General features: G+C 73.0%; 39 protein-coding genes. 14 read left to right on the top strand and 25 right to left on the bottom strand.

Features of this window, described 5'->3' with window-relative positions; translation table 11 throughout:
- Nucleotides 1-141: 141 nt before the first annotated feature.
- The 3 genes from ACH4MY_RS17525 (at nucleotide 142) to pulA (ending at nucleotide 8383) form a co-directional block, all read left to right on the top strand.
- Entirely contained in the window at nucleotides 142-1164 is a 1023-nt protein-coding gene (locus tag ACH4MY_RS17525) for a LacI family DNA-binding transcriptional regulator (protein WP_398003888.1), read from the top strand.
- A gap of 122 nt (nucleotides 1165-1286) precedes the next feature.
- Nucleotides 1287-3011: a carbohydrate-binding module family 20 domain-containing protein gene (locus tag ACH4MY_RS17520; protein ID WP_398003846.1), complete on the top strand. Its 1725-nt coding sequence runs from the start codon at nucleotides 1287-1289 to the stop codon at nucleotides 3009-3011.
- 80 nt (nucleotides 3012-3091) lie between these two features.
- Nucleotides 3092-8383, top strand: a complete 5292-nt coding sequence (gene pulA / locus ACH4MY_RS17515) for a pullulanase-type alpha-1,6-glucosidase (protein WP_398003843.1) — start codon at nucleotides 3092-3094, stop codon at nucleotides 8381-8383.
- 9 nt (nucleotides 8384-8392) lie between these two features.
- Here the strand turns inward: pulA and ACH4MY_RS17510 are convergent, their stop codons facing one another.
- Nucleotides 8393-8911, bottom strand: a complete 519-nt coding sequence (locus ACH4MY_RS17510) for a GNAT family N-acetyltransferase (protein WP_398003840.1) — start codon at nucleotides 8909-8911, stop codon at nucleotides 8393-8395.
- A gap of 53 nt (nucleotides 8912-8964) precedes the next feature.
- On the opposite strand from ACH4MY_RS17510, the gene ACH4MY_RS17505 reads away from it, so the two are divergent.
- On the top strand, nucleotides 8965-9297 hold the full coding sequence (locus ACH4MY_RS17505) for a 5-carboxymethyl-2-hydroxymuconate Delta-isomerase (RefSeq protein WP_398003836.1): 333 nt from the start codon (nucleotides 8965-8967) through the stop codon (nucleotides 9295-9297).
- Here ACH4MY_RS17505 and ACH4MY_RS17500 read toward each other — a convergent pair.
- Nucleotides 9282-10052: a TetR/AcrR family transcriptional regulator gene (locus ACH4MY_RS17500; protein WP_398003833.1), complete on the bottom strand. Its 771-nt coding sequence runs from the start codon at nucleotides 10050-10052 to the stop codon at nucleotides 9282-9284. The two genes, ACH4MY_RS17505 and ACH4MY_RS17500, sit on opposite strands and share 16 nt — an antisense overlap.
- 37 nt (nucleotides 10053-10089) lie before the next feature.
- Between ACH4MY_RS17500 and ACH4MY_RS17495 the strand changes: the two genes are divergently transcribed.
- Nucleotides 10090-10593 (top strand): hypothetical protein, encoded by a 504-nt coding sequence (locus tag ACH4MY_RS17495; RefSeq protein ID WP_398003830.1) that lies wholly within the window; start codon nucleotides 10090-10092, stop codon nucleotides 10591-10593.
- Nucleotides 10594-10608: 15 nt separating this feature from the next.
- On the opposite strand, the gene ACH4MY_RS17490 is transcribed toward ACH4MY_RS17495, so the two are convergent.
- The 5 genes from ACH4MY_RS17490 to ACH4MY_RS17470 form a co-directional block, all read right to left on the bottom strand.
- Nucleotides 10609-11673 (bottom strand): PDR/VanB family oxidoreductase, encoded by a 1065-nt coding sequence (locus ACH4MY_RS17490; protein WP_398003828.1) that lies wholly within the window; start codon nucleotides 11671-11673, stop codon nucleotides 10609-10611.
- Complete coding sequence (locus ACH4MY_RS17485; RefSeq protein WP_398003825.1) at nucleotides 11673-12557, bottom strand: metal-dependent hydrolase; 885 nt, start codon at nucleotides 12555-12557, stop codon at nucleotides 11673-11675. Before ACH4MY_RS17485 ends, ACH4MY_RS17490 begins: the two co-directional genes overlap by 1 nt.
- A gap of 165 nt (nucleotides 12558-12722) precedes the next feature.
- Nucleotides 12723-15119: a hypothetical protein gene (locus ACH4MY_RS17480; RefSeq protein WP_398003822.1), complete on the bottom strand. Its 2397-nt coding sequence runs from the start codon at nucleotides 15117-15119 to the stop codon at nucleotides 12723-12725.
- A gap of 107 nt (nucleotides 15120-15226) precedes the next feature.
- Nucleotides 15227-16021 (bottom strand): tyrosine-protein phosphatase, encoded by a 795-nt coding sequence (locus tag ACH4MY_RS17475; RefSeq protein ID WP_398003819.1) that lies wholly within the window; start codon nucleotides 16019-16021, stop codon nucleotides 15227-15229.
- 161 nt (nucleotides 16022-16182) lie between these two features.
- Nucleotides 16183-17181 carry an NAD-dependent epimerase/dehydratase family protein gene (locus ACH4MY_RS17470; protein ID WP_398003816.1) on the bottom strand — a complete coding sequence of 333 codons (999 nt, stop codon included), beginning with the start codon at nucleotides 17179-17181 and terminating at the stop codon, nucleotides 16183-16185.
- 343 nt (nucleotides 17182-17524) lie between these two features.
- Here ACH4MY_RS17470 and ACH4MY_RS17465 point away from each other — a divergent pair, with 343 nt between their 5' ends.
- Together ACH4MY_RS17465 and ACH4MY_RS17460 are read left to right on the top strand one after the other, a co-directional pair.
- Entirely contained in the window at nucleotides 17525-18205 is a 681-nt protein-coding gene (locus ACH4MY_RS17465) for a hypothetical protein (protein WP_398003813.1), read from the top strand.
- A gap of 52 nt (nucleotides 18206-18257) precedes the next feature.
- Nucleotides 18258-19742, top strand: coding sequence for a PepSY-associated TM helix domain-containing protein (locus ACH4MY_RS17460; protein WP_398003810.1), 1485 nt, complete (start codon nucleotides 18258-18260; stop codon nucleotides 19740-19742).
- Here ACH4MY_RS17460 and ACH4MY_RS17455 read toward each other — a convergent pair whose 3' ends face one another.
- The 5 genes from ACH4MY_RS17455 to ACH4MY_RS17435 form a co-directional block, all read right to left on the bottom strand.
- Nucleotides 19743-20297, bottom strand: coding sequence for a winged helix-turn-helix domain-containing protein (locus tag ACH4MY_RS17455; RefSeq protein ID WP_398003807.1), 555 nt, complete (start codon nucleotides 20295-20297; stop codon nucleotides 19743-19745). It abuts the gene before it with no gap.
- A 314-nt stretch (nucleotides 20298-20611) separates the two neighbouring features.
- Nucleotides 20612-21592: an RNA-guided endonuclease InsQ/TnpB family protein gene (locus ACH4MY_RS17450; RefSeq protein WP_398003804.1), complete on the bottom strand. Its 981-nt coding sequence runs from the start codon at nucleotides 21590-21592 to the stop codon at nucleotides 20612-20614.
- 131 nt (nucleotides 21593-21723) lie between these two features.
- Nucleotides 21724-22755 carry a glutamine synthetase gene (gene glnII, locus ACH4MY_RS17445; RefSeq protein ID WP_398003801.1) on the bottom strand — a complete coding sequence of 344 codons (1032 nt, stop codon included), beginning with the start codon at nucleotides 22753-22755 and terminating at the stop codon, nucleotides 21724-21726.
- Between the two features lie 138 nt (nucleotides 22756-22893).
- The gene (locus tag ACH4MY_RS17440) at nucleotides 22894-24108 is read right to left on the bottom strand and encodes an ARPP-2 domain-containing protein (RefSeq protein WP_398003798.1); all 1215 of its coding nucleotides are present in this window, start codon (nucleotides 24106-24108) and stop codon (nucleotides 22894-22896) included.
- Entirely contained in the window at nucleotides 24105-25526 is a 1422-nt protein-coding gene (locus tag ACH4MY_RS17435; RefSeq protein ID WP_398003796.1) for a hypothetical protein, read from the bottom strand. The genes ACH4MY_RS17440 and ACH4MY_RS17435 overlap by 4 nt, the downstream gene beginning before the upstream one ends.
- A 272-nt stretch (nucleotides 25527-25798) precedes the next feature.
- On the opposite strand from ACH4MY_RS17435, the gene ACH4MY_RS17430 reads away from it, so the two are divergent.
- Nucleotides 25799-26740: a Gfo/Idh/MocA family protein gene (locus ACH4MY_RS17430; RefSeq protein ID WP_398003793.1), complete on the top strand. Its 942-nt coding sequence runs from the start codon at nucleotides 25799-25801 to the stop codon at nucleotides 26738-26740.
- Nucleotides 26741-26809: 69 nt separating this feature from the next.
- On the opposite strand, the gene ACH4MY_RS17425 is transcribed toward ACH4MY_RS17430, so the two are convergent.
- Together ACH4MY_RS17425 and ACH4MY_RS17420 are read right to left on the bottom strand one after the other, a co-directional pair.
- The gene (locus ACH4MY_RS17425) at nucleotides 26810-28228 is read right to left on the bottom strand and encodes a PLP-dependent aminotransferase family protein (RefSeq protein ID WP_398003790.1); all 1419 of its coding nucleotides are present in this window, start codon (nucleotides 28226-28228) and stop codon (nucleotides 26810-26812) included.
- A 57-nt stretch (nucleotides 28229-28285) separates the two neighbouring features.
- Nucleotides 28286-28645, bottom strand: a complete 360-nt coding sequence (locus ACH4MY_RS17420) for an ArsC/Spx/MgsR family protein (protein WP_398003787.1) — start codon at nucleotides 28643-28645, stop codon at nucleotides 28286-28288.
- Between the two features lie 148 nt (nucleotides 28646-28793).
- On the opposite strand from ACH4MY_RS17420, the gene ACH4MY_RS17415 reads away from it, so the two are divergent.
- Complete coding sequence (locus tag ACH4MY_RS17415; protein ID WP_398003784.1) at nucleotides 28794-29069, top strand: hypothetical protein; 276 nt, start codon at nucleotides 28794-28796, stop codon at nucleotides 29067-29069.
- A 109-nt stretch (nucleotides 29070-29178) separates the two neighbouring features.
- On the opposite strand, the gene glnA is transcribed toward ACH4MY_RS17415, so the two are convergent.
- On the bottom strand, nucleotides 29179-30603 hold the full coding sequence (gene glnA / locus ACH4MY_RS17410) for a type I glutamate--ammonia ligase (protein WP_398003782.1): 1425 nt from the start codon (nucleotides 30601-30603) through the stop codon (nucleotides 29179-29181).
- Between the two features lie 245 nt (nucleotides 30604-30848).
- On the opposite strand from glnA, the gene ACH4MY_RS17405 reads away from it, so the two are divergent.
- Nucleotides 30849-31316 carry an RDD family protein gene (locus ACH4MY_RS17405; protein ID WP_398003779.1) on the top strand — a complete coding sequence of 156 codons (468 nt, stop codon included), beginning with the start codon at nucleotides 30849-30851 and terminating at the stop codon, nucleotides 31314-31316.
- Nucleotides 31317-31388: 72 nt separating this feature from the next.
- Here ACH4MY_RS17405 and ACH4MY_RS17400 read toward each other — a convergent pair whose 3' ends face one another.
- From ACH4MY_RS17400 to lipB, 4 genes are all read right to left on the bottom strand, one after another.
- On the bottom strand, nucleotides 31389-32093 hold the full coding sequence (locus ACH4MY_RS17400) for a DUF4191 domain-containing protein (protein ID WP_398003776.1): 705 nt from the start codon (nucleotides 32091-32093) through the stop codon (nucleotides 31389-31391).
- Nucleotides 32094-32103: 10 nt separating this feature from the next.
- Nucleotides 32104-32319 carry a hypothetical protein gene (locus ACH4MY_RS17395; RefSeq protein ID WP_148004411.1) on the bottom strand — a complete coding sequence of 72 codons (216 nt, stop codon included), beginning with the start codon at nucleotides 32317-32319 and terminating at the stop codon, nucleotides 32104-32106.
- Between the two features lie 253 nt (nucleotides 32320-32572).
- Nucleotides 32573-33541, bottom strand: a complete 969-nt coding sequence (gene lipA / locus ACH4MY_RS17390) for a lipoyl synthase (protein WP_398003773.1) — start codon at nucleotides 33539-33541, stop codon at nucleotides 32573-32575.
- A 114-nt stretch (nucleotides 33542-33655) separates the two neighbouring features.
- Nucleotides 33656-34465, bottom strand: coding sequence for a lipoyl(octanoyl) transferase LipB (gene lipB, locus ACH4MY_RS17385; protein ID WP_398003770.1), 810 nt, complete (start codon nucleotides 34463-34465; stop codon nucleotides 33656-33658).
- A 289-nt stretch (nucleotides 34466-34754) separates the two neighbouring features.
- On the opposite strand from lipB, the gene ACH4MY_RS17380 reads away from it, so the two are divergent.
- Nucleotides 34755-36263 (top strand): regulator, encoded by a 1509-nt coding sequence (locus ACH4MY_RS17380; RefSeq protein ID WP_398003768.1) that lies wholly within the window; start codon nucleotides 34755-34757, stop codon nucleotides 36261-36263.
- A 949-nt stretch (nucleotides 36264-37212) separates the two neighbouring features.
- On the opposite strand, the gene ACH4MY_RS17375 is transcribed toward ACH4MY_RS17380, so the two are convergent.
- Nucleotides 37213-38586, bottom strand: a complete 1374-nt coding sequence (locus ACH4MY_RS17375; protein ID WP_398003765.1) for an NAD(P)/FAD-dependent oxidoreductase — start codon at nucleotides 38584-38586, stop codon at nucleotides 37213-37215.
- Nucleotides 38587-38862: 276 nt separating this feature from the next.
- Nucleotides 38863-39783, bottom strand: a complete 921-nt coding sequence (locus tag ACH4MY_RS17370; RefSeq protein ID WP_398003762.1) for a TIGR01777 family oxidoreductase — start codon at nucleotides 39781-39783, stop codon at nucleotides 38863-38865.
- Nucleotides 39784-39820: 37 nt separating this feature from the next.
- On the opposite strand from ACH4MY_RS17370, the gene ACH4MY_RS17365 reads away from it, so the two are divergent.
- Entirely contained in the window at nucleotides 39821-40321 is a 501-nt protein-coding gene (locus ACH4MY_RS17365) for a GNAT family N-acetyltransferase (RefSeq protein WP_398003759.1), read from the top strand.
- Between the two features lie 59 nt (nucleotides 40322-40380).
- On the opposite strand, the gene ACH4MY_RS17360 is transcribed toward ACH4MY_RS17365, so the two are convergent.
- On the bottom strand, nucleotides 40381-41031 hold the full coding sequence (locus tag ACH4MY_RS17360) for a TetR/AcrR family transcriptional regulator (protein WP_398003756.1): 651 nt from the start codon (nucleotides 41029-41031) through the stop codon (nucleotides 40381-40383).
- 120 nt (nucleotides 41032-41151) lie between these two features.
- On the opposite strand from ACH4MY_RS17360, the gene ACH4MY_RS17355 reads away from it, so the two are divergent.
- Nucleotides 41152-41946, top strand: a complete 795-nt coding sequence (locus ACH4MY_RS17355; protein WP_398003753.1) for an SDR family NAD(P)-dependent oxidoreductase — start codon at nucleotides 41152-41154, stop codon at nucleotides 41944-41946.
- A gap of 192 nt (nucleotides 41947-42138) precedes the next feature.
- Here the strand turns inward: ACH4MY_RS17355 and ACH4MY_RS17350 are convergent, their stop codons facing one another.
- Complete coding sequence (locus ACH4MY_RS17350) at nucleotides 42139-42660, bottom strand: DUF4240 domain-containing protein (protein ID WP_398003885.1); 522 nt, start codon at nucleotides 42658-42660, stop codon at nucleotides 42139-42141.
- Nucleotides 42661-42758: 98 nt separating this feature from the next.
- Between ACH4MY_RS17350 and ACH4MY_RS17345 the strand changes: the two genes are divergently transcribed.
- Complete coding sequence (locus ACH4MY_RS17345) at nucleotides 42759-43688, top strand: SDR family oxidoreductase (RefSeq protein WP_398003751.1); 930 nt, start codon at nucleotides 42759-42761, stop codon at nucleotides 43686-43688.
- Between the two features lie 49 nt (nucleotides 43689-43737).
- On the opposite strand, the gene ACH4MY_RS17340 is transcribed toward ACH4MY_RS17345, so the two are convergent.
- Both ACH4MY_RS17340 and aceE read right to left on the bottom strand, forming a co-directional pair.
- The gene (locus tag ACH4MY_RS17340; protein ID WP_398003748.1) at nucleotides 43738-44700 is read right to left on the bottom strand and encodes a helix-turn-helix transcriptional regulator; all 963 of its coding nucleotides are present in this window, start codon (nucleotides 44698-44700) and stop codon (nucleotides 43738-43740) included.
- A gap of 35 nt (nucleotides 44701-44735) precedes the next feature.
- The gene (gene aceE, locus ACH4MY_RS17335) at nucleotides 44736-47441 is read right to left on the bottom strand and encodes a pyruvate dehydrogenase (acetyl-transferring), homodimeric type (protein WP_398003745.1); all 2706 of its coding nucleotides are present in this window, start codon (nucleotides 47439-47441) and stop codon (nucleotides 44736-44738) included.
- Between the last annotated feature and the right edge of the window lie 225 nt (nucleotides 47442-47666).

Genomic DNA, 47666 nt, shown 5'->3' with positions numbered 1-47666 from the left:
CGGGCGCTCACTGCCCCCGGGGTGTGGCCGCGCGCGCCCCCCCGCGCCCGCCCCCCCCCCCCCCCCCCCCGGGGGGGGGGGGGGGGGGCGCCCCCCCCCCCCCGGGGGGCCCCCGGCCCCCCCCCCCCGCGGCTCGCGGACATCGCGGCCCAGTCGGGGGTCAGTGAGGCCACCGTCAGCCGTGTGCTCAACGGCAAGGCGGGGGTGGCCGGCGCGACCCGTCACAAGGTGCTCGCGGCGCTCGACGTGCTCGGCTACGAGCGTCCCGTGCGCCTCAAACGGCGCAGCGCGGGCCTCGTCGGGCTCGTGGTGCCCGAGCTGACCAACCCGATCTTCCCCGCCTTCGCGCAGGTGGTCGAACAGGTCCTCGCCGGGCACGGCTACACCCCGGTGCTCTGCACCCAGATGCCCGGCGGCGCCACCGAGGACGAGCTCGTCGAGCAGCTCGTGGACCGCGGGGTGGCCGGCATCGTCTTCCTCTCCGGCCTGCACGCCGACGCCTCCGCCGACCCGGCCCGCTACGCGCGCCTGACCGGCCGGGGCGTGCCGTACGTCCTCATCAACGGCTACAACGAGCACATCGACGCCAACTTCGTCTCCCCGGACGACCGGGCCGCGGCCCGGATGGCCGTACGGCACCTGGTCGAGCTCGGCCACGAGCGGATCGGCCTCGCCATCGGCCCCACCCGTTACGTGCCCTCGCGCCGCAAGGCCGAGGGCTTCACCGCCGAGCTGTACGAGCTCCTCGGTGTCGAGCGGGCGGACGCCGAACGGTTCATCAGACCCACGCTCTTCGGTGTCGAGGGCGGCCACGCGGCTGCCGACATCCTGCTCCGCGAGGGCTGCACGGGCATCGTCTGCGGCTCCGACCTGATGGCGCTCGGCGTGATCCGCGCCGTCCGCGCCCATGGCCTCGACGTGCCGGGTGACGTCTCCGTCGTCGGCTTCGACGACTCCCCGCTGATCGCCTTCACCAGCCCACCGCTGTCCACCGTGCGCCAGCCCGTGCAGGCCATGGCGACGGCGGCCGTCGGCGCGCTCCTGGAGGAGATCGAGGGCAATCCCGTGCAGCGCACGGAGTTCGTCTTCCAGCCGGAGCTGGTGGTGCGCGGCTCCACGGCGCAGCCCCCCGCCCGGGTCGCGGGGCCGCAAGTCCTTTCGTAACAACTTGCGTTGGGGTGTCCGGAGGGTTGACCGGGCGTCGGGGCACTCGTACGGTCACGGCTGAAAACAGTTGCTGAAGTTTTCGGCAACTTCTTGCGACAGCGAAGTCAGCAGGAGGAATCATGGCCAGAAAGACCGTGGCAGCTGCACTCGCCCTCGTGGCGGGAGCCGCTGTGGCCGTCACGGGCAACGCCCCGGCCCAGGCCGGCCCGCCCGGCGAGAAAGACGTCACCGCGGTGATGTTCGAGTGGAACTTCGCCTCGATCGCCCGCGAGTGCACCGACCGCCTCGGCCCCGCCGGATACGGATACGTCCAGGTCTCCCCGCCCCAGGAACACCTCCAGGGCGGCCAGTGGTGGACCTCCTACCAGCCCGTGAGCTACAAGATCGCCGGACGACTCGGCGACCGCACCGCCTTCAAGAGCATGATCGACACCTGCCACGCGGCCGGCGTCAAGGTCGTCGCCGACTCCGTCATCAACCACATGGCGAACGGCTCCGGCACGGGAACGGGCGGGACCCCGTTCTCCAAGTACGACTACCCGGGCCTCTACTCCGGCGCCGACATGGACGACTGCCGCTCCTCGATCTCCAACTACCAGGACCGCGGCAACGTCCAGAACTGCGAACTCGTCCAGCTCCCCGACCTCGACACCGGCGAGGACCACGTCCGCGGCAAGATAGCGGGCTACCTCAACGACCTGCTCTCCCTCGGCGTCGACGGCCTCCGCATCGACGCCGCCAAGCACATGCCGGCCGCCGACCTCGCCAACATCAAGTCGCGGCTCACCAACCCCGGCGTGTACTGGAAGCAGGAGGCCATCCACGGCGGCGGAGAGGCCGTCTCCCCGAGCGAGTACCTCGGCACCGGAGACGTCCAGGAGTTCCGCTACGCCCGCGACCTCAAGCGCGTCCTCCAGAACGAGAAGCTCGCCAACCTCAAGAACTTCGGCGAGGCCTGGGGCTACATGCCCTCCGGCCAGTCCGGCGTCTTCGTCGACAACCACGACACCGAGCGCGGCGGCGACACCCTGTCCTACAAGGACGGCGCCACCTACACCCTCGCCTCCGTCTTCGCGCTCGCCTGGCCCTACGGCGCCCCGGACGTCCACTCCGGCTACGAGTGGACCGACAAGGACGCGGGACCGCCCAACGGCGGCCAGGTGAACGCCTGCTACACCGACGGCTGGAAGTGCCAGCACGCCTGGCGCGAGATCTCCTCCATGGTCGGCTTCCGCAACACCGCGCGCGGCCAGGCCGTCACCGGCTGGTGGGACAACGGCAACAACGCGATCGCGTTCGGCCGCGGCTCCAAGGCGTACGTGGCCATCAACCACGAGTCCTCGGCGCTCACCCGCACCTTCCAGACCTCCCTGCCCGGCGGCACCTACTGCGACGTCCAGTCGAACACCGCCGTGACGGTGAACTCGTCCGGCCAGTTCACCGCCACCCTCGGCGCCAACACCGCCGTGGCCCTGCACGTCAACGCGACGAACTGCGGCGGGACCACCCCGACCACGCCGCCGACGACCCCGCCGACCACCCCTCCGGCCGCCGCGGGCGCCTCGTTCAACGCCACCGCCACCACCGTGGTCGGCCAGAACATCTACGTCACCGGCAACCGCGCCGAGCTCGGCAACTGGTCCCCGGCCGCCGCCCTGAAGCTCGACCCGGCCACGTACCCCGTCTGGAAGCTGACCGTCGGCCTGCCCGCCGGAACGGCCTTCGAGTACAAGTACATCCGCAAGGACGCCGCCGGAAACGTCACCTGGGAATCCGGCGCCAACCGCACCGCGACCGTCCCCGCCTCCGGACAGACCGTCCTGAACGACACCTTCCGCAGCTGAGCACCGCTCCCCTCCAGGGCCGCCCCCGACCGGGGCGGCCCTCCCACCCGTACCCCGTCCCTCCTCCAGGGAGCACCCCCGTGACACGCAAGAGAACGGCGGTCGCGCTGGCCGCCGCCCTGTGCGCCGCCCTCGTGCCCGCCGTCCCCGCGGCCGCCGCGCCCAGGCCCCCCGCCCCGCCCTCCGACCGGGCGCTCGCGGCCGAGCCCGCCCGCCAGGACCTCACCCGCGAGCAGTTCTACTTCGTCCTGCCCGACCGTTTCGCCAACGGGGACACCTCCAACGACCGTGGCGGCCTCACCGGCAGCCGGACACAGACCGGCTTCGACCCCACCGACAAGGGCTTCTACCAGGGCGGCGACCTCAAGGGCCTGACCCAGCGGCTCGACTACATCAAGGGGCTCGGCACCACCGCCATCTGGATGGCGCCGATCTTCAAGAACCGGCCCGTCCAGGGCGTCGGCAAGGACGCCTCCGCCGGCTACCACGGCTACTGGATAACCGACTTCACCCAGGTCGACCCGCACTTCGGCACCAACGAGGACCTGGAGCGGCTGATCGACGCCGCCCACCGCAAGGGCATGAAGGTCTTCTTCGACGTCATCACCAACCACACCGCCGACACCGTCGACTACGCCGAGCAGAAGTACGGCTACCGCCCCAAGGGCGCCTACCCGTACCTCGACAAGGACGGCCGCCCCTTCGACGACCGCGAGGCCATCGGCAGGGTCGACGCCGGGTCCTTCCCGTACACCCCCGTCGAGAAGGCGAACACCAAGGTCCCGTCCTGGCTCAACGACCCGACGATGTACCACAACCGGGGCGACTCCACCTGGGCCGGGGAGTCCGCCGAGTACGGCGACTTCGTCGGCCTCGACGACCTGTGGACCGAACGCCCCGAGGTCGTCGAGGGCATGAAGAGGATCTACGAGAAGTGGGTCCGAGACTTCAAGATCGACGGCTTCCGCATCGACACCGTCAAGCACGTCGACCTCGACTTCTGGACCCAGTGGGCCACCGCCCTCGACGCCTACGCCGAGAAGCAGGGCCGCGAGGACTTCTTCATGTTCGGCGAGGTCTACTCCGCCGACACCACCGTCACCGCCCCCTACGTCACCCGCGGCCGGCTCGACGCCACCCTCGACTTCCCCTTCCAGGACGCCGCCCGCGCCTTCGCCTCCCAGAGCGCCGGAGCCGACCGCCTCGCCAGGGTCTTCGCCGACGACTACCGGTACACCACCGACAAGGCCAACGCCTACGAGCAGGTCACCTTCCTCGGCAACCACGACATGGGCCGCTTCGGGAGCTTCCTCAAGCAGGACAACCCGAACGCCTCCGACGACGAACTCGTCCGCCGGGCCACGCTCGCCAACGAGCTGATGTTCCTGTCCCGGGGCAACCCGGTCGTCTACTCCGGCGACGAGCAGGGCTTCACCGGCGCCGGCGGCGACAAGGACGCCCGCCAGCCCCTCTTCGCCTCGAAGGCCGCCGACTACCTCGACGACGACCAGCTCGGCACCGACCGCACCCACGCCACCGACGCGTACGACACCACACACCCGGTGTACCGGTCCGTCGCCGCCCTGTCGAAGCTGACCCGCGACAACCCGGCCCTCCGCGACGGCGTCCAGCAGGAACGGTACGCCGAGGGCTCCGTCTACGCCTTCTCCCGTACGGACAGCAGGACGAAGACCGAGTACCTCGTCGCCACCAACAGCGCCACCACCGAGAAGACCGTCACCGTCCCCGTCGGCTCGGCCGCCTTCCGGACCCTGTACGGCGGCCAGGGCGCCGTGACCGCCGCCCACGGCAAGGTCACCGTCACCGTCCCGGCCCTCTCCTCCCTGGTCCTCAAGGCCGACAAGCCCCTCCCGGCCCCCGCCGCCAAGCCCGCCGTCACCCTCAAGGCGCCCGCCGCCGGAGCCACCGGCACCGTCGAGCTCACCGCCGACGTCACCGGCGGCGGCCTCAACCGGGTCGTCTTCGCCGCCCAGACCGGCAACGGCCGCTGGCAGACCCTCGGCACCGCCGACCACGCCCCCTACAAGGTCACCCAGCACGTGACCGCCCCCGCCGGCACCGCCCTGCGCTACAAGGCCGTCGTCGTCGACAGCACCGGCCGCACCGCGAGCGCCACCGCCGCCACCACCGCGGGACAGGTCCCCGCGCCCGAGAAGCCGGTCGCCGTCGAGCGCACGTACGCCGTCGTCCACTACCAGCGCGAGGACGGGAACTACGACGGCTGGACCCTGAAGAGCGCCGGCCAGGAGACCGCGTTCACCGGCCGGGACGCCCACGGCGCCTTCGCCTGGGTCAAGGTCCCCGAAGGCGCGTCCACCGTCCCGTACACCGTCGAGAAGAACGGCACCGCCGACGGCCCGCAGCGCACCGTCAACCTCGGCCGCACCGGCGAGGTCTGGATCACCCAGGGCCAGGACGGACAGTCCGACACCGCCCCCGCCTCCCCGCCGCAGGACACGACCAAGGCCGTCCTCCACTACCAGCGCGCCGACGGCGACTACGACGGCTGGGGCCTCCACACCTGGACCGGCGCCGCCCAGCCCACCGACTGGTCCAAGCCGCTGCTCCCCGTCCGCTTCGACGCCTACGGCGCCGTCTACGAGGTCCCGCTCACCGAGGGCGCGAGCTCCCTCTCGTACATCCTCCACAAGGGCGACGAGAAGGACCTCCCCACCGACCAGTCCCTCGACCTGGCCGGACTCGGCCACGAGGCCTGGATGCTCTCCGGACAGCAGAAGTACCTCCTCCCGACCGCCGGCGGCGCCCCGAACCTCGACCTCGGCAAGGCCGAGGCCCAGTGGATCGACCGGAACACCGTCGTCTGGAAGGTCAAGGCCAACGAGTCCACCAGCCAGCAGCTCGTGTACGCCGCGGACGGCGGCATCACCGTCATCGACGGCGCCCTCACCACCGAGGGCCAGTGGCTCCGGCTCGACCCGACCGCGCTCACCGACGCCCAGAAGGCGAAGTACCCCCACCTCAGGGACTACCCGGCCTTCACCGTCGACCCCCGCGACACCGACCGCGTCCGCGCATCCCTGCGCGGCCAGCTGATCGCCACCCAGCGCGCCGCCAACGGCGCCCTGCTCGCCGCCACCGGCGTCCAGACCGCCGGCGTCCTCGACGACCTGTACGCGAAGAAGGCGACCGGCGCCGCCCTCGGCCCCGTCTTCCGCGACGGCGGGGTCACCCTCTCCGTATGGGCCCCCACCGCCCAGGACGTCGACCTCGAACTCGACGGCCGGACCCTGCCCATGCGCCGCGACGACAGCTCCGGCGTCTGGTCCGTCACCGGCCCCAGGAGCTGGACGGGCAAGCCCTACCGGTACGTGGTGAAGGTCTGGGCCCCCACCGTCCAGAAGACCGTCACCAACAAGGTCACCGACCCCTACTCCACCGCCCTCACCACCGACTCCGCCCGCAGCCTCGCCGTCGACCTCGACGACACCCGGCTCGCCCCCAAGGGCTGGAAGACCCTGAGGAAGCCGGCCGCCGTGCCCCTGCGCGACGCCCAGATCCAGGAACTCCACATCCGCGACTTCTCGATCGCGGACCCGACGGCCGAGGCCGGCCACCGCGGCACCTACCTCGCCTTCACCGACAAGGACAGCAAGGGCTCGCGGCACCTGAAGGCGCTCGCCGCCTCCGGCACCTCCTACGTCCACCTCCTCCCGGCCTTCGACATCGGCACCATCCCCGAGAAGAAGTCCGGACAGACCGTCCCCGCCTGCGACCTGAAGGTCTACGCCCCCGACTCCGAGGAGCAGCAGGCCTGCGTCACCGCCGCCGCGGCCAAGGACGCCTTCAACTGGGGCTACGACCCGCTGCACTACACCGTCCCCGAGGGCTCCTACGCCACCGACCCCGAAGGCACCCGCCGCACGGTCGAGTTCCGGCAGATGGTCCAGTCCCTCAACGGCGACGGCCTGCGCACCGTCATGGACGTCGTCTACAACCACACCGTCGCCGCCGGACAGTCCGACAAGTCCGTCCTCGACCGGATCGTGCCCGGCTACTACCAGCGCCTCCAGGCCGACGGCACCGTCGCCACCTCGACCTGCTGCGCCAACACCGCGCCGGAGAACGCGATGATGGGCAAGCTCGTCGTCGACTCGATCGTCACCTGGGCCAAGGACTACAAGGTCGACGGCTTCCGCTTCGACCTCATGGGCCACCACCCCAAGGCGAACATCCTCGCCGTCCGCAAGGCCCTCGACGCCCTCACCGTCGCCAAGGACGGCGTCGACGGCAAGGCGATCGTCCTCTACGGCGAGGGCTGGAACTTCGGCGAGATCGCCGACGACGCCCGCTTCGTCCAGGCCACCCAGAAGAACATGGCCGGCACCGGCATCGCCACCTTCTCCGACCGGGCCCGCGACGCCGTCCGCGGCGGCGGCCCCTTCGACGAGGACCCCGGCGTCCAGGGCTTCGCCTCCGGACTCTTCACCGACCCCAACACCTCCACCGCCAACGGCACCCCCGAGCAGCAGAAGGCCCGGCTCCTCCACTACCAGGACCTGATCAAGGTCGGCCTGACCGGCAACCTCGCCGACTACACGTTCACCGACACCTCGGGCCGCACGGTCAAGGGCAGCCAGGTCGACTACAACGGCGCACCGGCCGGATACGCCGCCGCCCCGGGCGACGCCCTCGCCTACGCCGACGCCCACGACAACGAGTCCCTGTACGACGCCCTCGCCTTCAAGCTCCCGGCGGGCACCAGCCCCGCCGACCGGGCCCGGATGCAGGTCCTCGCCATGGCGACCGCCACCCTCTCCCAGGGCCCGGCGCTCTCCCAGGCCGGCTCGGACCTGCTGCGCTCCAAGTCCCTCGACCGCAACTCGTACGACAGTGGCGACTGGTACAACGCGATTCACTGGGACTGCGCGGACGGCAACGGCTTCGGCCGCGGCCTCCCGCCGGCCGCCGACAACAAGGCCAAGTGGTCCTACGGCAAGCCGCTGCTGGTGAACCCGGCCCTGACCGTCGGCTGCGAGCAGATCGACGGCGCCTCCGCCGCGTACCGCGACCTGCAGAAGATCCGTACGACCGAGCCGGCCTTCTCCCTCGCCACCGCCGGACAGGTACAGGACACCCTGTCCTTCCCGCTCTCCGGCGGCGAGGAGACCCCGGGCGTGATCACGATGCGCCTGGGCGACCTGGTCGTCGTCCTCAACGCGAGCCCGCGGAGCACCTCGCAGAAGGTCACCGGCCTGGCCGGCTCCCCGTACGCCCTGCACCCGGTGCAGGCCTCGGGCTCCGACACCGTCGTGAAGTCGGCCTCCTACGAGGCCGGTTCGGGCACCTTCACGGTCCCGGCGCGGACGGTGGCGGTGTTCAAGGCGAAGTGACGGCCGCGCTCACCCGGCGGTGAGCGACCGCTCCAGCAGGGTCACCCCGTAACACGTGCCGTCGGCGGCGAGCTTTCCCGGCTCCTCGCCGACGGCACGGTAGCCCGCGGCTTCGTAGTACGTACGGAGCCGCGGGTTGTCCGACAGACAGTCGAGACGGGCCACCGCCCGCCCACCGGCCGCGATCCGCCCCTCCGCGTGCGCGAGCAGCGCCCGCCCGGTCCCGGCGGGCGCGGCCTCCCGGTCCGTCATCAGCCGGTGGACGTACCCGGCGACCGGCGGCTGCGGGCCCCAGGCCTGTTCGTCCTCCCACCACAGCTCGTACGCGCCGACCGCCCGGCCCTCGTGGGACGCCAGCCAGACCTCGCCCCCGGCGATCCGCTCCCGGAAATGCGCGGCGCTCTTCCCGCCGGGCTTCCACTGGTCGATCCCGTTCCGGAGCATCCACCGCGCCGCTCCGTCGTACATGGCCGACAGCAGCTCCGGATCGCCGTCGTCCGCCCGTCGGAAGGTCACTTGTGCGCTCATGGCGATCACCGTAAAGGTGTGGACAGACACTCGTCCCACCGGGAGGGACCCTCATGCCCCAGATCACCGTCGACCACTCCGCGCCCCTCGACCGGCGCGGCTTCGCGCTCGCCCTGCACCCGCTCGTCGTGGAGACGGTCGACACGACGCTCGACGCCTGCAAGACCCGCTTCCGCGAGGTCGCCGAGACGGTCATCGGGGACGGCTCGGCCGAGGACGTCCTCGTGCACGTCGAGATCGCCCTGCTGGCCGGCCGCACGGACGAACTCAAGGCCCGGCTCTCGGAGGCCGTGCTCGCCCTCCTGCCGGAGTACCTCAAGGAGCCCGAAGGGGTCCGCCTCTCGGTCGAGATCCGCGACCTGGAAACGTCCTACCGCAAGCGCTGATCGGGTACGGAAGACCCGGCGTTCCCGGCGTTCCCGGTGTCCACCGCCGGGGCCGCGGGGGCCACGGTCCCCACCAGCGCGACGAGCCGGGCCACCAGCTCCCCGAAGGGGCCGTCGGCCGGCTCGTCCGCGAGGATGCCGACCAGGATCGCCGCCATGTCCGGGTCGTACGCGGCACTCACCGCGGCGAGCGCCGCGAAGTCGTGCACGAGCTGCAACTCCAGCTCCGCGCGCGGCACCCGGCGCCCGTCCAGCCAGATCAGCGCCGTCGACTCGGCCAGCGAGACCCAGGAGCGGACGACCAACTCCAGTCGTGCGGACGGCTTCTCGACCCCCAGGTGGGCGAGGATCTGCACGTACGCGGCCAGCCGCACCTCGTCGATCATCGCGTTCGTCGTGGACGAACCCACCGCCGGACCGCCCCGCATCAGCGCCGCGAACCCCGGGCCGTGCTCGTCCACGAAGTCGAAGAACCGGCCCATCACCCGCAGCAGGCGCGCCCCGAGCGGACCCTGCGGCGGCTCCACGAACCGGGCCGCCAGCTCGTCGGCGGCCCGCCGCAGCGCCGCCTCGTAGAGGCTCTGCTTGCCGGGGAAGTAGTGGTAGACCAGCGGCCGCGAGATCCCCGCGGCCGCGGCGATCTCGTCGATGGACACCTCGTCGGGAGAGCGGTGGCTGAAGAGTTCGAGGGCGACCCCGATCAGCTGCTGCTTGCGCTCCTCGACGCCCATCCTGCGGCGTACCCCGGTCGTCATACGAACAGCCTAACGGGGTCGGTTACGCTCCTGCTCCATGAGCGCTTCCGACCAGGACACCCAGGCCGCCAAGGCCCCGGAGGCCCCTGAGGCCCCCACGGCCGACGAGACCCTCGAAGAGACCTCCGGGGAGAGCTCCGAGGAGACCTCCGCAGACACCACCGGCGCGCCCGTCGAGGCCGCCGACGCACTCGACGACCTCGACGAGGACGAGGGGGACGACGAGGGCGACGAGGACGACGACCTCGACGAGTCCGAGGAGTCCGACGAGGACGCCCCCACCGCGGGGCTCACGCCGAAGCAGGCGCGGCGACTGCGCGTCGCCGCCGCCTCCGTGCTCCTCGTGGCCATGGCCGTCGTCCTGGTGATCCGCCTCGCGAGCCGGACGTCCGTCCTGGTCGTCGGTGTGTACGGCCTCGCCATGATCCTCTGCGGCATCGTGATCGAGCTCTCCCGCAACGGCCGTACCCGGCTCGGCACCTGGCTCCTGGTGAGCGGCCTCCTCGCCGCGCTCGCCCTGGACTGGCTGGTCCTGCCCTAGCCGCCCGCGGGCCGCTCAGAGGTCGAGTACGAGCCGTTCTCCCGCGCAGCGCGAGACGCAGATCAGCATCGAGTCGCCCCGCTCGGCGTCGGTGAGCAGCTCGTCCCGGTGGTCGACCTCACCCTCCAGGACCCGCTGTTGGCAGGTCCCGCAGAATCCCTGCCGGCAGGAGTACGTGATGCCCGGAAGCTCCTCGCGGACCGCCGCGAGGACCGACTGGTCGGCGGCCACCCTCACCGTACGGCCGGAACGGCGCAGTTCGACGTCGAAGGCGGTGCCGCCGGCCGTCGCCGCCGCCGAGAAACGCTCCAGACGCGGGGCCCGGCCCTCCGGCATCGCCGCCGTCACGGCGTCCATCAGCCCGTCCGGGCCACAGCAGTAGACGAGCGTCTCGGCCGGTACGTGCCCGAGGAAGTCCAGATCGGGGAAGCCGGACGTGTCCTCGGCGACGACGGTCACCCGGTCGTCTCCGCCCAGCGCCTCGATCTCCGCCAGATACGGCAGGGTGGACCGGCTCCGCCCGCAGTACACGAGCCGCCAGTCCGCCCCGGCCGCCTCGGCGGCGCGCAGCATCGGCAGGACCGGGGTGATGCCGATGCCGCCGGCGACGAAGACGTACGCGGGCGCGTCGACCAGCGGGAAACGGTTGCGCGGCCCCCGGATCTCGATCTCCACGCCCTCCTGGAGCTGCTCGTGGACCTCGCGCGAGCCGCCCCGGCCGCCCTGACCGGCTTCGATCAGCCGGGTCGCCACGGTGTACGCGGCGGGGTCGGCCGGGTCGCCGCAGAGCGAGTACTGCCGCACGAGGCCGGAGGGCAGGACGAGGTCGACATGGGCGCCCGGCTGCCAGGAGGGCAACCCGCTCCCTTCCAGGCGGAGTTCGACGACGCCCTCGGCGGGCGTGGCGCGCCCGGTCACCAGGACCTTGCGGGGGACGGTGCTGCCCCGGCCGTACCCGGACACCGGTGCGTCCAGGGCGGGCAGGGGCCACAGCGGGGCGGTGGTCATCCGGCTGCGGACGGCGCGGCGGACGAGCAGCGCGGCTCCGGCGACCAGGGCGACGGTGGTGAACCGGGGCATCAGCGGCCTCCGTTGGCGCCGGGGGAGGAGGCCAGGTAGGCCATCGCCTGCGCGGTGTCACCCTCCTGGGAGGGGTGATAGGCGCGGCTGAGATAGCGGGGTATCGAGCGCAGCATGTCCGGGGTGGAGGGCAGCACTCCCTGCCGGCCCTTGCGGACGAACTGGCCGAGGGACGCCTTGCCGTCGAGGAGGCTCGGGTCGTTCTCCATGAAGAAGCGGACGCCCCGCTGCCAGAGGAAGACGAGCGCGGAGAAGGCGAGCGCCCAGGTGCGGGCGCGGCGCCGGTAGCCGCCGTCGAGGTGCATGAAGAGCTCGAAGGCGACCGAGCGGTGCTCGACCTCCTCGGCGCCGTGCCAGCGCAGCAGATCGAGCATGGTGGGGTCGGCGCCGACCCGGTCGAGCTCGTCGGCGTTGAGCACCCAGTTGCCGAGGAAGGCGGTGTAGTGCTCGATCGCGGCGATCATCGCGACCCGCTCCATCAGCCACCAGCGGCGCGGCCGGCCCGGCGGCAGGGTCCGGTCCCCGAGCAGCTTCTCGAAGAACCAGTCGACCTGCGCGGTGTACGGGGTGGGGTCGAGGCCCTGCTCCCGGAGGTGCGGGAGGACGTCGTCGTGGGCCTGGGAGTGGATGGCCTCCTGGCCGATGAAGCCGATGACGTCCGCGCGCAGCCGGTCGTCGGTGATGTACGGCAGAGCCTGCTTGTAGACGTGCACGAACCAGCGCTCGCCGGCCGGGAGCAGCAGGTGCAGCACGTTGATGGTGTGCGTGGTGAAGGGATCGCCGGGTACCCAGTGGAGCGGGGTCGCGTCCCAGTCGAAGCTGACCTTGCGGGCCTTGAGCTCGACGTGCTCCGACGCCACCGGTGCGGGCTGCGTATTAGACATGACGTCAATGTACTGAGGGGTAGTCGACGACAACAGATCTGTGCACGGGGTTTTTGGCCGGTGGGGGCGGATACCGGGGGTGGGCCCGGGGCGGCCGCACCCACCCCCGGGCAGCGTCCCCGGGTCCCCCGGCCTCCGGGCCCCCGGCCACGTCGTCGCCCCCGGTCACCTGAGGGCGCCCACCCGCCTTCCGTCCCGCAGGACGCCGTCCAGGTCGGCCCGGGCGCCCGCCGTCGCCCTCACCGCGAGGACCGGGCCCTCGGACCGGCCCTTCACCCCGCCCGAGGTCTCCAGGGCCGTGAAGTCCGGGCTGCCCGCCGCCAGGACGTACCACCCGCCGCTCGGCGCCTGCCACAGCACACCCGCGAGGACCCGGGGATCCCGCACCCCGCACGCGGGCGAACCCTCGGAGCGGGCCGCGAGCGCGGCGGGCACGCCGGGCGACGGGACCAGGAACTGGGCGAGGGTCCTGCTGCCCGTACCCCGCCAGGTCTCCGCACGCGTGCACAGCCAGGTGCCCCGCCCGGCGCCCTCGGGCAACGGCTGCCGGGCGAACCGCCAGGCGTTCACCGACCGCACCCCGTGCGCCCGTACCGCCGTCAACTGGCACGCGGTCCGCGCCCAGGCCTCCCGGGCCTCCTGCCCCGTGGCGTCCACCGGGGCGGCCGGCGGGCCCCACAGGAGCCGGGCGGGGGCCAGCTCGCCGAGGTCGGCGAGAAGCCGCCGCCCCGAACCGTCCCGCACCTGAAGGGTGTTCCAGCGGGTGCAGCTCTTCGCGAGGGCGGGACTCGGCATCGGGTCGGTGATCCCGTCGGCGTCCCGCGCGAGAGGGCGGGGGGCCCGGGCGGGCGCGAGGAGATCCCGTACGGCGGTCTCCGTCACCCAGGGCGCCGTCAGATAGCGCACGTTCCCCGCCGCCCGGGACAGGACGAGCGCCGTCGAACCGACCGTGTCGGCACCGTCGGTCCGGGCGAAGTCGAGCGCCGCGCCCGCCGTGCCCTCGACCGGCTCCGCGTACCGCACCGCCCGCAGCCCGTCGTGGAGGAGCACCACCCGGGCGCCGTCGACGACTCCGGCGAAGAGCAGCTGGGGCGGCCCCATCGGCGGTCCCACGGGTGTCCCGGGCGTCGCCGAGGAGTGCACGGAGGGGCCGGGGCGCGCCCACACGGCGAGCGCCCGACGCAACAGCGTGCCGTCCCCGACGAGCCCGCCCCGCGCGGGCCACACGGAGAAGTCCTGCCGGGTGGAGCCGGTCCAGACGGCGGGGGCGACCCGCTTGAGCGCGCCGGGGTCGAGGGCGGCCTCGGCGGCGGGGTTACGGGCGTACGAGGGCGCCGCAGCACCGTTTCTGCCCCAGCCGTTCCCGGGCAGCCCGAGCAGCGCCCCGCACACGAGAAGCGCGGCGAGGGCGACGAGCGCGGCGCGGGCGTGCTGCCGCCGTCGGATGAGATCGGTGGGCCGGGCCTGAAGAGCGCAGGGATCGAACTCGTCGGATTCGAGCAGGGCGACGCCGCTGCGGCGACGCCCGGGATCGAAGGAGCGCGGGGCCCCACCGCTCGGCCCGGGCCCGAGCGCGCCACCCGGCCCGCCGGCCCCGCGACCGGCGCCGCGAGGGGTGCTCGGTCGGGCCTGTTCGCCCACTCGGCCGGCGCGCCCGTCCCCGCTCGCGGGATCGGAACCGCCGTCGGTGCCGCCGGAGCCCGGAGCGTTCGGCCCCGGCGCGGAGCCGTGCCGGTCAGGGCCCCCGGGGATCCGGCGCGGACCGCCCTGCTCGCCGACCCTGTCCGTACGGCCGTCCCCGCCTTCGGCACGAGCACCGGAACCGCTCCCGAGCCGGCCGGCGGGCGGGACGCCGGAACCGTCGGCCGGACGCGGGCCGTCGGAGCGACGCGGGCCCTCGGCAGGACGAGGACCCTCGGCCGGACGCGGGCCCGCGGAGGGGCCGGGCCCCTCGGATGCGCCGGCCGGAGCCGGTCCACCGGCCGGACCGGCCTCCAGGTCGTCCACCGCGTCCGCCTCCGCCAGGGCGGACGCCGGGTCCTCCACCCCCGCCGAGGCCAGCACCCGCAGGACCTCCGCGTCGCCCTGGCGCTCCAGGCCCCGGAGGACGTACGCCGCGCGGCCGGGGCCGGAGAGGCGGGACAGCCGCTGGTCCAGGGCGAGTTCGTCGGCGCCGCCGACGCGGGGGAACAGTCTCAGCCCCCACACGTGCGGCAGCAGCGGCGGGAACTGCGCCCGGCGCGGCAGGGCGAGGCGCCGCAACGGCAGCCCGGCGACGAGCGCCTGCCGCAGCACCTCGCCCCGGACGAACGCGTACCCCGGATCGACCGCGTCCTCGGCGAGCCGCGGCTCGGGCACGGCGGGGCCGAGGACCCGGCGTCGCGGCAGCGAGCGCTGGACGAGCGCGTGCGCGGTCAGGACACGGCGGTTGCGGCCGAGCGACGGGGGCAGCACGAGATACGCGATGCGGACGAGACGCGGATAGCGCTCGACGAGCGCGGCCTCGGCCTGCTCGACGTCGACGGGGCCCACGGGCGAGGGAACGAGATCCTTGGTGCTCACGTTCAGCAGAACGAGCGATTCTTCCGATGGTCACCCCGGTCCGTGGGACGCCCGGACGGCGGGCGCGGACCGCGCGGCCGGTCGACCGGCCGCCCGTCCCCGCCGCGTCACCCCTCCGTCAGCCGCTCCCGTACCCTCGCCGTCACCTCGTCCGGGACGCCCAGCCCCTCCCGTACGTACGTCTCCATCGACCCGTGCCGGACCGCCACTTCGTCGAGCGCCGCGTCCAGGTACTCCGGCAGCACCCCGATCAGATCGAGCGCGAGGTCGGGATTGCCGCCCTGGGCGGTGAACCCCTCGATCATGGGCGCGAACGCCTGCCGCACCGCCGTGTTGACCGACAGGTACTCCTCCCGCACGGTCTCCATGTCCGCGCCCAGCAGCGACAGGACGACCGTCGCCGCCCACCCCGTCCGGTCCTTGCCGGCCGAACAGTGGAAGACCAGCGGCCCGGCGTCCGGAGCGCCCAGCTCGGTGAGGAGGGCACGGTAGGAGGCGCGGGCGGAGTCGCCGGAGACGAAGGTCCGGTAGGTACGGGCGAAGGCCGACCGGACCTGGCCCCCGCCGAGGTGTTCCTCGGCGAGCGCCGGGTCGGAGAGCAGCGCCTTCAGACGGGCGGCGGGCGGCAGCCCGCTGATGGCCAGATGGTCGGCGAGCACGTCCGCGACGAGCAGGCGCGCACCGCCGGGCAGCCGGTCGGGCCGGTCGCCGCGCTCGGAGTCCGTACGGAAGTCCACGACGGTACGGATGCCCAGCCGCGCCACGGCGGGTTCGGCCGGGTCGAGCCGGTCGAGCTGGGCGGAGCGCAGGACCAGGCCGGGCCGGACGGAACGCCCGGCGCCGAGCGGCAGGCCGCCGAGATCGCGGAGGTTGGCGACGGAGACGGCGGGGATGGCGGGCATGCGGTCGACTCCTCCGGTTCTTGCACGTTCGTGTCGACCGTAGTGGATCACCCCGATCCGGGCAGTCCGGCACGATCGCCGCCACGCGCCGAACCGGGTGCCCGCCCCCCCACCGAGCACACCTCACCGCGCACCGCTCGCCGGGCGCGACCGGATCCGTACTACCCGCCGAGCGCCGCGACCACCTCGGCCTCCCGCTCCGGCGAGAGGCCGACCGCCGGACGGTCCGGCCGGTGCGGCGCGGTCCCGCCGAGCGATTCCAGCCAGGTCCAGGTGTCCGCGACCGTCTCCGCCGCGGACCGGCAGCGCAGCCCGGCCTCGACGGCCCGGGAGACGTCGGCGGTGTACATCGCGTCGAACATCTCGCCCGGCGGCAGCCACACCGGCAGCTCCGACCACGGCGCCGCCCCGGCCGCGAGCAGCGCCTCCGGCTCCGCCCAGCGGAGCTCCGCGTCCGCGCCGGTGACCCGCACACAGGCGTCGAGCAGCTCGCCCATGGTCGCGTGGCCGGGAGGGGAGACGAGGTTGTACGGCCCGGAGAGTCCGGCGGCCACCGCGTCGAGGGTCCACTCGGCCAGGTCGCGCACGTCGATGTACTGGATCGGCAGCGTGTCGGGCCCGGGCGCGAGGACCGGTCCGCCCCGCGCGATCCGGCCGAGCCACCAGGGGAGCCGGCCCACGTTCTCGTACGGCCCGATGATCAGGCCCGCGCGGACGAACAGCGTCCGGTCCGCCCCGAAGGCGGCCGTGGCGGCGAGCTCGCCGCCACGCTTGGCCTCGGCGTACGGCACGTCCCCGTCGTCCTGCGAGCCCTCGACCAGCGGGCCGTCCTCCGCGAGTCCGGCCGCCGCCGGCCACGCGTACACGGAACGGCTCGACACGTACGCGAACCGGCCGACCCGGTCGGCGAGCAGCCGCGCCGCGTCCCGCACGGCGGAGGGAGCCGCCGACCAGGTGTCCACGACGGCGTCCCAGGTCCCCGTGGCGAGGGCGGCGAGACCCTCCGGGCCGGTCGTGCGGTCACCGATCAGCGACGTGACCCCCTTCGGCGGCGCGTGCCGGCCGCGGTGGAAGACGGTCACCTCCCACCCGCGGTCGAGCGCCGCCTCGACGACCGCGCGGCCCACGAACTCCGTACCACCGAGCATCAGAAGTTTCATGATCAGATCGTGCAGCGCCGCACCTCGCGGGGCCAGGCTTTCCGCTCCCGGAGGATTCCGCCACGGGAGGAACGCCGGAGGCAACCTCGGTGCAGCATCGCCGGCTTGGCGCAAACGTCACCGCGAACGTGAGGGCAGGCCACCACGAACGTCAGCGGTTACGCCGTCGGAAACGTCATCGGATCGCAGGGAACGGCATCGGGCGGGGAGGGCCTCTCGTGCCCCGCGTGGCCGGATGACACCATGACGGGCGATGACGAATGCCCGGTCGCCCCTGCGCGCCTTGCGTGCCGCCCTGTTCGCGGTGGTGTGCGTGACCTTGGCCGCCGTGGGGCATTCTTCCATGTCTGCGCATCACCTTCCGGCCCCGACCCTGCTCGGCGCCTTCGTCGTGACGGCGGCCGTCGCGTGGGCCGCCGCCGGCCGGCGGCGGGGCGCGCCGACGATCGCGGGGGCGTTGTTCGGCCTCCAGGGAGCGCTGCACCTGGTCTTCTCGACGGCCGGTTCCCACGCCGGGGGCACGGGCCATCCGACGGGGACGACCGGCACGCACGGCATGCACGGGACGCACGACATGAGCGCCATGACCGACCCGCACGCCACGGGCATGGGCACGGTCATGGGCTCGGGCACAGGCATGGGCCCGGGCACAGGCATCGGCCCGGGCGCGGACATGGGCGCGAGCGCGGACACGCCCATGACCATGGTCATGGGAACGGGTACGGGCTCCGGCATCGGCATGCTCGCCGCCCACCTCCTCGCCGCACTCCTCTGCGGCTTCTGGCTGGCCCACGGCGAAGCCGCGTTCCTCACGCTCGCCCGAGCCGCCCTCGCGTACGCCTTCACACCCCTGAGCCTGATCTTCGCGCGCGTGCGGGTGCCCGACGCCCCGCGCCGCCCGGTCCGCCGCGCCCGGCGGAACGCCCACCGGCCGCACACCGTCGTCCTCGCGCACACCCTCTCCCGGCGCGGCCCGCCCCGGCTGTCCGTACCCCGCGCCACGACCCTCGGAGCACAGGTCTGACCCCGGGGGTCCCTTCCCCCTGTCTGCACCGACTCCAAGGACAGTCACAGCCATGACCATCGACGATCCCGCACGCCCGGACACGTCCGAGGCGCCACCGTCGGAGAACACCCCGCCCACCACCGAGGCCGCACCCGCGAGCGCCACGAACGCCGCGAAGCCCACGACCTGGAGCGCCCTGCGCCCCCTCGTCCTGCGCCTCCACTTCTACGCGGGCGTCCTCGTCGCCCCGTTCCTCCTCGTGGCCGCCGCGAGCGGACTGCTGTACGCGCTCTCCTTCCAGGCCGAGAAGGTGGTGTACGCGCACGAGCTGGAGGTCCCCGTCGGCGAGACGACCCTGCCGCTCTCCCAGCAGGTGGACATCGCCCGCGAGGCCAACCCCGACGGCACCGTCACCGCCGTCTGGCCCGGCGCCGAACCCGGCGCGACCACCCGGGTCCTGATGGCCGACCCGGACGTCCCCGAGGGCACCTCGCTGGCCGTCTTCGTCGACCCGTACACCGGGGACGTACGCGGGCAGCTGCCCAGTTACGGCAGCTCCGGCGCGCTCCCGCTGCGCACCTGGATCGACGGTCTGCACCGCGATCTGCACCTCGGCGAGACCGGCCGCAACTACAGCGAGCTGGCCGCGAGCTGGCTCTGGGTCGTCGCACTCGGCGGTCTGCTGCTCTGGCTCGGCCGGCGCCGCAAGAACCGCCGCGCCCTGTTCGTACCGGAGGGCGGACCCGCCTCCCGCCGCCGCACCCTGTCCTGGCACGGCTCGGTCGGCCTGTGGGCGGTGACCGGACTCGTCCTGCTCTCGGCGACGGGCCTGACCTGGTCGCGGTACGCGGGCGAGAACATCGGCGTCGTCCAGGACGGTCTCGGCGGCGCCACCCCCACCCTCACCGCGACCGTCGGGGAGGCCGCGGCCGGCGGCTCCTCGGAGCACGAGGGCCACGGCGGCGCCCACCCGGGCGGCACCACCGCGCAGGGCCCGGACATCGGCCTCGACAAGGCGCTCGACGCGGCCCGCGCGGCCGGCATCGACAGCCCGAGGATCTCGCTGGTCCCGCCGTCCGAGGGCAAGGGGTACGTGGTCAAGGAGACCGACACCCAGTTCCCGCTGGAGCTGGACTCGGTCGCCCTGAACCCGGCGGACGGCACGGTCCTGGACCGGCTCGCCTTCGCCGACTACCCGCTCCTCGCGAAGCTCACCCGGATGGGCATCGACGGGCACACCGGCGTGTTCCTGGGCCTGTTCAACCAGCTGGCCCTCGCGGCCCTCGCGCTCTCCCTGATCCTGCTGATCCTCTGGGGCTACCGCATGTGGTGGCTGCGCCGTCCGGGCCGCCCGGTCGCGCGAGGGGCATGGCGGAAGATCCCGGTCACCATGCTGCTCCCGCTCCTCGCGGTCACGGCGTCGGTGGCGTGGTTCGTCCCGCTGCTCGGGATCAGCCTGCTGCTGTTCCTGGCCGTGGACCTCGCCCTGGCGCTGGTGGCCAGGGTCAGGGCGAGGGCGGCGTCACGAACGACCGACTCCGGCCGAACCGTCTGATCAGGGCGTGTACTTGTAGCCGACCCGCCGCACGGTCTGGATCGTGTGGCGGTGCTCGGCGCCCAGCTTGCGGCGCAGCCGGGCCACGTGGACGTCGACGGTACGACCGTCGCCGACGTGTCCGTACCCCCACACCGTGGTGACCAACTGGTCGCGGGTGTGCACCCGGTGAGGGTGCGCCACCAGATGGGCGAGCAGCTCGAACTCCAGGTACGTCAGGTCCAGCGCCTGACCGTCCACGACGGCGATCCGCTGCACCCCGTCGATGGCCACGGGCCCCTGCTCGTCCACCGCGGCGGCGACGGGCGCGGACACGGGGGCGGCGACGGGCAGGCGCGGCTGCTGATCGGCCGGCACGAGCACGAGGTACCCGACCATCGGCGGGCGTCCCGGCAGCGTGGGAAGGGTGTGCGGGGGAGCGGGCAGCAGCGTGGCACCGGGCGGCAGGAAGTCCGCGACCTGGGCGAAGTCGACGACCTCGTTGGGATCGACGGCGCGCAGTCGGTGACGGCCGGGACGGACGGCCGTGAGGGAGGCACTCTGGGTATGGGCCATGAGAGGTCAGCTCTTTCGCGCGGAGAAACGAACGGACAGGAGTCGTACGTCGTGCGCGTCGGCCGAAGGCCGTGGATCGGACCGTACCGATCGGGGCTTTAGAGGGCCGACGCGTTCCTCGCGCGGCAACACACCCGGTCGAAGTCATGATGCTGCCGGGAAGGCCAGAACGGCTCGAGGTCGTGACGACCCGTCGCGGTGTCGTTCTGTGTGATGGCCATTTCCCTAGTCTACTACTCGGGAATCGGATCGGTCCCCGGGTTGGCTGCTCGGATCTCGCCGATGGCTCCGACGCTTCCGGCCGCGTCCAGCCTTCACATGGTGAGAATGAGGGCAGGGACCTGTGACTCGGCCCCGCGGACCCACGTCCACCAGCCGCGGGCGGCGATGTTGTGGGACGAATTCAGGTCCGCGTGCTCAACGAAGCCGCAGGCCCGACACGCGAGCACGGCTTGGGAAGGCCGGTTGCGCCGGTCGATGTGATGACAGCGGGAGCATTCCCGGCTGGTGTACGCGGGGTCGACGTAGACCACCGGCACCCCGTCCCGTCTCGCCTTGTGGGCGATGATGGCGCCGAGCTGACGGAAGGACCAGCTGTGCAAGGTGGCGCGTTGGGGCTTGCGTAGCCGTACCCGTTCGCGGATGCCCGTAAGGTCCTCCAGGGCAATGCCACGACCGGTGCGTTCAGCCTCCGCCACGATGCGCTTACTGATCTTGTGGTTGACGTCTCGGGCCCGGCGCGATTCCTTCCCCGCCCGGCTCTTCGCCCGCCGCTTGGCGGACTTCGTTCCCTTCGTCTGCAGCTTGGCCCGCAGCTTCCGGTCCGCCTCCCGGCGCCGGTTGAGGCGCCGGCCGCTGTAGCGGTGCCCGGTGGAGGTGGTGGCGATGTTCACGACCCCCAGATCCACTCCCACGAATCCTTCAGGAGCGGGATTCGGAGTGGCCTCCGGGACCTCGCGGGTCGCCATCAGGTACCACTGGCCGCCTTGGAGGAGCAGATCGGATTCCCCCTTGCGGCACGCGGCCAGCAGGGCCAACTGCTCTCCCCGCCCGGTGAACGTGATGCCTTTCGTCCGTCCCGAGGCCGTCCAGATGGACACGGTGCGGTCCTCGACCTGCCAGGACAGACAGCGGTCGTCGAACGGCTGCGCCGCGTTCGGGCGGAAGGCAACCGGTTTCGTGGGGCGTTCGGTCCCCAGGCGCGGCCGCAGCGTGGAGTACGCGTCGGCTACCTTGCGCAGCACATGCAGCGCGGGTTGCGCCGGCAGCAGCTTCACCCGCACGACCGGCTTCACGGCCCCGACGCTAGTCGCCACCCCGGCGGCCGCGGAGGCGGGATCGTCATCCGTCAGCCGATCGTGTGAGACAACGGAAGAGGGCGCCCACCGGGTGAATCGGTGGGCGCCCTCTTCCAAAGCGGTGCGGATCAGACCTGGCCGGCCTTCTCCAGGGCCTCGCAGCAGGTGTCCACCAGGAGGCGGGTCACCGTGTACGGGTCCACGTTCGCGTTCGGACGGCGGTCCTCGATGTAGCCCTTCTGGTCCTGCTCGACCTGCCACGGGATGCGGACCGAGGCGCCGCGGTCCGAGACGCCGTAGGAGTACTGGTCCCACGGGGCGGTCTCGTGCAGGCCCGTCAGGCGGTCGTCGATGCCGGCGCCGTAGTTCTTGACGTGGTCGAGCGGCTTCGAGCCCTGGCCCAGGGACTCGGCGGCTGTGATGATCGCGTCGTAGCCCTCGCGCATCGCCTTGGTGGAGAAGTTGGTGTGCGCGCCCGCGCCGTTCCAGTCGCCCTTCACCGGCTTCGGGTCCAGCGTCGCGGAGACGTTGAAGTCCTCGGCCGTGCGGTACAGCAGCCAGCGGGCGATCCACAGCTGGTCGGAGACCTCGAGGGGAGCCAGCGGGCCGACCTGGAACTCCCACTGGCCGGGCATGACCTCGGCGTTGATGCCGGAGATGCCGAGACCGGCCTTGAGGCAGTTCTCCAGGTGCGCCTCGACGATCGGGCGGCCGAAGATCTCGTCCGCGCCGACACCGCAGTAGTAACCGCCCTGGGCGGCCGGGAAGCCGTTGACCGGGAAGCCGAGCGGGCGGGTGCCCTCGAAGAAGGTGTACTCCTGCTCGATGCCGAAGATCGGCTCCTGCGAGGCGTACCGGGCCTGCACCTCGGCGAGCGCGGCGCGGGTGTTCGAGTCGTGCGGCGTCATGTCCGTGTTGAGGACCTCGCACAGCACCAGGATGTCGCTGCCGCCGCGGATCGGGTCCGGGCAGACGAAGACCGGCTTGAGGACGCGGTCCGAGGCGTGGCCCTTGGCCTGGTTCGTGCTGGATCCGTCGAAGCCCCAGATCGGCAGCTCCTCCAGAGCGGCGCCCTCGCCCGCGAGTATCTTCGTCTTCGAGCGAAGCTTCGCGGTCGGCTCGGTGCCGTCGATCCAGATGTACTCAGCCTTGAAGGTCACGGGCCTCATCCTTTGGGCGTGCTGCTGCGTGGGTCGCGGCGGCTCGCGGCGCTGCGAGAAGCTGCGGTGTCTGTGTCCGGTCGCAGCTTCGCAACACGGGATTTCCCGTCGGTTGCCCGAATGTGAACCCCGTGTTACTCAGCTTTCCTGTGTTTCCCGCAGTCGCTGTGCGACGGCGTGGGCGTTCAGGAGCGGGTCGAGCCCCGCGCCGCGGATACGCCGCACCAGCTCCGCGTACGAGGTGCCGAGGGCTTCCGCGGTCCGCCCCGGGTGCCAGTCGCAGTCGGCGAGCCGCCGCAGCAGGTGCCCCTTGCGGATCTGGTTCTCGGAGAGCCGGAACGTCTTCAGATAGACCGTCCGGCCCTTGTGGTCGGTGATCAGCTCGCCGATGTGCTGCTCCGTCCCGTCCCGCAGGAACGGCGGCAGGAACCGGTACAGGTCGAACGGCCCCGCCCGGTACACCCGCTCGAAGGCGTACGGGGTCTCCAGGAGGTCCCGCGCCATGAGCCCGTCGTGCGCCACGGCCCAGGCCCGCTCCTGCTCCCCGGCGGCCGCCCGCAGGTCCGCGAGGGTGCGGATGCCGCCGGCCCCGTCCCGGATCCCCGCCGTGAACTCGGGCACCGGGGCGCCGTAGTGGGCGTACTGGTGCACCAGCTCCCCGTACAGGTCCTCGATCAGGGTCGGATGCAGAAGCCGGTAGTCGTCCGGGTGGGGTACGACGAAGGCCGCGGCCAGCGCGTCGGCCACGTACAGGAGCAGCCCGCACTGGCCGGGGTGGACCTCGAAGATCCGCAGCCCCTCGGCGAGCCCGGGTACGGTCCACCCCGCGTACGCCGCCTCGGCGCGCGGCGAGAGGCCGTGCCGCAGCGCCTCGCGGGACCACTCGTCCCAGGCCGTCGACGGTCCGCCGAAGTGCAGCGAGAGGTACCCCTCGAGGGCGAGGTGCAGCGGCAGGAAGCGGAGCCGGCGCGCGGTGCGTCCTTCGTGGTCACGGCGCCGCTTGGCCATCTTGTGGATGCGGCGCACGGGCATGCAGGCCGTCGGCCCGTCGACGGCCCCGCCGCCGCGGCCGCTCGTGCCGTCGCCGCCGAGCCGGGTCCCGTACACGGCGGACTCCGCGCCCGGGCCCGTCCCCGATCCCGTCCAGTCGGCGACGAAGCCGTGCGGGATGTACGAGGTGTAGGCGGACCGGTCGGGCAGATCGACCGCGCCGAGACCGCCGTACCCCCCGTAGACCTCCCGGTGCAGGCGCAGCCCGGGCACCGGCTCGGCCCGGACGAGCGGTACGAGCCGTACGCCGCCCCACACCTGCGCCGGCCGGACGTCGAGCCCGGTCAGATCGATCCGGGTCATCCCCCGGTCCCCTCTCCCACAGACGTTCCCGACCCCTCCAGGAACAGCTCCACCCGCCGGTCCAGATAGGCCCGCAACTCCGCGAACCCCGTCCGCCCCTCGGCGAACTGCGCGATCTCCACGAGCGCCGCCAGATCCTCCGCGTCCCTGATCCCGGCGGCCGGCACGCTCGGGGCCAGCCGGCGCACGTCGAAACCCTCCGCGTCGTATACGGGGTTCAGGTGCACCACGCTCGTCCGCCGCTCCGGATCCAGCCGCGACCGCCACACCCGCAGCACCTCGCCCGCGAGCCCCGGCGGCGCGTTGTCCCAGCCGTCCGAGACGATCACCAGCCGGTCGGGTCCGGTCTCCAGCGCGTCCAGGATCCGCAGGCCCAACGGGGTCGGTCCGTACGGCCGGACGAGCAGCGGATCACTGCCGCCGGAGGTCCACAGCGGGGTGTACGCCCCCGGCGCCGCGAGGGCCTCCAGGAGGTAGTGGCAGCCGAGGGCGACGGCCAGCGGGCGGCGCCGCTTCACCGCCGAGCCCGAGGAGGAGAAGCTGTCGTCGAGCACGGCGGCGACCCGCCCCCAGCTCCCGGCGTACGGCCCCGCCGCGCGCCGGGCGGCCGCCCGCAGCGCGCCCGTCAGCTCGGCCCGTCGCTCCACCCGCTCGGTGAACGGCAGCGACAGGACGTACAGGGCGAGGCGGGTCAGCGGCATGACGGTCAGATCGGCGGCGCGCGCCGTCCTGAGCTGTTCGAGCCGGGTCATCCGGGGCGCGATCCGGTCCAGGAACACCGCGCGCGGGACCCCGTGCTTGGCGGCGAACCCCTCGGCGACCGTGAACGGCAGCTCGTACAGCGCGCCCTGCTCGTAGCGGGCCCGGCGGAACGAGTCGAGCGTCGGGTTCTCGTACCGGACCCGGCGGCCGGGCGTGAAGAGGAAGTCCCCGGTCTCGGGATCGGGCAGCCGCCCGTGGACGTGCCGGAGGGCGGCCTTCAGACCGGTCCGGTACTTCACCGCGTCGAGGGCGGGGTCGGGGCGTGCCGCGAGCCACGCGCGCACGATCGCGCGCGTACGCCGGTTGTTGACCCCGGCGGCGCGCAGCGCGCGGAACAGCCGGTAGACGCGCTGCGGCGGCAGGAGCGCGAGCCGGGCGGCGATCAGCCGCCCCTCGGCCCGCTTCTCCTCGGGGCCGCCGGCCTCGTCGGCGGTACGCAGCAGCTGCTCGACGATGAGGGCCGCGTTGTGGTGGTTGATGTCGAGCGCGAGGGCGGCGGCGTACACGGGCCGGTAGTTGACCCGTACGTACTCGTGGACGAACCGCAGCGAGAACCGCTGCGCGGCGGCCGAGGAACGGAACTCGCGCTGACCGGTGGCGGTCACGGCGGCGTTGACGAAGAGGAGCACGTCCTCGGCGGCGACGAGCTCGGACAAGGCTCTCCCCTTCTCGTGGGTGCCGGCCGGGGAATGAGGGCACGAACAGCGAAGACGTTGCTTCAGAGGCAGGTTCCGGAAGTCGCACCGAAGTCCCGCGGCCGGCCAGGGAACGCTAACACCGGACAGGGGGAGCACCGCGACTGGATTTCGCGGCAGCGGCAGCGGCAGCGGCAGGGACACGGGCAGGGGCACGGGCAGGCGCCGGGGCGGGTCAGGGGGGGGCCGGGGGTCCGCGGCCGGCTGTCACACCCACCCGGCAGACTGGGGTCATGGCGAAGCAGCTGGGCGCGAAGCCCCGTATCGGACTCCTCGGCACCGGCCCCTGGGCCGGCCGCACCCACGCGCCCGCGCTCGCCGGGCATCCGGGGGTCGAGCTCAGCGGGGTGTGGGGCCGCCGTCCCGAGGCCGCGGCCGCGCTCGCCGCCGCGTCGGGCACGCGCGCGTACGACGACGTGGACGCCCTCTTCGCGGCCAGCGACGCCGTCGCCCTCGCGCTCCCGCCGGACGTGCAGGCCCCGCTCGCGGTGCGGGCGGCGGAGGCCGGCTGCCATGTCCTCCTCGACAAGCCGGTGGCGACGACCGTCGCCGGGGCACGCGAGGTGGCCGAGGCGGTCGCGGCCGCCGGGGTCGCCTCGGTGGTGTTCTGCACCCTGCGGTTCGCGGAGCCGACGGCCCGCTGGATCGAGGAACAGCAGGCCGTCGGCGGCTGGTTCCTGGGCGAGGCGCACTGGCTGGGCTCGCTCTACGGGACCGGTTCGAGCAGCGAGTACGCGGCGTCCCCGTGGCGGCGGGAGAAGGGCGGGCTGTGGGACGTCGGCCCGCATGTCCTCTCCGTCTTCCTGCCGGTCCTCGGCGACGTCACCGCGATCACGGCGGCGCCGGGCCCGGACGACACCCATCACCTGGTGCTGCGCCACACCTCGGGCGCGAGCAGCACGGCCACGCTCACCCTCAGCGCGCCGCCGGAGGCGGCGGAGGCGGCCCTCACCCTGTACGGCACCGGGGGCCGGGCCGAGATGCCCCGCTGGGACGGGGCGGTGGGAGCGTTCGGCGCGGCCGTGGACGCCCTCGTCACGGCGGCCCGCACCGGCGCACCCGACGCCTGCGACGCCCGCTTCGGCCTCCGCCTCACCGAGATCCTGACGACGGCGGAGACGGCGGCTCAGGAGGCGCGGGAGACCCAGGAGGCGCGCGAGGCGTCGGGCAGCTGAAGCCCCTGCCCGGACGCGGGCGGTCCCGCCGGCACCGAGCCCCCTCGCAGCGGGACCCGCGCCGAGGCCTCAGGAGCCGAGCGCCTCGGAGAGCGCCCCGCACAACGCGTCCACCGCGGCCCCGTACAGCCGTTCCGGCGGTGTGGCGTAGCCGACGACCAGCCCGTCCGGGCGGTGGGTGTCGCCGGCCTCCGGGTGGCGGTAGGGCGCCAGGCCCTCGACCTCGACCCCGTGCCGGGCCGCCGCGGCGAGGGCGGCCCGCTCCGTACCCGGCGGCAGCTCCACCACGGCGTGCAGCCCGGCGGAGATCCCCGTCACCCGTACCGTCGGCACCCGTTCCGCCAGAGCCGCCGTCAGCCGGTCGCGCCGTCCGCGGTGCCGCTGGCGCATCCGCCGGACGTGCCGGTCGTACGCGCCGGAGACGATGAGGTCGGCGAGGGTGAGCTGGTCCGTCGCGGAGGCGTACGGCTCACGGCGGCCCTTCGCCGCGACCACCCCGTCCACGAGCGCCGACGGCAGGCACATCCAGCCGATCCGCAGGGTGGGGGAGAGGCTCTTGCTGACGGAGCCGAGGAGGACGGTCCGTTCGGGGTCGAGGCCCTGGACGGAGCCCACGGGCCGCCGGTCGTAGCGGAACTCCCCGTCGTAGTCGTCCTCGATCACCAGACCGCCGGATTCCCGCGCCCACTCCAGGACGCCGGTGCGGCGCTCGGGGTGCAGCGGCCCGCCGGTGGGGAACTGGTGGGCGGGGGTGAGCAGCACCGCGCCCGACCGGCGGGGGATGTCCGCGACGCGCGCCCCGTCCCCGTCGACGGTCACCGGCACCGTGGTGACGCCGGCCTCGGCGAGGAGGCCGCGGTGGAAGGGCAGTCCGTAGGACTCGACGGCCCAGGGGGCGGCGGTGCCGAGGACGGGCGCGAGCAGCCGGAGCGCGTGCGCGGCGCCCGAGCAGACGACGATCCGGTCGGGGGTGGTCCGCACGCCCCGCACGCGCGCGAGGTACTCGGTGAGCGCCCGGCGCAGTTCGATCCGGCCGTGCGGGTCGCCGATCCCGAAGGCCTCGTGCGGCGCGTCCGTGAGCGCCCGCCGGGCCGCCGCCAGCCAGGCGGCGCGGGGGAAGGCGGCGGGGTCGGGCTTGCCCTGGACGAGGTCGTACGGGAGCGGCGGCGGCGCGGCCGGGTGGACGGGCCGGGGCGCGGGCGCGGCGACGCGGTCGGCGACGCGGGTCCCGGAGCCCTGGCGGGAGGTGAGCCAGCCCTCGGCGACGAGTTCGGCGTAGGCGTCGGCGACGGTGTTGCGGGCGATCCCGAGGTCGGTGGCGAGCGAGCGGTAGGGCGGCAGCCGGGTTCCGGGAGCGAGCCGGCCGCCGCGTACGGCCTCGCGGAGCGCCGCGATGAGCACGGCCCGCCGTCCGCCGGCGGCACTCAGCTCCAGATGCAGATCGACCCCGAGCCCCGAGGGCCCGGACCCGCCGTCCGGCTCACTCACGCGGCCCCCTCGCCGTCTCCGTCGTCACCGGTCCCCCCCGTCGCGCGAGAAGCGGGCTCAACGCGACAGCGCGTCCCGTACGGCCTCCTCGGACCGGCCGACGACGGCCGTGCCGTCCTCGGCGGTGATGATCGGCCGCTGGATGAGCTCGGGGTGCCCGGCGAGCGCCTCGACCCACCGGTCGCGGTTCTCGGCGTCCCGGGGCCACTCCTTCACCCCGAGCTCCTTGGCGACGGCTTCCCCCGTCCGCGTGATGTCCCAGGGTTCGAGCCCGAGCCGCTTCAGCACCTGCCGGATCTCGTCGGGGGAGGGCACGTCCTCCAGGTAGCGCCGCACGGTGTAGTCGGCGCCTTCGGCGTCGAGGAGGGTGAGGGCGCTGCGGCACTTGGAACAGGCGGGATTGATCCAGATCTCCATGCCCCCACGGTACCCCCCAGAGCTCCCTCCACCACCCCCCAAACCCCCTCTGGCCAGGGGCGATTGTCAGTGGGGGCCACTAAAATAAGGGGTGAAGGCGAGGGCCCCGGGGAGGGCCCCGCCCCCGTCGTTCGCCAGGAGGTAGCCCATGGCTCTCGCCGTGATCCGGACACCGTCCCTCGAACCGTGGAAGCCGCTCCGGAGGAAGCCGCTCCCCGCGGGCCGCCCCCGGGAGTGGTACGTGACGCACAACCGCCGTCTGAAGGCCATGCGCCTCGCGATCGCCCTCCTCGACGCCGGTGTCTACGTCCCGTCGAAGGCCACGAACGCGACGATACGCACCACGGCCCAGCACATCGGCATCCACCCGCCGTCGGACACCACCTGCCGCATGGTCCGCACCTTCATCCGCTACGGCCGCTGAGCGGAGGGACCGCAAGGGCAGGCGGGCACGCGAGGAGAACGGCGAAGGCCGCCGCTCCCGGAAGTCCGGGGGCGGCGGCCCTCACTGCTGTACTGCTGGGGCGTCCGGCTTAGAGGTCGAAGTAGAGCTCGAACTCGTGCGGGTGCGGGCGCAGCTGGATCGGGGCGATCTCGTTCGTGCGCTTGTAGTCGATCCAGGTCTCGATCAGGTCGGAGGTGAAGACGCCGCCGGCCTGGAGGTACTCGTTGTCCTCCTCCAGGGCGGTGAGGACGGCCTCCAGGTTGGTCGGGACCTGGGGGACGTTGGCGTGCTCCTCGGGAGCCAGCTCGTACAGGTCCTTGTCGATCGGCTCCATGGGCTCGATCTTGTTCTTGACGCCGTCGAGGCCCGCGAGGAGCAGCGCCGAGAAGGCGAGGTACGGGTTCGAGGACGGGTCCGGCGCGCGGAACTCGACGCGCTTGGCCTTCGGGTTCGAGCCCGTGATCGGGATGCGCATGGCGGCGGAGCGGTTGCGCTGCGAGTACACCATGTTGACCGGGGCCTCGAAGCCCGGGACCAGGCGGTGGTACGAGTTCACCGTCGGGTTGGTGAAGGCGAGCAGCGACGGGGCGTGCTTGAGGATGCCGCCGATGTAGTAGCGGGCGGTGTCCGAGAGGCCCGCGTAGCCGGTCTCGTCGTAGAACAGCGGGTCGCCGTTGGCCCACAGCGACTGGTGGACGTGCATGCCCGAGCCGTTGTCGCCGAAGATCGGCTTCGGCATGAAGGTCGCGGTCTTGCCGTTGCGCCAGGCGACGTTCTTCACGATGTACTTGAAGAGCATCAGGTCGTCGGCCGCGGCGAGCAGCGTGTTGAACTTGTAGTTGATCTCGGCCTGGCCGGCGGTGCCGACCTCGTGGTGCTGGCGCTCGACCTGCAGGCCGACGTTCTCCAGCTCCAGGGAGATCTCGGAGCGCAGGTCGGCGAAGTGGTCGACCGGCGGGGCCGGGAAGTAGCCGCCCTTGTAGCGGACCTTGTAGCCGCGGTTGTTCTCCTCCGCACCGGTGTTCCAGGCGCCGGCCTCGGAGTCGATGTGGTAGAAGCCCTGGTTCGCGGAGGTCTCGAAGCGCACCGAGTCGAACACGTAGAACTCGGCCTCGGGGCCGAAGTACGCGGTGTCGGCGATGCCGGTGGACGTGAGGTACGCCTCGGCCTTCTTCGCGATGTTCCGCGGGTCACGGCTGTACTGCTCGCCCGTGATCGGGTCGTGGATGAAGAAGTTGATGTTCAGCGTCTTGTCGCGGCGGAAGGGGTCCACGCGGGCCGTCGACAGGTCGGCGCGGAGCGCCATGTCGGACTCGTGGATCGCCTGGAAGCCGCGGATCGACGAGCCGTCGAAGGCGAGCTCCTCCGACGGGTCGAACGCCGTCGCCGGGATCGTGAAGTGCTGCATCACGCCCGGAAGGTCGCAGAAACGGACGTCGACCATCTTGACGTCGTTGTCCTTGATGTACTTCTTGACCTCGTCGGCGTTCTGGAACCCGTGCGTCTCGGACATCCCACTCCTCCTACTCCCGGCCCGGGGAGGGGCGGGGTTTGCAGCTGGTTCGTGCAGCCAGTGCGGTGGCACACGCTGGACCCGACCATAGGCAGACGGGATTTCTCAAGCATGACCCAATTGTTTCGTCGAAGTTAACCGGGGTGGGTGCCGCTCCGCCCGCCGACACACGTCGCGTGCCCGTTCGGTCCGACTTCGCCGACCCGGGCCGAAGTGATCAAAAACGGGCGCAGTACCGTGGTCGGGTGGACAACAGGCAAGCACTCGGATCTTGGCTCTCCGGCCCGCGCGCGGCGGCCGAGGACGCAGGCGTCGACTTCGGATACCGCGGTCAGCAGCTGGGGCTGCCGGAGGAGGGCCCCGGTTCGATCGCCCGCCCCGGTCGCCGCCTCGGCGCCCTCGCCGTCGACTGGGCCGTCTGCACGTTGATCGCATACGGCCTGATCACCGACGGCTACAACCAGGCGACCGGCAACTGGGCCCTCGGCATCCTCCTCGTCCTGAGCGTGCTGACCGTCGGCACCATCGGCTCGACGCCCGGCAAGCGGCTTTTCGGCCTCCAGGTCGTCTCCGCGCGCGGCGGCCGGCTCGGAGTGCCGCGGGTGGCGCTCCGCTCCCTGCTCGTCTGCCTGGCGATCCCGGCGCTCATCTGGGACCGCGACGGCCGCGGCCTCCACGACCGTCTCTCCGGTGCCGTCCAGGTCCGCATCTGACTCCTGCGGCACGGAGAAGGCCCCGGACCGTTGTCACGGTCCGGGGCCTTCCCGTTGTTCTTGTCGGGCGCGTCAGCGCGTCTTTCCGCCCCGCGGCATCCGCATGCCCTTCGGCATCGGACCCTTCGGCAGCGGCATGTTGCTCATCAGGTCACCCATCGCCCGCAGCCGGTCGTTGGCCACCGTCACCTGCGGGCCAGTGAGCACCCGAGGCAGCTTGAGCATGGTCGTACGGACCTTCTTGAGCGGCACCAGGCCCTCGCCGTCGCCGACGATGATGTCGGTGACCGGCACGTCCACCACGACGCGGTTCATGCGCTTCTTCTCGGCCGCGAGCAGCGGCTTCACCCGGTTCGGGTTGCCCTCCGCCACCAGCACGATGCCGGCCCGGCCGACCGCGCGGTGCACGACGTCCTGGCTGCGGTTCATCGCGACCGCGGGGGTCGTCGTCCAGCCTCGTCCGACGTTCTGGAGCACTGCCGCGGCAGCGCCCGGCTGGCCCTCCATCTGTCCGAAGGCCGCGCGCTCGGCACGCCGCCCGAACACGATGGCCGCCGCCAGGAGTCCCAGGACGAAGCCCAGGATGCCCAGGTAGACCGGGTGACCGATCAGGAAGCCGATCGCGAGGAGGACACCGAGTACGACGATGCCCACGCCTGCGACGACAAGTCCGACCTTAGGGTCAGCCTTTCGGGTCATCTTGTACGTGAGGGCGATCTGCTTCAGTCGCCCCTGGTTCGCAGCGTCAGCGCTGCCCGTGTTTGCCTTCCTCGCCATGTCCTGAAGTTTACGTGGCCCGGGAAGTCCGGCCCGACGCGACCTCCATCACGTGCTGGGCCTCGACCCTGTCCTTGGCGCGGCGGCGGTCCTCCAGGACGGAGTTCCAGGCGTTGCGCCGGGCGGTGCGCTGCCCGGCGCCGAGGAGCAGTGACTCCACGGCCTTCAGGGCGTCGGTGACGGACGGGATCGCGGTGACGCGGACGTGCGTCGATGCGGCCGGCATGTCGGGGTCCTCCCTCGATTGCGGGTGAGACGAGGCGGGGGGAGCGAGCGGTGGTGGCGGTGAGTGAAACCAGGCTCACAGACTGGTGTTACCAGCGCGTGACCCGGTGGTCAAACACTGATGAAACGTTGATGCGGCCATGCGGAGGAGTGCGGGAACGCCGACGCGGCCCGTACATCCCCGCTGAGCTGCGGGGGCGTACGGGCCGCGTCGGATCCGGCCACTACCGGCCGGTAACTACTTGTGCTCGGATTCACACAGCCTGAGTGGCGTTGTCGACCGCGCCGCGCTTCTCGATCGCCTGCTGGAACAGACGCCCCGCGCGGTACGAGGAACGGACCAGCGGGCCGGACATGACACCGGAGAAGCCGATCTCGTCGGCCTCGTCCTTCAGCTCCACGAACTCCTGCGGCTTCACCCAGCGCTCCACGGGGTGGTGCCGGACGGAGGGGCGCAGGTACTGCGTGATCGTGATCAGCTCGCAACCCGCGTCGTGCAGCTGCCGGAGCGCCTCGCTGACCTCTTCACGGGTCTCGCCCATGCCGAGGATCAGGTTCGACTTCGTGACCAGACCGTAGTCACGGGCCTTCGTGATGACGTCAAGGGAACGCTCGTAACGGAAGCCCGGACGGATCCGCTTGAAGATCCGCGGCACCGTCTCGACGTTGTGCGCGAAGACCTCGGGGCGGGAGGCGAAGACCTCCGCCAGGAGCTCCGGCACCGCGTTGAAGTCGGGCGCGAGCAGCTCGACCTTGGTGCGGCCCTCGGCGCGCTCCGCCGTCTGCTGGTGGATCTGGCGCACGGTCTCCGCGTACAGCCAGGCGCCGCCGTCCTCCAGGTCGTCCCGCGCGACGCCGGTGATGGTGGCGTAGTTCAGGTCCATCGTGACGACGGACTCGCCCACCCGGCGGGGCTCGTCGCGGTCCAGCGCCTCGGGCTTGCCCGTGTCGATCTGGCAGAAGTCACAGCGCCGGGTGCACTGGTCACCGCCGATGAGGAAGGTCGCCTCGCGGTCCTCCCAGCACTCGAAGATGTTGGGACAGCCCGCCTCCTGGCAGACCGTGTGCAGGCCCTCGCTCTTCACGAGACTCTGCATCTTCGTGTACTCGGGCCCCATCTTCGCCCGGGTCTTGATCCACTCGGGCTTGCGCTCGATGGGGGTCTGGGCGTTCCGGACCTCCAGGCGCAGCATCTTGCGTCCGTCGGGTGCGACTGCGGACACATCGGCTCCTGTAGCTTCGATTCTTCGGCGCACACCAGGGTACGCCGTTGCTTCCCATGCCTTACTACCTATGGCCAACCTCTGGCCAGCGCCCCGCATTCCTGAGGGCACTCCTCAGGCCGAGGCCGTCTCCACCGGGCGCTCGATCTCCCGGGGCTTCAGCTCCGCCTGTTCCAGGACCGCCCGCAGGTGCTTCTCCACCACCGGCAGCACCTCCTCGATCGTGACATCGCGGCCCAGCTCGTTGGCGAGCGAGGTGACGCCCGCGTCGCGGATGCCGCACGGGATGATCCGGTCGAACCACGCGTTGTCCGGGTTCACGTTGAGGGCGAAGCCGTGCATGGTGACGCCCTTGGCGACCCGGATGCCGATCGCGGCGAGCTTGCGGTCCTCGCGGCGCTGGCCGGCGTTGGACGGGGCGTACTCGGGGCCGTTCATGCGCGGGTCGAACTCCTCGTCCGTCAGCCGCGGGTCGAAGTCCAGCGACAGTCCGCCGAGCGACGGCCGCCGCTCCACCGGATCACCGAGGACCCAGACACCGCTGCGGCCCTCGACCCGGCTCGTCTCCACGCCGAACTCGGCGGCGGTGAGGATCAGCGCCTCCTCCAGGCGGCGGACGTGCGCGACGACGTCCACCGGGCGGGGCAGCTTCATGATCGGGTAGCCGACCAGCTGGCCGGGACCGTGCCAGGTGATCTTGCCGCCGCGGTCGACGTCCACCACCGGAGTCCCGTCGAGCGGGCGCTCGCTCTCCGCCGTCCGCCGGCCGGCCGTGTAGACCGGCGGGTGTTCGAGGAGCAGACAGGTGTCGTCGATCTCGTCGGCGAACCGCGCGGCGTGCACCTCGCGCTGCTTGTCCCAGGCCACCTGGTAGTCGACGGCTTCCTCGCCGAAACCAAGGCGGACGAATCGCAGCTCACTCACGGCCATGCCTCCTCCTGGATGCCGGGGGCCGGGTACCGGGGATCATCCCGGGCCGGATCGGCACCATGCGTCATTCGCGCCCATGCCACTGTACGGCGGTACCGGAGACACCCCTCCGGCAGGTGGACGGGGGGTGCCTACGTCAGCGATGCCGTCAATCCTCACACGATCGGATGAATGTGGGGCGAAGGTGGCGGTACAGGCCGTTCGGACCGCTAAATTCGCGCCGTTCCATGAGGGTCCGACGGGACTGCCGCCCGGACCCGGAAGGCAGGAGACCGCACAGCTGATGACGGAACGACCACCGCAGCGCATCCCGAACCGCCAGCTCGCCGCGCTCATCGCCGAAGCGGGGTTCTCCCATGCGGGCCTGGCGAGACGCGTCGACCAGCTCGGTCTGGAACACGGTCTCGATCTGCGGTACGACAAGACCTCCGTGACCCGCTGGCTCCGCGGCCAGCAGCCGCGCGGCACCACACCCGCCCTCATCGCCGAGGTCTTCACCCGTCGCCTGGGACGCCGCCTCTCCGCCCAGGACCTCGGCCTCGACGCCTGCGCGCCCGTCTACGCCGGCCTGGAGTTCGCCGCGACCCCGGAAGAGGCCGTCGACATCGTCAGCGGACTCTGGCGCAAGGACTCCGGCAGCCACGCCGAACTCCGCAAGATCGCCTTCACACCGGCGGGCCTGGTCGTCCCCAGCCGCGACTGGCTGATCGGGCGCGCCGACGACCGGGTGGCGCGCGGGGACCTGCCCACCGGCCCCCGCTCCCCGTCCTCCGTCGCCGCCGCCGAGGCCCGCCTCCCGTACGACCCGCGCCTCGCGCACGACCCCCGCGTGCCGCCCCAGGGCCGCTTCTCCGTCCCCCGGCAGCGCGGCACGGACAGAGGACCCGGCCAACGGGTCTCCAGCGGGGACATCGCCGCCCTCCGCTCGGTCGGCGAACTCTTCCGCACCCTCGACCACGCCTACGGCGGCGGCCACGCCCGCCAGGCCCTCGTCCGCTACCTCGAACACGAGGCCGAACCCATGCTGCGCGGGACGTACGGCGAGTCCGTCGGCCGCCGCCTCTTCGCCGCGGCCGCCGACCTCACCCGGCTCGCCGGCTGGACCTCGTACGACATCGCCGCCCACGGACTCGCCCAGCGCTACTTCGTCCAGGCACTGCGCCTCGCCCAGGCCGCCGGGGACCGGGCCTACGGCTCGTACGTGCTCCTCACCATGAGCTGCCAGGCCGTCTACCTCAGCCACGGGCGCGAAGCCGTCCAGCTCGCCCGGGTCGCCCAGCAGGGCGTCGGGCCCGCCGCCCCGCCCGTCGTCCAGGCGATGCTGCACGCCGTCGAGGCACGCGGACACGCGGTCCTCGGCGAGGCACGGGCCTGCAGCGCCTCCCTCGTCCGCGCCGAACGGGCCCTAGAAGCGGCCCGGCCAGGCGACGAGGTGCCCTACTGGGCCCGGATGTTCGACGAGGCCCAGCTCGCCGACGAACTCGGCCACTGCCACCGCGACCTCCAGCAGTACCGCCCCGCCGCCCAGCACGCCGAACGCGCCCTCCAGCTCCGCGCCCCCGGCTTCGCCCGCAGCCGCCTCTTCTGCCGGGTGGTCCTCGCCACCTCGCGGCTCGCCCTCGGCGAACTCGACCAGGCCTGCGCGCTCGGCGCCGAGGCCGCGCAGCAGGCCTCGGAGATGCGGTCGGCGCGGGCGGTGGAGTACGTACGCGACTTCGAACGACGCCTGGAGCCGTACCGCGACGCGGCGGCGGCCCGCACGTACCGCGACCGCGTGGCCGCGATCGGCTGACCACCAGGCCCTCGCGCCCCGTGCGGGCGGGGGCCTGGTGGTCTGCGCCCTCACTCCGCCCCCGGTCGGCCCGAACCCCGCCCCCGCGGCCCGCACGGCCCCGCCGCCGCACGGTCGCTCGCGCGCGCCGCCCGGGCCCGCCCCGCCGTGTGGCCACGCGCACGCCGCGCCGGCTCACCCCCGTGCGGTCACGCGCGCGCGTGGCCGCACGGCCCACTGCCGTGCGGCCATGCCCGCCCACCGCCGTGCGGACCCGCTCGCGCGCCGCGCCCGGCCCACCGCCCGTGTGGGCCCACGCATGCGCCCCCGCCCGCCGCCGTGTGGGCCTGCCCGCGGGCTCGCGCCCCGGCCCACTGCCGTGTGGGCGCGCGCACACGCGGCCCCGCCCGGCTCACCGCCGTGTGCGCACGCGCACGCCGCCCCCGCCCGCCGCCGTGTGGGCCTGCCCGCGGGCTCGCGCCCCGGCCCGCTGCCGTGTGGGCGCGCACACGCGGCGCCCCGCCCGCGCCGCCTGGCCTTTGCCGCAGCCCGCGCCCGCTGCCCTCGCCCACCCCCGTGTGGGCAATCGTCCCGCTGGGGCGGGACGGGTGGGCACACGGGACGGCGCCCTTGGCGGCGCGTCCGCCCCCTGCGCCTGAACCCGCACCAACAGCGCGACGCACATCCGGTGCGGGTCAGGGCGCGGAAGCCTGGGCCCGGCAAGGGGCGACGTTCCGTTGTGCCCACCCGTTCCGCCCTGGGGGTCCCCCCGGACGGAGTCTGGGGGAGGAACAGTTGCCCACAACGGGGTGGGCAGCGCCCACAACGGCGTGGCGACGACGCCCGTTGTGACGTCCCATTCCGGGTTGGGGAACGGGAGGTCACACGGGGGGCGCGACGTCCGCAGCGCGGGGTCGGTAGGGGCCGCCCCCCCCGGAACCGTTGCCCGCAGCGAGGGCGGCGTGCCGTGTTACGCCGCCTCCCTCGCCGGTGGTTGCGACGGGGTGGGGACGCCCAGGTCCGTCAGGAGTGCGCGGGCCGCCCGGTGGCCCGAGGCGAGGGCGCCCTGGGTGGTGCTCGTGGCCCGGTGGTCGCCGCAGACGTACAGGCCCGACAGCAGCCGGACCGAGCGGCGCGCGTCGTGCGGGGGCGCCATCGCCGGGACCGCGTCGGGCGTGTGGTGCAGGGCGAGCAGCTCCCACTCGTCGGTCGACGTGCCGTACAGCGTGGCGAGGTGCTTGCGGACCCGCCGTTCCGTGTCGTCCGGCGGTGTGCCGAGCACCGTCGAGGTGATCAGGGCCCGCCCCTCCGGCGCCCGGCTCGGATCGACCGCGCTCATCACGGCCGTGTGGGAGACGGGCCCGCCCGGGTCGGACTCCAGGAGCAGGCTCGGGTCCCCGGTCGGTGCCACGGGCGCCGTGTGGTGGAGCACCGTCACGGGGTGGAAGGCCGGCGTCCGCAGGCCCGGCAGCAGTTCGGCGGCCGTCCGCGCCCCCGTGGCGAGCAGTACGGACCGGCACCGGAACACCCCGTGCTCGGCCGTCGTGACCCGGGACACGGACGCCTCCGTGACCCGGATTCCGGTACGGACGGTGCCGGGCGGCAGCGCGGCCGCCAGCCGCTCCGGGAGCGCCGCCGAACCGCCCTCGGGTACGGCCAGCCGGCCCCGGGCGAAGGCGCGCAGCGCGAGGTCCGCGTGGCGGCTCGACATGCCGAGGTCCGGGTCGCCGAGAAGCGCGGCGAGCAGTGGCCGCAGCACCCCTTGCACGGTCCGGGCGGGCAGCCGGGCGGTGAGGGCCTCGCGCGCGGTCCGTTCGGGGCGGGCGAGGAGCCGCTGTGTCGGGGTCGCGGCGAGCCGCACGAGCGAGGCACCGAGCCGGGCCTGGTCGAGCGAGGCGGCCGGATGGCGGGGGGCGCTCGCGAGGGCGCGCGCCACACTGAACGCTCCCCCCACGCTTCGGTGCCCCGCACCCCGCTGCCCCCCGGGCGTCCGGCGCGGGTGCGGGGCGCCCCACCGCGCGTACCGGCCGTCGCTGTGGACGAGCACCCCCGGAGTGAAGGGGCGCAGTACGAGGCCGTCGAGCCCCGGGACGGCCCTGAGCTCCTCGTACGACTGGGTGAGCAGTGGCCCGACCCGGTCGAGCAGAAAGCCGTCGACGGTCTCGGTCGCCATCCGGCCCCCGATGCGGGGTTCCGCCTCGAGAACGGCGACGGAGAGTCCCGCGCCGGTCAGCCGGTGGGCGGCGGCGAGTCCGGCGACTCCGGCTCCCACGATGACGACGTCGACGGCCTCCACGACGTCCGTACGCTGTGCGGTCCTTGCGCTGTCTGCGCTGTTGAGCACGTGCCCCTCCCCAGGTCGGCGCGGCCGGTGGGAGGCCTATGCCCCCAACGGGCCTCCGGAATGCCCGAGTTCGCCGTTCGTGTCGAGCCTAGGCAGCGCTCCCACGGGTGCCAGCCGCGCGCACCGGGGGTGCGTGCGGCACGGGGGAGCGCAGGGGAGGGGCGAGGGAGGGGCCGGGGGAGCGCAGGGGAGGGAACGGGGGCGGGGCGGCGGAGCGCAGAGGGAGAGGGGAGGGGGCCGGGTGCGCCCGTCGCCTCCCCGCCGCACGGTCGCCGCTCAGCCTGCCGCGGCCCTGATCGCGTCGTCGATCGTCGGGAACGCGAAGTCGAAGCCGGTCTCCAACAGGCGTCCCGGCAGCACCCGCTGACTGCCCAGCACGTCCTGCGCGAAGTCTCCGAGCACCGCCTTCAGGGCGGCCGTGGGCACCGTGAGGAGGGTCGGCCGGTGCAGTACGCGGCCCATCGCCGCCGTGACCTCGCGGTTGGTGACCGGGTCGGGGGCGGTCAGGTTCACCGGGCCGGAGAGTGACGGGGTGTCGATCAGGTGGCGCAGTGCGGCCACCTCGTCGTGGAGGGAGATGAACGACCAGTACTGGCGGCCGTCGCCCATCCGTCCGCCGAGTCCGGCGCGGAAGAGCGGGAAGAGCCGCCCCCAGGCCCCGCCCTCGCGGGCCACCACGAGGCCGGTGCGGGCGTATGTGACGCGGATGCCGGCCTCCTCGGCGGGGGCCGCGGCGGCCTCCCACTCCACGCAGACCGAGGGAAGGAAGCCGGTGCCGGCGGGGGCGCTCTCGTCGACGGCGCGGCTGCCGGTGTCCCCGTACCAGCCGAGCGCCGTGCCGCAGACCAGGCTCTCCGGCGGTTCCGCGAGCGAGGCGAGGGCCTGGGAGATCGCCGTCGTGCCGAGCACCCGGCTGTCCCGGATCTCCTGCTTGTACGCCTCCGTCCAGCGGCGCTCGCCGACCCCGGCGCCCGCCAGGTGGACGACGGAGTCCACGCCGACGAGCCCGGCGGCGTCCACGTACAGCCGTTTCGGGTCCCATTCGACCTCGTCGGCGGTCCGGGCGGGCCGGCGGACGAGCCGGAGGACGTCGTGGCCGTCGGTGCGCAGGGAGCGGACCAGGGCCGAGCCGATGAGCCCGGTGGCGCCGGTGACGGCGACACGCTTGCGGGTGGTGGAACGCTGCATGGGAACCATCCTGCCTCCCCGGCCGGGGCGTGGCACAGTTGCCGTCATGATCGTGCCGGAGACGCTGATACGTACCGCCGTACCCGGGGACGACGAGGTCCTCGCCGCGCTCGACCGGGCCGCCTGGTCGACCCTGCACGCGGTCCTGCCCGCCCCGGTCCTTCCGTACGAGCCCTTCTTCGACGCCCGTCACCTGCCGGAGGACTATCTCCTCGCGGTGAGCGGGGGCGTGGTCGTCGGCTACATCCGGGTGGTGCCGCCCACGCCGCTCGCGGCGACCGCGCACGTCCGCCAGATCCAGGGGCTCGTGGTCGCCGAGTCCGTCCGGGGGCGCGGGGTGGCGCGGGCGCTGCTGCGGGCCGCGATGGACAAGGCGCGGGCGGACGGCGCCGTCCGCATGACGCTGCGGGTGCTCGGGCACAACACCCCGGCCCGTGCGCTCTACGCCTCCGAGGGCTTCGCGGTCGAGGGGGTCCTGCCGGGCGAGCTGTTCCTGGACGGGGCGTACGTGGACGACGTCCTCATGGGCCGGTCGCTGGCCCTCTGAACCCCGGGGGTGCCCTGCCGGCCGGGCCGGGCTGGGCCGGGCCCGCGGCACGTCACCCGCTAGGGGTTCAGCAGCCGCATCCCGCCCATCAGCTCGCGCAGACAGCGGACGGCGAGTTCCGCCGGGGCGCCCTCGCCCCGTACCGGCGCGTCCGTCTCCGCCCAGCTCTCCAGCGCGATCCGGATGGCATCGGTGGCCGCCGCCGCCGCGAGCCGTACCTCCAGGGGGTCGGCGTCCGGTCCCGCGAGTCCGGCGACGATCTCGCGCAGCCGTTCCTCGGACTCCTGGTTGACCCGGTACCAGACGGCCCGGAGCGCCGGGTCCTCGGTGGCCGCGCGCAGCAGCCCCCGGGTCCAGCGCAGCCCCTCCTCCGCCGCCGCGTCCCCGGGGGTCAGCGATGCGGCGATGGAGCGCTCCAGGGCCGTCGGCAGGGCCGCGCCCGGTTCCGTGGCGGCGAGGTGTTCGCGCCAGCGGTCGCCGCCGCCCGCGAGGAGCGGGGCCACGGCGTCCTGCTTGGAGCGGAAGTACCGGTAGAAGGTGCGCAGCGCGACCCCGGCCCGCAGGGCGATGTCCTCGGCCGTGGTGCCGTCGGGGCCGTGCTCGGTGAAGAGTTCGGCGGCGGCGCGCGCGATGTCCAGCTGGGTGGCGGCCTTGCGGCGCTCCGTCAGCGTCCGGGTGGGGGGCGTGGCGCCCTCGGGCTTGGTGCTCACCGTACGAAGAGTACGCCCGCGACAGCCCGATGTGCACGTTGTGCAGCTATGGCAAAACGTGCCACTTGGGCGTACGGTGGCGGCATTCCCCCAGAAGCTCGACATCGAGAGGTTGCCGCCATGAACCAGCTGACCCGTTACGAAGGACGCCGCGCCCTCATCACCGGCGGCGGCTCCGGCATCGGCCAGGCCACCGTCCTCCGCGTGCTCGCCGAGGGCGGCCGGGTCGTCGCCGCCGACATCAGCGAGGACGGCCTCAAGGACACCGTCGCCAAGGCCGGCGACGCCGCCGACCGCCTCACCACCCTCGTCCTGAACGTCGCCGACGAGGCCTCCGTACGCACCGGTGTCGCCGCCGCCGTCGAGGCGCTCGGCGGCCTGGACGTCCTCGTGAACGCGGCCGGCGTCCTGCGCTCCTCGCACACCCACGAGACGAGCCTCGACTCCTTCGAGCAGGTGATACGGATCAACCTGACCGGAACCTTCCTGATGATCCGCGAGGCGATCCCCGCCCTCCTGGAGGGCGACGGCTCCGCCGTCGTGAACTTCTCCTCCACCTCCGCGATGTTCGCCCACCCCTACATGGCGGCCTACGCGGCCAGCAAGGGCGGCATCCAGTCCATGACGCACGCGCTCGCCGCCGAGTACGCCAAGCAGGGCATCCGCTTCACCGCCGTCCAGCCCGGCTCCATCTCCTCCGGTATGACCGACGGCAGCGGCGCCTCCCGCCAGAGCGTCGGCCCCGGCCTCCCCGAGGACACCGACTGGTCCCTCTTCGCGAAGCTCGCCCCCGCCCTCGGCCAGGGCTTCGCGGGCCCCGAGACCGTCGCCGGCGTCGTCGCGATGCTGGGGAGCGAGGACGGCAGGTTCATCACCGGCACCGAGGTCCGCGTCGACGGCGGCACGCACTTCTGACGCGTGCCCGCGAGGGCCGGGAGGACCCGCGCCCCCGGCCGGGCCGAGAGCGCGGGCCGGGGGGCCGAGCCCGGCGGGCCGAGCCGAGAGCGCGGGCCGAGAGGCGGGCCGGGAGACCGGTACGGACCCGGGGTGGGACGGCCCCCGGGTCCGTACCTCCCCCACCCGTGACCCTTCCGCCTCACACGGTTCCTACGCCGCTCCGAAGCGCTCCCACAGCCGGGGGAAGCGCGCCGCGAGCACGTTGTCGTCCTCCAGGTCGAAGGGAGCGCCCAGCGGCTCCCCGCCCGGCATCGGAATGCCCAGGTCGGGCGTCTCGGCGCCGGTCAGCTGCTCGTACGCCTCGTCCGCGGCGAAACCGATCTCCTCACCGTCCCCGTCGATCTCCAGGTCGAATTCGCCGAGCAGCTCCGCCAGCGCGTCCGGATCGTGCACCGCGCCCTCGTAGATCTCCCGGCCCTGGCCGATGAGCCAGCAGCGGAACGAGTCGAAGGTCTCGTCGCCCGCCCCGTCGAACAGCACGGCCGCCGCGCCCCACAGGTCCCAGAGGAACGCGCGGTTGTAGCGGGCCTCGAAATGGCGTGCGTAGTCGAGCACGGAGTCGGGGTCCAGCCGGGTCAGCCGTTCCACGAGCAGATCGGCCTGTTCCTCGGGGTCGCCCTCGGCGTCCGCGCGGCTGGCGTCGATGATCTCCCAGAACTCCGTCTCGTCCATCACGGCACCAGCATCGTGGCTCGGAGGGTGCGACGCACCCGGAAACCCGAAATGAATCAGGACAGAAGGTGTCGTACTTTCCTGCCAGTCTGGTGGCCATGACGACGGAGACGAACGAGACGAAGGCCCTGCGGGGACGGATCTGCCTGGTCGCCGGGGCCACCCGGGGAGCCGGACGGGCCATCGCCGTCCAGCTCGGCGCGGCGGGCGCCACGGTGTACGTCACCGGGCGGACCACCCGCGAGAAGGTCAGCGAGGTCGGCCGGGCCACCGAGACCATCGAGGAGACCGCCGAACTGGTGACGGCGGCCGGCGGCGAGGGCATCGCCGTCCCCACCGACCACCTGGAGGCCGAGCAGGTCCGGGCGCTGGTCGACCGGATCGACCGGGAGCGGGGACGGCTCGACGTCCTCGTCAACGACGTGTGGGGCGGTGAGCACCTCCTCGTCTTCGGCAAGAAGACCTGGGAGAACGACCTCACCGGCGGCCTCCGGATGCTCGAACTGGGTGTGCGGACGCACGTCATCACCTCGCACGCGGCGCTGCCGCTGCTCATCCGCAACCGGGGCGGCCTCGTCGTCGAGGTCACCGACGGCACCGCCGAGTACAACGGCCCCCGCTTCCGCGAGAACCTCTTCTACGACCTCGCCAAGAACGCCCCGATCCGGATGGCCTTCGGCCTCGGAAAGGAACTGGAGGAGTACGGCGGTACGGCCGTCTGCCTCACTCCTGGCTGGCTCAGGTCCGAGCAGATGCTCGCCGCGTTCGGCGTCACCGAGGAGAACTGGCGCGACGCCGTGGAGAAGATTCCCGGCTTCGCGGTCGCGGAGTCCCCGGTGTACGTGGGACGCGCCGTCGCCGCCCTCGCCGCCGACCCCGACCGGCACCGCTGGAACGGCCGGTCGCTCTCCAGCGGACAGCTGGCGGGGGAGTACGGCTTCACCGACGCGGACGGCTCGCGGCCGGACGCGTGGGGCTTCATGCTCGCCGACGAGACGGGCGAGCCGGACGTGAACGACTACCGGTAGACGACGGCCGGCGGGCCACGGCCGGGACGCCGGCTGCCGCCCGCCGCCGTCACACGTACAGCGCGGCCATCGCGCGGGCCGCCTCACCGAAGCGGGCGCGCAGGGAGTCCGGGGCCAGGACCTCGGCCTCCGCGCCCAGGGTGAGCAGCTGGGAGAGGGCGACCTCCTCGCCCTCCACCGGGAGCGTCACCGTCACCCGGCCGTCCGCGTCCCGCGTCCCCGCCGCCAGGGCCTCCTCGGCGGCCGCGCGGTCCGTCACGTGCGGCAGTCTGCGGGCCCCCGCCTCCGTGAGCCGTAGGACGACCTCGGTGCGCAGGATCGACCGGGCGAACTCCGCCGCGCGCTCGGCCCAGAACTCCGGCAGGGCGAACGCCTCGTCCCGTACGAACCGGTCCCCGGACAGGGCGACGGCCGTGAAGCGGTCCACCCGGTAGGTCCGGAACGCCGTACCGGAACGCGCGCACAGGTACCAGACGCCCGCCTTCAGGACGAGGCCGTACGGGGCGAGTTCGCGCTCCACCTCGCGGTCGCCCCGCCGGTAGCGCGCGGAGATCGTCCGGTCGTCCCAGACCGCGTCCGCGATCGGCGGCAGCATCTCCGGCGACTCCGGCTCCTGGTACCAGCCCGGCGCGTCGAGCAGAAAGCGCTGGGCCACCGAGTCGGGGGCGTCCCGCAGCGAGGGCAGCAGCGCCGCGGACACCTTGAGCCGGGCCGCCGAAGCCGCGTCCTCCAGGCCCATGTCCCGCAGCGCGCCGGGCAGGCCGGACAGGAACAGCGCCTCGGCCTCGCCGCGTGCCAGACCCGTCAGCCGGGTGCGGTAGCCGCCGACGAGCCGGTACCCGCCGGCCCTTCCCCGGTCCGCATACACCGGAACCCCCGCCTCGGAGAGGGCGAGGGCATCGCGGGTGATGGTGCGCTCCGACACCTCCAGCTCGGCGGCGAGTTCGGCCGCCGTCATCGAAGGACGGGACTGGAGGAGCAGGACCAGCTTGATCAGACGGGCGGCGCGCATGAACCCATCATGCGCGCCCGCACCGACAGTCCGGCCTAGAGGCCGTAGCGCTCGCGCGCCTCCTTCACGGCCGAGGCCGGGACCTCGCCGCGACGGGCGAGCTGGGCGAGAGCGGCGACGACGATCGACTGCGCGTCGACACCGAAGTGGCGGCGGGCCGCGTCACGGGTGTCCGACAGACCGAAGCCGTCCGCACCGAGCGAGGACCAGTCCTGCTCGACCCACTGCGCGATCTGGTCGGGGACCTGGCGCATGTAGTCGGAGACCGCGAGGACCGGGGACTCGACGCCTTCGAGGGCCTTGCGGATGTACGGCACCTGCTCCTCGCCGCGCAGCAGCGCCGCGTCGGCCTCCAGGGCGTCGCGCCGCAGCTCCGTCCAGGAGGTCGCGGACCACACGTCGGCGCCCACGCCCCACTCGGCGGCGAGCAGCTTCTGCGCCTCAAGGGCCCAGTGGATGGCCGTACCGGAGGAGAGGAGCTGGATCCGCGAGGCGTTCGCGGGGAGGTCGAGACCGGCCGACTCCGCCGTGTTGAAGCGGTAGAGGCCCTTGACGATGCCCTCGTCGATGCCGGACGGCTTGGCCGGCTGCGGCATCGGCTCGTTGTAGACGGTGAGGTAGTAGAAGACGTTCTGGTCCTCGCCCTCGGCGGCCTCGCCGTACATCCGGCGCAGACCCTCCTTGACGATGGCCGCGACCTCGTAGGCGAACGCCGGGTCGTACGTCAGGGCGGCCGGGTTGGTGGCCGCGATCACCGGCGAGTGGCCGTCGGCGTGCTGGAGGCCCTCACCGGTCAGGGTCGTGCGGCCCGCGGTGGCACCGACGAGGAAGCCGCGGCCGAGCTGGTCGCCGAGCTGCCACATCTGGTCGGCGGTGCGCTGCCAGCCGAACATCGAGTAGAAGATGTAGAACGGGATCATCGCCTCACCGTGCGTGGAGTACGCGGTGGAAGCGGCGATGAAGTCGGCCATCGAACCGGCCTCGGTGATCCCCTCGTTGAGGATCTGGCCGTTGACGGCCTCCTTGTAGTACATCAGCTGGTCGCGGTCGACCGGCTCGTACGTCTGGCCCTTCGGCGAGTAGATGCCGAGCGACGGGAACAGCGACTCCATACCGAAGGTACGGGCCTCGTCCGGGACGATCGGGACCCAGCGCTTGCCGGTCTCCTTGTCGCGGATCAGGTCCTTGATCAGACGGACGAACGCCATCGTGGTCGCCATCGACTGCGTGCCGGAGCCCTTGTCGAAGGCGGTGAAGGCCTTCTCGGCCGGGGCCGGCAGCGGGGCGATCGCGTGGGTACGGCGGGCCGGGGCCGGGCCGCCGAGGGCCGCGCGGCGCTCCTGGAGGTAGCGGACCTCGGGGGAGTCGACGCCGGGGTGGCCGTAGGGCACCTGGCCGTCGGCGAACTGCGCGTCCGAGATGGGCAGCTCGAGAAGGTCACGCATGTTCTTGAACTCGTCGTTCGAGAGCTTCTTCATCTGGTGGTTCGCGTTCTTCGACGCGAAGCCCTCACCGAGGGTGAAGCCCTTGACGGTCTGCGCGAGGATGACCGTGGGCGCGCCCTTGAACTCCACGGCGGCCTTGTACGCGGCGTACACCTTGCGCGGCTCGTGGCCACCGCGGGAGAGGTGGAAGCACTCCAGGATCTTGTCGTCGCTCAGCAGCCGCGCCATCGCGACGAGCGCCGGGTCCTTGCCGAAGAAGTCCTGGCGGATGTAGGCGGCGTCGCGGGTCTGGTACGTCTGGACCTGCGCGTCCGGCACCTCGCGGAGGCGGCGGACCAGGGCGCCGGTGGTGTCGAGCGCGAACAGCTCGTCCCACGCGTTGCCCCACAGCGACTTCACGACGTTCCAGCCGGCGCCGCGGAACTGGGCCTCCAGCTCCTGCACGATCTTGAAGTTGGCGCGGACCGGGCCGTCGAGGCGCTGCAGGTTGCAGTTGATGACGAAGGTCAGGTTGTCCAGACCCTCGCGGGCGGCCAGGGCGAGGGCCGCGGTCGACTCGGGCTCGTCCATCTCGCCGTCGCCGAGGAACGCCCACACGTGCGAGGCGGAGACGTCCTTGATGGCGCGGTTGGTCAGGTAGCGGTTGAAGCGCGCCTGGTAGATGGCGGAGAGCGGGCCCAGACCCATGGAGACGGTCGGGAACTCCCACAGCCAGGGGAGGCGGCGCGGGTGCGGGTAGGAGGGCAGACCGTTGCCGCCGGACTCCTGCCGGAAGTTGTCGAGGTGGGCCTCGTTCAGGCGCCCGTCCAGGAACGCGCGGGCGTAGATGCCGGGGGCGGCGTGACCCTGGATGTAGAGCTGGTCGCCGGAACCGTCGGCTTCCTTGCCCTTGAAGAAGTGGTTGAAGCCGGTCTCGTACAGCCAGGCGGCCGACGCGAACGTGGCGATGTGACCGCCGACGCCGTACTTCGAGCCGCGGCTGACCATCGCGGCCGCGTTCCAGCGGTTCCAGGCGGTGATCCGGCGCTCCATGGCCTCGTCGCCGTCGAAGTCGGCGCCCGTCGGCTCGGCGGAGGTCGGGATGGTGTTGACGTAGTCCGTCTCCAGCAGCTTGGGCAGGGCCAGGCCCGCGCCCTCGGCGTGCTGGAGCGTGCGGCGCATCAGGTAGGCGGCCCGGTGGGGGCCGGCGGCCTTGGTGACGGCGTCCAGGGAGGCCGCCCACTCGGCGGTCTCCTCGGTGTCACGGTCCGGGAGCTGGTCGAGCTCGCTCGGAATCTTGCCTACGGGATCGGTCATGATCGCCGCCTTCCGGACAGGGTGGGGGTGGAGATGGGGTGCCTTGTCTGGCAGGACAGGGCGAAGGGCCGGGTAGCGGCCCGCCGAAGACTGTAAACCGGCGATCGATGATCGATCAAAGGGTTGAAGGGGAAAACCTCTTCAGATCGAGAAAGTCGGCACAGGGTGCCGCGAAAGAGGGCACCCGGTGCCTTGTTTTCGCAGGTGAGAGCGGGAAGGGGCCGC

The sequence above is a fragment of the Streptomyces sp. NPDC017246 genome (assembly GCF_044331325.1).
Classification (GTDB): Bacteria; Actinomycetota; Actinomycetes; order Streptomycetales; family Streptomycetaceae; genus Streptomyces.
This window is presented reverse-complemented; position numbering and strand designations above follow the sequence as displayed.

Coding starts and splice junctions, on each gene's coding strand:
- ACH4MY_RS17460 (WP_398003810.1), top strand. CDS start 18,258: ATGACCATCGACGATCCCGCACGCCCGGACACGTCCGAGGCGCCACCG.
- ACH4MY_RS17365 (WP_398003759.1), top strand. CDS start 39,821: ATGATCGTGCCGGAGACGCTGATACGTACCGCCGTACCCGGGGACGAC.
- ACH4MY_RS17465 (WP_398003813.1), top strand. CDS start 17,525: ATGTCTGCGCATCACCTTCCGGCCCCGACCCTGCTCGGCGCCTTCGTC.
- ACH4MY_RS17440 (WP_398003798.1), bottom strand. CDS start 24,108: ATGACCCGGATCGATCTGACCGGGCTCGACGTCCGGCCGGCGCAGGTG.
- ACH4MY_RS17430 (WP_398003793.1), top strand. CDS start 25,799: ATGGCGAAGCAGCTGGGCGCGAAGCCCCGTATCGGACTCCTCGGCACC.
- ACH4MY_RS17520 (WP_398003846.1), top strand. CDS start 1,287: ATGGCCAGAAAGACCGTGGCAGCTGCACTCGCCCTCGTGGCGGGAGCC.
- ACH4MY_RS17500 (WP_398003833.1), bottom strand. CDS start 10,052: ATGACGACCGGGGTACGCCGCAGGATGGGCGTCGAGGAGCGCAAGCAG.
- ACH4MY_RS17420 (WP_398003787.1), bottom strand. CDS start 28,645: ATGGAGATCTGGATCAATCCCGCCTGTTCCAAGTGCCGCAGCGCCCTC.
- ACH4MY_RS17485 (WP_398003825.1), bottom strand. CDS start 12,557: ATGTCTAATACGCAGCCCGCACCGGTGGCGTCGGAGCACGTCGAGCTC.
- aceE (WP_398003745.1), bottom strand. CDS start 47,441: ATGACCGATCCCGTAGGCAAGATTCCGAGCGAGCTCGACCAGCTCCCG.
- ACH4MY_RS17400 (WP_398003776.1), bottom strand. CDS start 32,093: ATGGCGAGGAAGGCAAACACGGGCAGCGCTGACGCTGCGAACCAGGGG.
- glnA (WP_398003782.1), bottom strand. CDS start 30,603: ATGTCCGAGACGCACGGGTTCCAGAACGCCGACGAGGTCAAGAAGTAC.
- ACH4MY_RS17415 (WP_398003784.1), top strand. CDS start 28,794: ATGGCTCTCGCCGTGATCCGGACACCGTCCCTCGAACCGTGGAAGCCG.
- ACH4MY_RS17455 (WP_398003807.1), bottom strand. CDS start 20,297: ATGGCCCATACCCAGAGTGCCTCCCTCACGGCCGTCCGTCCCGGCCGT.
- ACH4MY_RS17355 (WP_398003753.1), top strand. CDS start 41,152: ATGAACCAGCTGACCCGTTACGAAGGACGCCGCGCCCTCATCACCGGC.
- ACH4MY_RS17495 (WP_398003830.1), top strand. CDS start 10,090: ATGAGCGCTTCCGACCAGGACACCCAGGCCGCCAAGGCCCCGGAGGCC.
- ACH4MY_RS17340 (WP_398003748.1), bottom strand. CDS start 44,700: ATGCGCGCCGCCCGTCTGATCAAGCTGGTCCTGCTCCTCCAGTCCCGT.
- ACH4MY_RS17490 (WP_398003828.1), bottom strand. CDS start 11,673: ATGCCCCGGTTCACCACCGTCGCCCTGGTCGCCGGAGCCGCGCTGCTC.
- ACH4MY_RS17475 (WP_398003819.1), bottom strand. CDS start 16,021: ATGCCCGCCATCCCCGCCGTCTCCGTCGCCAACCTCCGCGATCTCGGC.
- ACH4MY_RS17370 (WP_398003762.1), bottom strand. CDS start 39,783: ATGGTTCCCATGCAGCGTTCCACCACCCGCAAGCGTGTCGCCGTCACC.
- ACH4MY_RS17395 (WP_148004411.1), bottom strand. CDS start 32,319: ATGCCGGCCGCATCGACGCACGTCCGCGTCACCGCGATCCCGTCCGTC.
- ACH4MY_RS17350 (WP_398003885.1), bottom strand. CDS start 42,660: ATGGACGAGACGGAGTTCTGGGAGATCATCGACGCCAGCCGCGCGGAC.
- ACH4MY_RS17505 (WP_398003836.1), top strand. CDS start 8,965: ATGCCCCAGATCACCGTCGACCACTCCGCGCCCCTCGACCGGCGCGGC.
- ACH4MY_RS17345 (WP_398003751.1), top strand. CDS start 42,759: ATGACGACGGAGACGAACGAGACGAAGGCCCTGCGGGGACGGATCTGC.
- ACH4MY_RS17380 (WP_398003768.1), top strand. CDS start 34,755: ATGACGGAACGACCACCGCAGCGCATCCCGAACCGCCAGCTCGCCGCG.
- ACH4MY_RS17470 (WP_398003816.1), bottom strand. CDS start 17,181: ATGAAACTTCTGATGCTCGGTGGTACGGAGTTCGTGGGCCGCGCGGTC.
- ACH4MY_RS17510 (WP_398003840.1), bottom strand. CDS start 8,911: ATGAGCGCACAAGTGACCTTCCGACGGGCGGACGACGGCGATCCGGAG.